At 70.2% G+C, this 48,522-nt stretch carries 54 protein-coding genes and 1 tRNA gene; 15 read left to right on the top strand and 40 right to left on the bottom strand.

The features are described 5' to 3' along the window. From QZ500_RS02060 to QZ500_RS01960, 21 genes are all read right to left on the bottom strand, one after another. Positions 1-2,959, bottom strand: a 2,959-nt coding sequence (locus QZ500_RS02060) for a hypothetical protein (protein WP_295850172.1), incomplete at its 3' end; no start/stop codon positions are given. Positions 2,960-2,989: 30 nt separating this feature from the next. Continuing rightward, positions 2,990-3,538 carry a hypothetical protein gene (locus QZ500_RS02055; RefSeq protein WP_295850170.1) on the bottom strand — a complete coding sequence of 183 codons (549 nt, stop codon included), beginning with the start codon at positions 3,536-3,538 and terminating at the stop codon, positions 2,990-2,992. A gap of 312 nt (positions 3,539-3,850) precedes the next feature. Next, positions 3,851-3,927: transfer RNA gene (locus QZ500_RS02050), tRNA-Met, on the bottom strand. Positions 3,928-3,950: 23 nt separating this feature from the next. After that, on the bottom strand, positions 3,951-4,349 hold the full coding sequence (gene rplQ / locus QZ500_RS02045) for a 50S ribosomal protein L17 (RefSeq protein ID WP_295850168.1): 399 nt from the start codon (positions 4,347-4,349) through the stop codon (positions 3,951-3,953). A gap of 81 nt (positions 4,350-4,430) precedes the next feature. Beyond that, positions 4,431-5,423: a DNA-directed RNA polymerase subunit alpha gene (gene rpoA, locus QZ500_RS02040; protein ID WP_295850166.1), complete on the bottom strand. Its 993-nt coding sequence runs from the start codon at positions 5,421-5,423 to the stop codon at positions 4,431-4,433. A gap of 121 nt (positions 5,424-5,544) precedes the next feature. Beyond that, positions 5,545-6,168: a 30S ribosomal protein S4 gene (rpsD, locus tag QZ500_RS02035; RefSeq protein ID WP_295850164.1), complete on the bottom strand. Its 624-nt coding sequence runs from the start codon at positions 6,166-6,168 to the stop codon at positions 5,545-5,547. A gap of 156 nt (positions 6,169-6,324) precedes the next feature. Continuing rightward, on the bottom strand, positions 6,325-6,729 hold the full coding sequence (gene rpsK / locus QZ500_RS02030; protein WP_198969232.1) for a 30S ribosomal protein S11: 405 nt from the start codon (positions 6,727-6,729) through the stop codon (positions 6,325-6,327). 20 nt (positions 6,730-6,749) lie between these two features. Further along, positions 6,750-7,115 (bottom strand): 30S ribosomal protein S13, encoded by a 366-nt coding sequence (gene rpsM / locus QZ500_RS02025; RefSeq protein WP_295850160.1) that lies wholly within the window; start codon positions 7,113-7,115, stop codon positions 6,750-6,752. An 18-nt stretch (positions 7,116-7,133) separates the two neighbouring features. Then, positions 7,134-7,247 carry a 50S ribosomal protein L36 gene (gene rpmJ / locus QZ500_RS02020; protein WP_003050535.1) on the bottom strand — a complete coding sequence of 38 codons (114 nt, stop codon included), beginning with the start codon at positions 7,245-7,247 and terminating at the stop codon, positions 7,134-7,136. An 83-nt stretch (positions 7,248-7,330) separates the two neighbouring features. Continuing rightward, positions 7,331-8,650, bottom strand: a complete 1,320-nt coding sequence (secY, locus tag QZ500_RS02015; protein ID WP_295850141.1) for a preprotein translocase subunit SecY — start codon at positions 8,648-8,650, stop codon at positions 7,331-7,333. Between the two features lie 45 nt (positions 8,651-8,695). Then, positions 8,696-9,127: a 50S ribosomal protein L15 gene (gene rplO, locus QZ500_RS02010; RefSeq protein ID WP_295850139.1), complete on the bottom strand. Its 432-nt coding sequence runs from the start codon at positions 9,125-9,127 to the stop codon at positions 8,696-8,698. Positions 9,128-9,140: 13 nt separating this feature from the next. Beyond that, positions 9,141-9,323 carry a 50S ribosomal protein L30 gene (gene rpmD, locus QZ500_RS02005; protein ID WP_055840933.1) on the bottom strand — a complete coding sequence of 61 codons (183 nt, stop codon included), beginning with the start codon at positions 9,321-9,323 and terminating at the stop codon, positions 9,141-9,143. 14 nt (positions 9,324-9,337) lie between these two features. Continuing rightward, positions 9,338-9,859 (bottom strand): 30S ribosomal protein S5, encoded by a 522-nt coding sequence (gene rpsE, locus QZ500_RS02000; RefSeq protein WP_295850136.1) that lies wholly within the window; start codon positions 9,857-9,859, stop codon positions 9,338-9,340. A gap of 18 nt (positions 9,860-9,877) precedes the next feature. After that, positions 9,878-10,246 (bottom strand): 50S ribosomal protein L18, encoded by a 369-nt coding sequence (gene rplR / locus QZ500_RS01995; RefSeq protein ID WP_295850135.1) that lies wholly within the window; start codon positions 10,244-10,246, stop codon positions 9,878-9,880. 11 nt (positions 10,247-10,257) lie between these two features. Continuing rightward, positions 10,258-10,791, bottom strand: coding sequence for a 50S ribosomal protein L6 (gene rplF, locus QZ500_RS01990; protein ID WP_295850133.1), 534 nt, complete (start codon positions 10,789-10,791; stop codon positions 10,258-10,260). Between the two features lie 23 nt (positions 10,792-10,814). Then, complete coding sequence (rpsH, locus tag QZ500_RS01985) at positions 10,815-11,210, bottom strand: 30S ribosomal protein S8 (protein WP_295850132.1); 396 nt, start codon at positions 11,208-11,210, stop codon at positions 10,815-10,817. Positions 11,211-11,230: 20 nt separating this feature from the next. Beyond that, positions 11,231-11,536 (bottom strand): 30S ribosomal protein S14, encoded by a 306-nt coding sequence (gene rpsN, locus QZ500_RS01980; RefSeq protein ID WP_295850130.1) that lies wholly within the window; start codon positions 11,534-11,536, stop codon positions 11,231-11,233. Between the two features lie 8 nt (positions 11,537-11,544). Then, positions 11,545-12,084 carry a 50S ribosomal protein L5 gene (gene rplE, locus QZ500_RS01975; RefSeq protein WP_295850128.1) on the bottom strand — a complete coding sequence of 180 codons (540 nt, stop codon included), beginning with the start codon at positions 12,082-12,084 and terminating at the stop codon, positions 11,545-11,547. 11 nt (positions 12,085-12,095) lie between these two features. Next, the gene (gene rplX / locus QZ500_RS01970) at positions 12,096-12,416 is read right to left on the bottom strand and encodes a 50S ribosomal protein L24 (protein WP_295850127.1); all 321 of its coding nucleotides are present in this window, start codon (positions 12,414-12,416) and stop codon (positions 12,096-12,098) included. Between the two features lie 9 nt (positions 12,417-12,425). Continuing rightward, positions 12,426-12,794, bottom strand: coding sequence for a 50S ribosomal protein L14 (gene rplN, locus QZ500_RS01965; RefSeq protein WP_055840955.1), 369 nt, complete (start codon positions 12,792-12,794; stop codon positions 12,426-12,428). Between the two features lie 185 nt (positions 12,795-12,979). Continuing rightward, positions 12,980-14,572: a glycerol-3-phosphate dehydrogenase/oxidase gene (locus tag QZ500_RS01960; RefSeq protein WP_295850123.1), complete on the bottom strand. Its 1,593-nt coding sequence runs from the start codon at positions 14,570-14,572 to the stop codon at positions 12,980-12,982. A gap of 122 nt (positions 14,573-14,694) precedes the next feature. On the opposite strand from QZ500_RS01960, the gene glpK reads away from it, so the two are divergent. Both glpK and proC read left to right on the top strand, forming a co-directional pair. After that, positions 14,695-16,200: a glycerol kinase GlpK gene (glpK, locus tag QZ500_RS01955; protein ID WP_295850122.1), complete on the top strand. Its 1,506-nt coding sequence runs from the start codon at positions 14,695-14,697 to the stop codon at positions 16,198-16,200. 214 nt (positions 16,201-16,414) lie between these two features. Next, entirely contained in the window at positions 16,415-17,266 is an 852-nt protein-coding gene (proC, locus tag QZ500_RS01950; protein ID WP_295850120.1) for a pyrroline-5-carboxylate reductase, read from the top strand. A 475-nt stretch (positions 17,267-17,741) separates the two neighbouring features. On the opposite strand, the gene ubiA is transcribed toward proC, so the two are convergent. The 5 genes from ubiA to QZ500_RS01925 form a co-directional block, all read right to left on the bottom strand. Beyond that, positions 17,742-18,602 carry a 4-hydroxybenzoate octaprenyltransferase gene (gene ubiA, locus QZ500_RS01945; RefSeq protein WP_295850119.1) on the bottom strand — a complete coding sequence of 287 codons (861 nt, stop codon included), beginning with the start codon at positions 18,600-18,602 and terminating at the stop codon, positions 17,742-17,744. Positions 18,603-18,775: 173 nt separating this feature from the next. After that, complete coding sequence (locus QZ500_RS01940; RefSeq protein WP_295850117.1) at positions 18,776-19,381, bottom strand: Dps family protein; 606 nt, start codon at positions 19,379-19,381, stop codon at positions 18,776-18,778. Between the two features lie 115 nt (positions 19,382-19,496). Beyond that, on the bottom strand, positions 19,497-20,444 hold the full coding sequence (locus QZ500_RS01935) for a LysR substrate-binding domain-containing protein (RefSeq protein WP_295850114.1): 948 nt from the start codon (positions 20,442-20,444) through the stop codon (positions 19,497-19,499). Then, positions 20,441-20,896 (bottom strand): TA system VapC family ribonuclease toxin, encoded by a 456-nt coding sequence (locus QZ500_RS01930; RefSeq protein ID WP_295850113.1) that lies wholly within the window; start codon positions 20,894-20,896, stop codon positions 20,441-20,443. The genes QZ500_RS01935 and QZ500_RS01930 overlap by 4 nt, the downstream gene beginning before the upstream one ends. Then, the gene (locus QZ500_RS01925; protein WP_295850111.1) at positions 20,893-21,126 is read right to left on the bottom strand and encodes a hypothetical protein; all 234 of its coding nucleotides are present in this window, start codon (positions 21,124-21,126) and stop codon (positions 20,893-20,895) included. The genes QZ500_RS01930 and QZ500_RS01925 overlap by 4 nt, the downstream gene beginning before the upstream one ends. Before the next feature lie 77 nt (positions 21,127-21,203). On the opposite strand from QZ500_RS01925, the gene QZ500_RS01920 reads away from it, so the two are divergent. Beyond that, positions 21,204-21,830, top strand: a complete 627-nt coding sequence (locus QZ500_RS01920) for a LysE family translocator (protein ID WP_295850109.1) — start codon at positions 21,204-21,206, stop codon at positions 21,828-21,830. A gap of 116 nt (positions 21,831-21,946) precedes the next feature. Here QZ500_RS01920 and QZ500_RS01915 read toward each other — a convergent pair whose 3' ends face one another. The 3 genes from QZ500_RS01915 to QZ500_RS01905 form a co-directional block, all read right to left on the bottom strand. Further along, a complete protein-coding gene (locus tag QZ500_RS01915) occupies positions 21,947-22,405 on the bottom strand; it encodes a cupin domain-containing protein (protein WP_295850107.1) in 459 nt (152 codons plus the stop codon). 173 nt (positions 22,406-22,578) lie between these two features. Further along, complete coding sequence (gene recG / locus QZ500_RS01910; RefSeq protein ID WP_295850106.1) at positions 22,579-24,849, bottom strand: ATP-dependent DNA helicase RecG; 2,271 nt, start codon at positions 24,847-24,849, stop codon at positions 22,579-22,581. A 51-nt stretch (positions 24,850-24,900) separates the two neighbouring features. After that, positions 24,901-25,683, bottom strand: coding sequence for an SDR family oxidoreductase (locus QZ500_RS01905; RefSeq protein ID WP_295850104.1), 783 nt, complete (start codon positions 25,681-25,683; stop codon positions 24,901-24,903). A gap of 110 nt (positions 25,684-25,793) precedes the next feature. Here QZ500_RS01905 and QZ500_RS01900 point away from each other — a divergent pair, with 110 nt between their 5' ends. From QZ500_RS01900 to QZ500_RS01865, 8 genes are all read left to right on the top strand, one after another. Continuing rightward, positions 25,794-26,705: a LysR family transcriptional regulator gene (locus QZ500_RS01900; protein WP_295850103.1), complete on the top strand. Its 912-nt coding sequence runs from the start codon at positions 25,794-25,796 to the stop codon at positions 26,703-26,705. An 85-nt stretch (positions 26,706-26,790) separates the two neighbouring features. Continuing rightward, complete coding sequence (gene queA, locus QZ500_RS01895; protein ID WP_295850102.1) at positions 26,791-27,879, top strand: tRNA preQ1(34) S-adenosylmethionine ribosyltransferase-isomerase QueA; 1,089 nt, start codon at positions 26,791-26,793, stop codon at positions 27,877-27,879. A gap of 58 nt (positions 27,880-27,937) precedes the next feature. Beyond that, entirely contained in the window at positions 27,938-29,167 is a 1,230-nt protein-coding gene (locus tag QZ500_RS01890; RefSeq protein WP_295850098.1) for a PQQ-dependent sugar dehydrogenase, read from the top strand. Positions 29,168-29,184: 17 nt separating this feature from the next. Continuing rightward, positions 29,185-30,444: a tRNA guanosine(34) transglycosylase Tgt gene (gene tgt, locus QZ500_RS01885; protein WP_295850096.1), complete on the top strand. Its 1,260-nt coding sequence runs from the start codon at positions 29,185-29,187 to the stop codon at positions 30,442-30,444. Positions 30,445-30,793: 349 nt separating this feature from the next. Then, a complete protein-coding gene (locus QZ500_RS01880; RefSeq protein WP_295850176.1) occupies positions 30,794-31,789 on the top strand; it encodes a CsgG/HfaB family protein in 996 nt (331 codons plus the stop codon). Next, a complete protein-coding gene (locus tag QZ500_RS01875) occupies positions 31,786-32,133 on the top strand; it encodes a hypothetical protein (RefSeq protein WP_295850095.1) in 348 nt (115 codons plus the stop codon). Before QZ500_RS01880 ends, QZ500_RS01875 begins: the two co-directional genes overlap by 4 nt. Continuing rightward, positions 32,130-32,510: a DUF4810 domain-containing protein gene (locus QZ500_RS01870; protein WP_295850093.1), complete on the top strand. Its 381-nt coding sequence runs from the start codon at positions 32,130-32,132 to the stop codon at positions 32,508-32,510. The genes QZ500_RS01875 and QZ500_RS01870 overlap by 4 nt, the downstream gene beginning before the upstream one ends. Next, complete coding sequence (locus QZ500_RS01865) at positions 32,507-33,145, top strand: GNA1162 family protein (protein ID WP_295850091.1); 639 nt, start codon at positions 32,507-32,509, stop codon at positions 33,143-33,145. The genes QZ500_RS01870 and QZ500_RS01865 overlap by 4 nt, the downstream gene beginning before the upstream one ends. A 57-nt stretch (positions 33,146-33,202) precedes the next feature. On the opposite strand, the gene QZ500_RS01860 is transcribed toward QZ500_RS01865, so the two are convergent. The 5 genes from QZ500_RS01860 to QZ500_RS01840 all read right to left on the bottom strand — a co-directional run bounded on the left by QZ500_RS01860 (position 33,203) and on the right by QZ500_RS01840 (position 37,215). Beyond that, positions 33,203-34,081 carry a glucose 1-dehydrogenase gene (locus QZ500_RS01860; protein ID WP_295850088.1) on the bottom strand — a complete coding sequence of 293 codons (879 nt, stop codon included), beginning with the start codon at positions 34,079-34,081 and terminating at the stop codon, positions 33,203-33,205. Positions 34,082-34,223: 142 nt separating this feature from the next. Beyond that, positions 34,224-35,363, bottom strand: coding sequence for a serine endopeptidase (locus QZ500_RS01855; RefSeq protein WP_295850087.1), 1,140 nt, complete (start codon positions 35,361-35,363; stop codon positions 34,224-34,226). Between the two features lie 30 nt (positions 35,364-35,393). After that, the gene (locus QZ500_RS01850) at positions 35,394-36,203 is read right to left on the bottom strand and encodes a DUF2145 domain-containing protein (protein WP_295850175.1); all 810 of its coding nucleotides are present in this window, start codon (positions 36,201-36,203) and stop codon (positions 35,394-35,396) included. A 47-nt stretch (positions 36,204-36,250) separates the two neighbouring features. Further along, on the bottom strand, positions 36,251-36,712 hold the full coding sequence (locus tag QZ500_RS01845) for a hypothetical protein (protein ID WP_295850085.1): 462 nt from the start codon (positions 36,710-36,712) through the stop codon (positions 36,251-36,253). A 23-nt stretch (positions 36,713-36,735) separates the two neighbouring features. Continuing rightward, the gene (locus tag QZ500_RS01840; protein ID WP_295850082.1) at positions 36,736-37,215 is read right to left on the bottom strand and encodes a YiaA/YiaB family inner membrane protein; all 480 of its coding nucleotides are present in this window, start codon (positions 37,213-37,215) and stop codon (positions 36,736-36,738) included. Positions 37,216-37,430: 215 nt separating this feature from the next. Here QZ500_RS01840 and poxB point away from each other — a divergent pair, with 215 nt between their 5' ends. Continuing rightward, positions 37,431-39,161 carry a ubiquinone-dependent pyruvate dehydrogenase gene (gene poxB / locus QZ500_RS01835; RefSeq protein ID WP_295850080.1) on the top strand — a complete coding sequence of 577 codons (1,731 nt, stop codon included), beginning with the start codon at positions 37,431-37,433 and terminating at the stop codon, positions 39,159-39,161. A gap of 80 nt (positions 39,162-39,241) precedes the next feature. Next, the gene (locus QZ500_RS01830) at positions 39,242-39,958 is read left to right on the top strand and encodes a phosphatase PAP2 family protein (protein ID WP_295850078.1); all 717 of its coding nucleotides are present in this window, start codon (positions 39,242-39,244) and stop codon (positions 39,956-39,958) included. A 16-nt stretch (positions 39,959-39,974) separates the two neighbouring features. On the opposite strand, the gene QZ500_RS01825 is transcribed toward QZ500_RS01830, so the two are convergent. From QZ500_RS01825 to QZ500_RS01815, 3 genes are all read right to left on the bottom strand, one after another. Continuing rightward, the gene (locus QZ500_RS01825; RefSeq protein WP_295850076.1) at positions 39,975-41,123 is read right to left on the bottom strand and encodes a serine hydrolase domain-containing protein; all 1,149 of its coding nucleotides are present in this window, start codon (positions 41,121-41,123) and stop codon (positions 39,975-39,977) included. A 120-nt stretch (positions 41,124-41,243) separates the two neighbouring features. Beyond that, positions 41,244-43,220: an MFS transporter gene (locus QZ500_RS01820; protein ID WP_295850074.1), complete on the bottom strand. Its 1,977-nt coding sequence runs from the start codon at positions 43,218-43,220 to the stop codon at positions 41,244-41,246. Next, positions 43,217-44,125 (bottom strand): hypothetical protein, encoded by a 909-nt coding sequence (locus QZ500_RS01815; RefSeq protein ID WP_295850072.1) that lies wholly within the window; start codon positions 44,123-44,125, stop codon positions 43,217-43,219. The genes QZ500_RS01820 and QZ500_RS01815 overlap by 4 nt, the downstream gene beginning before the upstream one ends. A gap of 117 nt (positions 44,126-44,242) precedes the next feature. Here QZ500_RS01815 and QZ500_RS01810 point away from each other — a divergent pair, with 117 nt between their 5' ends. Next, a complete protein-coding gene (locus tag QZ500_RS01810; protein ID WP_295850071.1) occupies positions 44,243-45,010 on the top strand; it encodes a helix-turn-helix transcriptional regulator in 768 nt (255 codons plus the stop codon). A gap of 70 nt (positions 45,011-45,080) precedes the next feature. Then, on the top strand, positions 45,081-45,443 hold the full coding sequence (locus QZ500_RS01805) for a YXWGXW repeat-containing protein (protein ID WP_295850069.1): 363 nt from the start codon (positions 45,081-45,083) through the stop codon (positions 45,441-45,443). Here the strand turns inward: QZ500_RS01805 and QZ500_RS01800 are convergent. From QZ500_RS01800 to QZ500_RS01790, 3 genes are all read right to left on the bottom strand, one after another. Further along, entirely contained in the window at positions 45,437-46,729 is a 1,293-nt protein-coding gene (locus tag QZ500_RS01800) for an FIST N-terminal domain-containing protein (RefSeq protein WP_295850067.1), read from the bottom strand. The genes QZ500_RS01805 and QZ500_RS01800 overlap by 7 nt on opposite strands. Before the next feature lie 14 nt (positions 46,730-46,743). Then, positions 46,744-47,775, bottom strand: coding sequence for a PhaM family polyhydroxyalkanoate granule multifunctional regulatory protein (locus tag QZ500_RS01795; RefSeq protein WP_295850066.1), 1,032 nt, complete (start codon positions 47,773-47,775; stop codon positions 46,744-46,746). A 152-nt stretch (positions 47,776-47,927) separates the two neighbouring features. After that, on the bottom strand, positions 47,928-48,422 hold the full coding sequence (locus tag QZ500_RS01790) for a copper chaperone PCu(A)C (RefSeq protein ID WP_295850064.1): 495 nt from the start codon (positions 48,420-48,422) through the stop codon (positions 47,928-47,930). Positions 48,423-48,522 lie beyond the last annotated feature (100 nt).

Raw genomic sequence — 48,522 nt, 5'->3', positions numbered from 1 at the left:
CAGCGCTAGCGCCGCCGGAGGTTGCCAGATCACCTTCGTGCGTCTCTCCGGTCGCGGATGCGCCCTCGCCGGTCGCCGCCGCGTCGGTCTCACCCGGCGGCGGCGCGGCTGCAGCGCCATCCGTGGTGCCGTCGAGTTCGGGCGCCGCACCGTCTTGTGCAGCATCGCTGTCCCTGGCCGCCGGCGCGGCAACAGTGCCGCCTCCCTCCCCCTCCGGCCCTCCGTCCGCCCCGCCCTGCGCGGCATCTGGCGATGTTCCCCCCGACGCCTGCGACTCTGCAGCGCCCCCGCCCGATCCAGCGTCCGATCCAGATGCCTTCTCAGCATCTCCGCCCTCGGACGCCTGTGAACCGCCATGCTTGGCCACTTCCGCGGCCACGACCGTTTCGGCACTGACAACGTCGGCCCGTGCGACCTCGGTCTGCGTGCGTAACGCGATCACCTCGGCCACGGCCGCATCGATCCCGGCCTGTGCCTGGTCGCGGCGCGCGGTCACGGCCCGTTCGGCGTCGGCGGTGTCCTGGTGGAGCCGCTCCGTCACCTGGCGGGTCTCCGCCTCGAGCGCCGCGTTCTCGCGCTCGACCGCGGCCAGCGGCGCTTCCAGCTGGGCCCGGGCCTTCTCCGCCTCGTCCTGCGGCGGCGTGATCGCGGCCCGCATGTCGTCCAGCACGGCATCGAGCTCCGCCCGAGCCGCGTCGATCCGGTCGCGCTGCGTCTCGGCTGCGGCTTGGGCCTGCTGGCCATGCGAGGCGGCCTCCGCCTTCGCCGCCTCGGCCTGCAGCCGGATCGGCTCGGCGGCGGCCGCTAGGCCGAGCAGGGACGCCAGCCGGTCCCGCGCCGGCTGGCCCGCGGCCTGCACGGCCGCAAGGATCTCCTGCTGCAGCGCTGCCAGCGGTCCGGCCGTCTGCTGCAGTCCGGCCTGGGTTTGCTGGATGGCCGCCGCGATGCGCGCATGGCCGGCCTGCAGGTCGGCGGCGAGGGCCTGTCCTGCCGCCGCGGCCTGCTGCGCGCTGGTTTGCAGATCGGCCGCAAGGGCCCGGAGTTCGGTCAGCCAGGCCGGCGGCGGCGTCGCGGCGCCGCCGGGCAGCAGGCCGTCCAGCTTCGTCCTGGCCTGGACGAGCAGGTCGTCGAACGCGGCCTCGCCCCGGGCGAACAGCGCCCGCAGTTCGGTCAGCGGCCGCTCCAGCTGCAGTTTCAGCGCGTCGACCTGGGCACGCACCGGCGCCAGCGTGCTCCGCACCTTGTCCATCGGCACCCGCATACGGACCTGGACCTCCTGAATGCCCTGGACCACCCGCGCTTCTGCGCTACCGATCTGCTGGCGCACCGGCTGCACCGCGGCCAGCTTGGCGGCGAGTACCTGCGCCGCCACCAGCGAGACCTTTTCTCGCGGCTGCACGGTGGTGACGAACAGATCGCGGCCGGCGCGCACCTGGGCCACCAGCGCCGGCGGCCGGCGCTTGACCGCCTCGGCCGCCGTATGCATCGCCTCGCTGGCGCGGGTCATCTGCGCCTGTGCCGCGACCAGGCCCTCGCGAACCGTCTGCAGGACCTGGACCACCCGTTCGATCGCCGCGCGCACCTGCGCGATTGCGGCGTCCAGTGCCGCGCGCAGCTGCTCGACGATGGCGACGGCCTGGTCGAGCAGATGCAGGGCCGTATCGCCCGCCCTCTTGACTGTCGTCCGCGCGGCGGTGATCGTGGTCTGGATGCCGGGGATCATGCCCTTGACCCCGACGAACAGCGCGCGCGCAATCGCCAGCGCCGGCGCGCGCGAGATGTAGCGGGTGCAGACCGCGATCGCGTTGTCGCACCGCACGTCGGCCTGGTCGAGTTCATCGCTCGCCAAGGCCAGTGCCCGGTCCGCACGCTCCATGAACGACACGACGCGCGCGCGGATCTCCTCGATCGTCGCCCGCGCCTGGTCGATGCGCGCACGGACCGGATCGAACCGGTCCGGCAACTGGCGCAACTGCGCGATCAGCGCGTCGATCTCGGCCATGATCTCGCCGAGCGCAGTCTTCATCTCGTCGATCGACCGGTCGACTTCGGCGACGCACTGGTCGATCACGCCGTTGATCTTAGCGATGCTGGCGTCGAGATGGCCGATCGCGGTCTCTACCCCCGCCAGCGCGGTATCGACGGCGACGCCGACCTCCTCGATCCGCTGCGCGGTGGTGTCGAACGCGAGCTCCACCGCGGCGAGGGGTGTGGCGACCAGCACGGCTGCATCGTGCGTGCGCCGCTGCAGCAGATCGCCCTGGCCGACGATCGCATCGGCCTCCTGGCCGACCGCCGCGATCACGGCATCGGCCCTGGCGGTGATGGCATCGATTCCGGTCATGACCGGCCGCACCACGCCTTCGGCCTGGGCCATCAGGCCGTCGAAGACGGTACGAACCTCTCCCCGGATCGAGGTCAAGTCCGCCTTCAGCCCGTCGGCGACCGCCATCACGTCCTTGCGCCAGGCCATCGGGTCGGCAAGCGAAGCCGCGGGCGGCACTGCCAGCCGGTCGGCACGGCTCGCGATGGCGGCGATGCGGGCCGGAAAACCGTCGACCGCCGGACGAATCGTCGCCAACCGCCCCGGTACCGTGCCGACGCTGCTCACCAGCGAAGCCACCGCACCGGCGACTTCGCCCGCCTGGGCACCGATGGCGGTCAGGCGCGCGGGCAGCGCCGCCGCGTCGCTCGTCACTGCCGTCAGATCGGACTGCAGCGTCGCCAGTGCAGCCGGCAATGCGCCGGCCAGCGCCGCCGGATCGATCGGCGGTGCGGTGGAGGCGACCTTGGCGGCCGCCGCCTGCAACTGGGTCGACACCTCGGACACCGTGGTGCCCGCGTCGGCGATCGCCTGGGTCAGCTCGGTCTGCAGCGTCGCCGATGCGGTCGTGACGGCCGCGGCTACCCGTTCGGCCCCTTCGCGGATGGCGGTGCTGGCTTTGGTGACGAACAGCATGCGACGGATGAGGGATGAGGTGTGGATCGATCAGAGCGCGGCGAGTGCGGCCGCGATGCCGCTGCCCGCATCGCCGATCGCCGTCGCGATGGCCGGCACACCGGAGGGGGTGGGCTCCAGCGAGACCGACGCCAAATCGATGTTGTCCAGCGTCAAGGCCACCTGTTCGAGGGACTGCAGGATTTCGGGCAGCACGTCGGCGCCTTCGATCTGCACCTCTTCCAGAATCGGCAGCAGCGGCAATGCCGAGATCGCACTGGGCCGCATGACCGGCTCGGTGTGCGCTACCGCGACCGGTGCGGTCGGAGCGGCCGCCGCAGCGACGACGATCGGCAGTTCGATGGTCCGCGCGGGGCTCGCGTCCGCGCGCGCGTCGGTCACACTGAGCGTGCCGGACGCGAGTTGCGCCGCAAGGGCGCGCAGTACCTGGTCATCGCTCCAGGACAGCAGGTGGCGTCGGCCCTGCGTGCGTGCGAGCACGCTGCGGAGCTGGTGCATCGCCACCACGTCGCCCCGCCAGCCCCGCAGATACCGTTCGGCATCTTCCGCCCGCCAGAACGACAGGGAGCGGCCGATCATGCCGTCTTCCGCACCCTCCAGAGGCGGCGCCGTCGCTTCGCCCCGTGGCGACCATCCGAGCCGGACAGACCGTATCCCGCGACGCAGGATCGCAAGCGCCTGCCTTCCGATCTGGTGAGGCGCATCGGCTTCGGCCGGCTCAATCGCAAGAAGGGAGGGAGGGTTGGACATGCCGGTCGCAGCGCGCAGAGATTCCGACTGTAGCGGACCCCGCTGTCGAATCCATCCCGATCTGCGGACCTTCTGGCGACCATCCAAACAAAAAAGCGCCCCTGTTTCCAGGGGCGCTTTCCGAGCAGATACCGCTTATATTGGTTGCGCGAGCAAGATTTGAACTTGCGACCTTTGGGTTATGAGCCCAACGAGCTACCAGGCTGCTCCATCGCGCGGCAAGGCACTGAGTATAACCTAATTATTCGCTCTTGGCGCCGTCTGCTGCATTTTCTTCTGCAGCCGGACGATCGACCAGCTCGACGAGCGCCATCGGAGCGTTGTCGCCCACACGGAAGCCCATCTTCAGGATGCGGGTGTAGCCGCCCGGACGCGCCTTCGACAGCGGGCCGAGCACGTTGAACAGCTTGGTGACGCTGTCACGGTCGCGCAGGCGGTTGAACGCCAGACGGCGGTTCGCCAGCGTGTCTTCCTTGGCCAGCGTGATCATCGGTTCGATGACGCGGCGCAGTTCCTTCGCCTTCGGCACCGTGGTCTTGATGACCTCGTGCTCGATCAGCGAATTCATCATGTTCTGCAGCATCGCGAGGCGGTGCGAGCTGGTGCGGTTGAGTTTGCGGAGTCCGTGTCCGTGACGCATGGTGCTTTCCTTACTTTATAAAAACAGGCGGCCGTGTCAGGTACCGCCCGGTGCACGTGGCCCTCGCGGGCCGATGAAAAATCAGCGCTTGTCGAGGCCGGCCGGCGGCCAGCTTTCGAGCTTCATGCCGAGCGTGAGGCCGCGGGAAGCCAGCACTTCCTTGATCTCGTTGAGCGACTTGCGGCCCAGGTTCGGCGTCTTGAGCAGTTCGTTCTCGGTCCGCTGGATCAGATCGCCGATGTAGTAGATGTTCTCGGCCTTCAGGCAGTTCGCCGAACGGACCGTCAGTTCCAGCTCGTCCACCGGACGCAGCAGGATCGGGTCGAACGGCGTGTTGCCGCCGCGCGGTGCCGGCTGGTCGAAGGCCGCGAGTTCGCCGCCTTCCAGTTGAGCGAAGACCGCGAGCTGCTCCACCAGAATCTTGGCGGATGCGCGCACCGCGTCTTCTGCAGAGATCGCACCGTTGGTCTCGATCTCGACGACCAGCTTGTCCAGGTCGGTACGCTGCTCCACACGGGCGCTCTCGACCGTATAGCTCACGCGCTTGACCGGCGAGAAGGAGGCGTCCAGCACGATCCGGCCGATCGACTTGGTCGCTTCGTCCGCGTAGCGGCGCATCGTGCCCGGCACGTAGCCGCGGCCCTTCTCGACCTTGATCTGCATGTCGAGCTTGCCACCGGCCGACAGGTGTGCGATCACGTGGTCGGGATTGATGATCTCGACGTCGTGCGGCGTCTGGATGTCGCTGGCCGTGACCACGCCTTCGCCGTCCTTGCGCAGCGACAGGGTGACCTCGTCGCGGTTGTGGAGCTTGAAGACCACACCCTTCAGGTTAAGCAGGATGTTGACGACGTCTTCCTGCACGCCGTCGATCGAGGAGTACTCGTGCAGCACCCCAGCGATGGTGACTTCGGTTGCCGCGTAGCCCACCATGGACGACAGCAGCACGCGCCGGATGGCGTTGCCCAGCGTGTGGCCATAGCCGCGCTCGAACGGCTCCAGCGCCACCTTGGCGCGGTTGAGACCGAGCTGTTCGACGTTGATCGCCTTGGGTTTCAGCAGATTGGTTTGCATGCGGACTTCCTCTCAATACCCCCAGCTCGTTACACCGGTAAGGCTGCGAAGCCGTGGCAGTGCGGTGCCCCGCACGCCAGGGAATGGACAATCGAAAAGGGCGCGGAGAGCGCCCGGGGGATCAACGCGAGTAGAGCTCGACGATCAACGATTCGTTGATGTCGGCGGCGAACTCGTCGCGATCCGGCACCTTCTTGAAGGTGCCTTCGGCCTTGTCGATCTGCACTTCGACCCAGGCCGGAATGCCGACCTGCTGGGCCAGCTGCAGAGCCTCGACCACGCGGTTCTGCTTCTTGGACTTTTCGCGCACGGCGACCACGTCGCCGGTCTTCACGAGGTACGACGGAATGTTCACCGACTGGCCGTTGACCGTGATGGCCTTGTGTGACACCAGCTGGCGTGCTTCGGCACGGGTCGAACCGAAGCCCATGCGGTAGACCACGTTGTCCAGGCGCGATTCGAGCAGCGACAGCAGGTTGGCGCCGGTGTTGCCCTTGCGGCGGTCGGCCTCTTCGAAGTAGCGGCGGAACTGCTTCTCCAGCACGCCGTACATGCGCTTGACCTTCTGCTTCTCGCGCAGCTGCAGGCCGTAGTCGGAGGTCCGCTGGCCCGAAGTGCGGCCGTGCTGGCCGGGCTTGGAGTCGAACTTTGCCTTGTCCGCGATCGAGCGACGGGCGCTCTTCAGGAACAGGTCGGTGCCTTCACGGCGGGAAAGTTTGGCCTTGGGGCCGAGGTAACGTGCCACGGTGGTTGTCCTGGTGAATCTGCCGCACGGGAGACGCCTCCGCGCACGGGAGCCAGCCGCAGAGAAAGCGACGGGCAGTGGGCTTCATGAAACGAGAAAAAAGCCTGCGATTATAGCCGCAGGCCGATGGGGAAGGCCAGCGATGGCCTTCGGCACTCAAATGCGGCGGCGCTTCTGCGGGCGGCAGCCGTTGTGCGGAACCGGCGTCACGTCGGAGATCGAGGTGATGCGGATGCCGAGAGCGCCGAGAGCGCGCACCGACGATTCGCGACCGGGGCCGGGGCCCTTGATCTCGACGTCCAGGTTCTTGATGCCCTGTTCGATGGCAGCACGACCGGCCACTTCCGATGCGACTTGGGCGGCGAACGGGGTCGACTTGCGCGAACCCTTGAAGCCCTGGCCACCGGACGAAGCCCACGACAGAGCGTTGCCCTGGCGGTCGGTGATCGTGATGATGGTGTTGTTGAACGAAGCGTGCACGTGCGCCACGCCGTCCGAAACGTTCTTCCGGACCTTCTTGCGGACGCGCTGTGCGGCGTTATTGGCGGGAGACTTGGCCATGTTTCTCTTTCAGTCCCGGTTTATTTCTTCAGGGCGGCAGCGCCCTTGCGCGGACCCTTGCGGGTACGGGCGTTGGTGCGGGTGCGCTGACCGCGCATCGGCAGGCCGCGGCGGTGACGGAAACCACGGTAGCAGCCGATGTCCATCAGGCGCTTGATGTTCATCGTCGTTTCGCGACGCAGGTCGCCTTCGATCGTGAACAGAGCGATCTGGTCGCGGATCTTCTCGAGATCGGCGTCCGTCAGGTCCTTGACCTTCTTGGAGTAGGCGATGCCGCTCGCTTCGCAGATCTGGCGGGCGCGGGTGCGACCGATACCGAAGATGGCGGTCAGACCGATCTCGGCGTGCTTGTGCGGCGGAATGTTGATGCCAGCGATACGTGCCATGTTCGTCCTCTAAAACTCTTAACCCTGGCGCTGCTTGTGGCGCTGGTCGGTGCAGATCACGCGCACGACACCCTTGCGGCGGATGATCTTGCAGTTACGGCAGATTTTCTTGACCGAAGCCGAGACTCTCATTGCTACTCTCCTAAAACTCTACATGCGTCCGACTCGATCGCGGGTGCGACGGCTGCGGACAAATCGTCATTCGCCAAGGCGGATCAACCGCCGCTGGCACCCTTGAAATTCGCCTTCTTCAACAGCGACTCGTACTGCTGCGACATCAGGTAGTTTTGTACCTGGGCCATGAAGTCCATGGTCACCACCACGATGATTAGCAGAGATGTACCACCGAAGTAGAACGGCACGTTGTACTTCAGGATCAGGAACTCAGGCAGCAGGCAGACGAACGTGATGTACACCGCACCGGCCAGCGTCAGGCGCAGCAGGATCTTGTCGATGTACCGTGCGGTCTGGTCACCCGGACGGATGCCCGGGATGAACGCACCGCTCTTCTTCAGGTTGTCGGCCGTCTCGCGGCTGTTGAACACCAGCGCGGTGTAGAAAAAGCAGAAGAACACGATCGCCGTGGCGTAGAACATCACGTAGATCGGCTGACCGGGCGTCAGGGCGCCGGAGATGTCCTTCAGCCACCGCATCGAATCGCCCGCGCTGAACCAGTTCACCACCGTGGCAGGCAGCAGGATGATCGACGACGCGAAGATCGGCGGGATCACACCGGCCATGTTCAGCTTCAGCGGCAGGTGCGACGACTGTCCGCCGTAGACCTTGTTGCCGACCTGGCGCCGCGCATAGTTCACGAGGATCTTGCGCTGACCGCGTTCGACAAACACCACGAAGTAGGTAACGAGAGCGACCACCAGCACGATGAAGATCGCGACCAGAACGCTCATCGCACCGGTCCGCACCAGCTCCAGCAGACCACCGATCGCATTGGGCAGGCCCGCAGCGATGCCGGCGAAGATCAGGATCGAGATGCCGTTGCCCAGACCACGCTCGGTGATCTGCTCGCCCAGCCACATCAGGAACATCGTGCCTGCGGTAAGGCTGACCACCGCCGTGAGACGGAAGCCGAAGCCCGGGCTCAGCACTAGGCCGGCGGAGCTCTCGAGCGCCACGGCGATGCCGAGCGACTGGAAGAGCGCCAGGCCCAGCGTGCCGTAACGGGTGTACTGGGTGATCTTGCGACGTCCCGCCTCGCCTTCCTTCTTCAGTTGTTCGAAGCTGGGCAGCACGTAGCCGAGCAGCTGCATGATGATCGACGCCGAGATGTACGGCATGATCCCAAGTGCGAACACGGTGAAGCGCGACAGGGCGCCGCCCGAGAACATGTTGAAGAGATTGAGGATGCCGCCCTGCTGCCCGTTGAAGAGCTGCTGCAGCTGTGCCGGATCGATACCCGGCACCGGGATGTGCGCGCCGATGCGGTAGACCACCAGCGCGAGCAGCAGGAATACCAGCCGACGACGCAGGTCGCCGAACTTGCCGGTCTTAGCCAAGGTTGCTGCGCTGGTTGCCACTGCGGTGCTTTCGGATCGTTTGCTTCGGAAGTTGCGTCAAGCGGGTCAGGCCACGCTGCCGCCGGCTGCTTCGATCGCAGCCTTGGCACCGGCGGTCGCGCCCACGCCGGTCAGCTTGACCGACTTGGTCAGCTCGCCCGACTTGATGACCTTGACGACCTTGGCCAGCTGGCCGACGAGGCCTGCCTGCTTCAGTGCCAACACGTCCACTTCGCCCAGGCCGAGCTGCTCCAGCGCACCCAGGGTCACCTCGGCGTTGAACTTGAGCGTCTGCGACTTGAAACCGCGCTTCGGCAGGCGACGCTGCAGCGGCATTTGACCGCCTTCGAAGCCGACCTTGTGGTAGCCGCCCGAACGCGACTTCTGACCCTTGTGACCGCGACCGGCGGTCTTGCCCAGGCCGGAGCCGATGCCGCGGCCGACGCGACGCTTCGCGTGCTTGGCGCCTTCGGCCGGCTTGATGCCATTGAGTTCCATGTCCTGCCTCGTATCAGAGTACTTTGACCAGATAGCTGATCTTGTTGATCATGCCGCGCACTTCGGGGCTGTCCTGCAGTTCGCTCACGCTGTTGAGCTTGCGCAGGCCCAGGCCGCGAACGGTGGCGCGATGCGATTCCTTGGTGCCGATGGGGCTGCGCACCAGTTGCACCTTGACGGTTTGTTGCGTCGTCATGTGAATTACTCCGGTCAGGCGGCGAAGATGTCTTCGACCGACTTGCCGCGCTTGGTTGCCACTTCGGAAGGCGTCGTCGACTTGACGAGCGCATCGAAGGTCGCACGGACCATGTTGTAGGGATTGGACGAGCCGTGGCTCTTGGCGACGACGTCGGTGATGCCCAGCACTTCGAACACGGCGCGCATCGGGCCGCCGGCGATGATGCCGGTACCCTTGGGAGCCGGCGCCAGGAACACGTTGGCAGCGCCGTGGTGACCCGTCACCTGATGGTGCAGCGTGCCGTTCTTCAGCGACACCTTCTTCAGGTTGCGACGGGCTTCCTCCATCGCCTTCTGGACGGCAGCCGGCACTTCCTTGGACTTGCCCTTGCCGAAACCGACGCGACCATCGCCGTCGCCGACCACGGTGAGTGCGGCGAAACCGAGGATCCGGCCGCCCTTGACGACCTTGGTCACGCGGTTGACCGCGATCATCTTCTCGCGCAGACCGTCGTCCTGGCCTTCGGTCTGCACTTTGGGTTGAAACTTAGCCATGATGTTCTTCCGTCGTGCTTAGAACTGCAGACCCGCTTCGCGGGCAGCGTCGGCCAGCGCCTTCACGCGGCCGTGGTAGGCGAAACCGGCGCGGTCGAAAGCGACCTTCTCGACGCCTGCAGCCTTCGCCTTTTCGGCGATGCGCTTGCCGATCGCGGTGGCGGCAGCGGCGTTGCCGCCCTTGCCGACGCCGCCGAGGGCCGTGCGCACTTCCGCTTCCGCGGTGGATGCCGATGCGAGCACCTTGGAGCCGTCGCCGGAGATGACGGTCGCGTAGATGTGCAGGTTGGTACGGTTCACCGTCAGACGCGCCACGCCCTGTGTGGCGATGCGGATGCGGGTCTGGCGCGAACGGCGGAGCCGCTGCTCTTTCTTGGTCAAGGACATGCTGCGACTCCTTACTTCTTCTTCGTCTCTTTGATGACGATCTTCTCATCCGCATAGCGGATGCCCTTGCCCTTGTAGGGCTCGGGCGGACGGATGGCGCGGATCTCGGCGGCGATCTGGCCGACGCGCTGGCGGTCGGCACCCTTGATCACGACTTCGGTCGGGGTCGGCGTGGCGACCGTGATGCCGGCCGGCATTTCAACGTTGACCGGATGCGAGTAACCGACGGCCAGGTTCAGCTTGGTGCCCTGTGCGGCAGCCTTGTAGCCCACGCCGACCAGCGACAGCTTCTTCTCGAAGCCCTTGCTGACGCCCTGGACCATGTTGTTGACCAGCTGGCGCAGCGTGCCGCTCATCGCATTGGCTTCACGCGACTCGTCGGCAGGAGCGAAGCTCAGCTTGCCGTCGTTGTTCGAGACGTTCACCAGCGCGTTGGTGGCCAGCGACAGCGTGCCGCCGGTGCCCTTCACGTTGATCTGGTCGTTCTGGATCGACACATCCACGCCTTGCGGGATGGCGACCGGCATTTTTCCTACGCGGGACATTTCAGTTTCTCCTCAATGCCTGCTTACGCGACGTAGCACAGCACTTCGCCGCCGGTACCGGTGGCGCGTGCCTTGCGATCGGTCATCACGCCTTGCGGGGTGGTGACGATGGCCACGCCCAGGCCGTTCTGGACCTGGGGGATGGAATCACGGCCCTTGTACACGCGCAGGCCGGGACGGCTGACGCGCTCGATGCGCTCGATGACCGGGCGACCGGCGTAGTACTTCAGTGCGATCTCGAGCTCGGACTTGTTGCCCTCGGTCTTGACCTGGAAGCCGTCGATGTAACCCTCGTCCTTCAGGACTTGTGCGATCGCAATCTTCACCTTGGAAGACGGCACGGAAACGGACGCCTTGGCGACCATCTGTGCATTGCGGATGCGGGTCAGCAGGTCGGCGATGGGATCACTCATGCTCATGTTGAATCTCTCCTGCCTGCTTACCAGCTGGCCTTGGTGACACCGGGGATGTCGCCAGCGAAGGCCAGTTCACGGATCTTGCTGCGGGCCAGACCGAATTGGCGGAACGTGCCGCGCGGACGGCCGGTGATCTCGCAGCGGTTGCGCTGGCGGGTCGGGTTGGCGTTGCGCGGGATCTTCTGCAGGCCGAGGCGAGCAGCGTCGCGCTCTTCGTCGCTGCGCTTGGCATCGCCGGCAATGGCCTTGAGTTCGGCGTACTTGGCAGCGTACTTGGCTGCCAGCTTTTCGCGCTTGAGTTCGCGCTGGATCAGAGCTACTTTAGCCACACGTCACCTCAGTTCTTGAACGGGAAGCGGAAGCCCGCGAGGAGCGCCTTGGCTTCTTCATCGGTCTTGGCCGTCGTGGTAATGCTGATATTCAGACCACGGAGCGCATCGACCTTGTCGTACTCGATTTCCGGGAAGATGATCTGCTCTTTCACGCCGATGTTGTAGTTGCCGCGGCCGTCGAAGGCACGGCCGGAGATTCCGCGGAAGTCACGGACGCGCGGCAGGGCCACGGTCACGAAACGGTCCAGGAATTCGTACATCTGCACGCCGCGCAGGGTGACCATGGCGCCGATGGCCTGGCCTTCGCGGATCTTGAAGCCGGCGATGGCCTTCTTGGCCTTCGTGACGACGGGCTTCTGGCCGGCGATCTTGGTCAGGTCAGCGACGGCGTTGTCCATCACCTTCTTGTCGGAGACGGCTTCGCTCACGCCCATGTTCAGCGTGATCTTGGTCAGGCGCGGGACCTGCATCGGCGAGGTGTAGCCGAACTGCTCGGTCAGCTGCTTGACGATGTTGTCGCGGTAGTGTTGCTGGAGTCGTGCCATGTCTGTAACCCTCAGGCGGCCTTGATTTCTTCGCCGCTGGACTTGAAGACGCGCACGCGCTTGCCGTCAGCCTGCAGCTTGATGCCGACGCGGTCGGCCTTGCCGGTGGCGGCATTGAAGATCGCCACGTTGGACTGGTGGATCGGCATGGCCTTCTCCACGATGCCGCCGGTCGCGCCCTTCATCGGGTTCGGCTTGGTGTGCTTCTTCACCAGGTTGATGCCGTCGACGATCACGTGCGAGTCGTCCTTGCGCAGCGAGACCGTGCCGCGCTTGCCCTTGTCGCGTCCGGTGAGGACGATGACTTCGTCGCCTTTGCGAATCTTGTTCATGGCGTGTCCTTAGAGAACTTCAGGGGCCAGCGACACGATCTTCATGAACTTCTCGGTCCGCAGTTCGCGGGTGACCGGTCCGAAGATGCGGGTGCCGATCGGCTCCAGCTTGGCGTTGAGCAGCACGGCGGCATTGCCGTCGAACTTGACGAGCGAGCCGTCGCCGCGGCGGATGCCCTTGGCGGTGCGCACGACCACGGCGCTGTAGATCTCGCCCTTCTTGACGCGACCACGCGGAGCGGCTTCCTTGATGCTCACCTTGATGATGTCGCCCACGCTCGCATAGCGACGCTTGGACCCGCCCAGCACCTTGATGCACAGGACGGACTTCGCGCCGGTGTTGTCGGCGACTTCCAACCGGGATTCTGTCTGGATCATTTCTATATTCCCAACTTGTACCGGAAGGCCGAACCCCGCCCGAATGCCCGGGCGGGCGTCACGAAAAACCGGTCAGTCTTGGGCCCGTCGTCCACGCGCCGAACCATTTCGGAGCGCTTGAGCTGGGCAGATGTTTCGCTTTTTGAGAGCGAAGCCCGCGATTATGCGGCGTGTACGACGGCGCGTCAAGCACCCAGCTGGTACTGGGCGGCCAGTGGTGCGAATGCTGCGTCGGCCGCGTCCAGGACGCCCTCCTCCTGGAGGATTCGGGCCACGCGCGGCGCCAGGGCAGCGGCCCGGGCGGCGTCGAGGAAGAGCAGGCGGCTGCGGCGCGCGAGCACGTCCTCCACGGTTCGGGCGTATTCGTGGCGCACGGCGAACCGTACCATCGCCTCGGTCAGGCCGGGCGCGAGTTCCACGCCGGCCCCGGGCAGTTGCGCGACGGCCGCCTGCTCGCTCCCGTAGCCGTGCAGACCCGGCGCATCGCTGATGCGGTGCCGCACCGTACCGGCGTCGGGCGCACCGACGAGCGGCAGGTGGTTCGTCACCCCTGTGGAGGACGCAGGCAGCAGGCCGGCCGCGGCGCAGCGCTGCAGCACGTCCTCGGCCATCGCGCGGTAGGTGGTCCATTTGCCGCCGGTCACGGTCACCAGGCCGCTGGCGCTGGTCAGGACCGTGTGTTCGCGGCTGATCGCCTTGGTGTCGTCGCCGTCATCGCCCTGCGGCTTGACCAGCGGGCGCAGTCCGACCCAGAGGCTGCGCACATCGCTCCGTCCTGGCGCGCGCCGCAGGTAATGGGCGGATTCGCGCAGGATGAAGTCGATCTCGTCCGGGAACGCGTGCGGCTCCGGCGCGAGGTCGTCGCGCGGCGTGTCGGTGGTGCCGAGGATCACCTTGCCGAGCCAGGGCACCGCGAACAGCACCCGCCCGTCCGCGGTCTTGGGCACCAGCAGGGCGTGGTCGCCCGGCAGGAACTCGCGGTCCACCACGACGTGCACGCCCTGGCTGGGCGCGACCATCGGCCGCACCGGCCGGTGGGTCGCCTCGCCGTCCTGCTGGCGCAGCGCATCGACCCAGACGCCGGTGGCGTTGACCACGCAGCTGGCGCGCACGGTGAAGGCGCGGCCGGTCTCGGCGTCGTGGCAGCGCAGGCCGGCAACACGGCCGGCCTCGTGCACCAGCGCATCGACCGGGCAGTAGTTGACGAGCAGCGCGCCGCGTGCAGCCGCGGTGCGGGCCAGCGCGATCGCAAGGCGCGCGTCGTCGAACTGGCCGTCCCAGTACTTGACGCCGCCGCGCAGGCCGGCCGGCTGCACGCCGGGCAGCAGCTGCAGCGTCCGGTCGCGGCCGAGGAATTCGGTATCACCCAGCCCGGCCTTGCCGGCGAGCGCGTCGTAGACCTTCAGCCCGATGCCGTAGAAGGGCGTCTCCCACAGCTTGTACGAGGGCATGACGAAGGGCAGCGGCTGGGCCAGGTGCGGCGCGTTCTGCAGCAGCGTGCTGCGCTCGTGCAGCGCCTCGCGGACCAAGGATACGTTGCCCTGCGCCAGGTAGCGCACCCCGCCGTGGACCAGCTTGGTCGCGCGCGACGAGGTGCCCTTGGCGAAGTCCTGCGATTCCAGCAGCACCACCGACAGCCCGCGCGCCGCCGCGTCGAGCGCCACGCCCAGGCCGGTCGCGCCGCCACCCACCACCGCGAGGTCGTAGCGGCGGTCTTCGGCCAGGCGGTCGAGCAGGTCGGCGCGGACGGTGGGCAGGGGCGGCGGGGAAGCGGTCATGGATCGACGGTCGGCAGGCGGGACGCGAACCCGACGATTGTCCCCCGGTCTGCCGCCGGCCGGCAGTCGCGCCGGTGATCGCCCCCGTGCACGGCGGGGCCGCTCCGACGTACAGTGCGCCGATGGCGAAGACGACGACCTACTTGCTGGCCCTGGACCAGGGCACCTCCAGTTCGCGCGGCATCGTGTTCGATGCGCAGGGCTGCATCGTGGCGCAGGCGCAGCGCGAGCTGCCGCAGCACTATCCGCAGCCCGGCTGGGTGGAGCACGAGCCCGACGATATCTGGCAGACCCAGCTCGCCACCGCCCGCGAGGCGCTGCAGGCCGCCGGCATCGGCGCCGATGCGGTCCGGGCCGTCGGCATCACCAACCAGCGCGAGACCACCGTGGTCTGGAACCGCCGCACCGGCCGGCCGATCCACCGCGCGATCGTCTGGCAGGACCGCCGGGCCGAGCCGGCCTGCGCCCGGCTGCGCGCCGACGGCCACGAGGCCGAGATCCAGCGGAAGACCGGCCTGCGCATCGACGCGTACTTCTCGGCCACCAAGCTGCAGTGGCTCCTCGACCACGTGCCCGACGCCCGCGCCCAGGCGGCGCGCGGCGAACTGGCCTTCGGCACGGTCGACAGCTGGCTGATCTGGCAACTGACCGGCGGCGCGCGGCATGTGACCGACGTGAGCAACGCCTCGCGCACCATGCTGTTCGACGTGCGCCGCAACGCCTGGGACGATGAGCTGCTCGCCCTCCTCGACATCCCGCGTGCCCTGATGCCCGAGGTGCTGCCGTCCAGCGCCGACTTCGGCACGGTGCGGGCCGACCTGCTCGGCCACGCGATCCCGATCGGCGGCGTGGCCGGCGACCAGCAGGCTGCCACCTTCGGCCAGGCCTGCTTCGCGCCCGGCATGGCCAAGAACACCTACGGCACCGGCTGCTTCTTGCTGATGCACACCGGCACCGCGTTCCAGACCTCGCAGAACGGCCTGGTGACCACCAGCGCCGCCCAGCCGAGGGCGCAGACCGAGTACGCGCTGGAAGGCAGCGTGTTCGTCGGCGGCGCAGTGGTGCAGTGGCTGCGCGACGGCCTGCAGGCGATCGACGCCAGCAGCGAGGTGCAGGCCCTGGCCGAGAGCGTGCCCGACGCCGGCGGCGTGGTGTTGGTGCCGGCCTTCACCGGCCTGGGCGCGCCCTACTGGCAGCCCGAGGCGCGCGGCGCGATCACCGGGCTGACGCGCGGCACCACGATGGCCCACATCGCCCGCGCGGCGCTGGAGAGCATCGCCTTCCAGAGCGCCGCGCTGCTGGCCGCGATGCAGCGCGACGCCGCCCAGGCCGGCGTGCCCGCGGTGCAGGAATTGCGGGTGGACGGCGGCGCCTGCGTCAACGACCTGCTGATGCAGTTCCAGGCCGACCTGTTGGGCGTGCCGGTGGTGCGGCCGCAGGTGGTCGAGACGACGGCGCTGGGGGCCGCGACGCTCGCCGGGCTGTCGGCCGGCGTGTTCGCCGGGCAAGACGAACTGGCGGCGCTGTGGAAGGCGGAACGGCGCTTCGAGCCGCAATGGGACCGGGCGCGCGCCGAGGAGCGCATGGCGCAGTGGGAGCGGGCGGTGCGGCAGACGGTGGCGACCTGACGCTTCCGCGTCACGGCCCAGCGCTATCGAATAGATAGCTGATTGCGCAGGCGGGACCTGCGCAGAAGCCCGATTTCCGTATGAAACCGGCAGAGGTGCCCGGCAGGGCTCCCTGCGGCGGCGAAAATCGCCCCCACGTTCGACGACGCCGCCCAGCCCCGGCCGCGCGCACTTCGCTTCTCCTTCTATCTTTCCGACCACTCGGACCACCGCCATGCCCGACACCGCCGCCCTCGCCTCGCCCACCCCGCTCGACCTGCCGATCGCCTTCATCGGCGGCGGCAACATGGCCAGCGCCATCATCGGCGGGCTGGTCGGCCAGGGCATGGATGCCACGCGCATCGACGTGGTGGAACCGTTCGAGGAGGCCCGTGCCCGGCTGGCGCAGCAGTTCGGCATCTCGGCGCAGGCCGAAGCCGGGCCGGCGCTCGGCCGCGCGGCGCTGGTGGTCTGGGCGGTCAAGCCGCAGACCTTCCGCGACGCGGCTGCGCCGGTCGCCCCGCTGGTGCCCGACGCGCTGCACCTGAGCGTGGCCGCCGGCATCCGCAGCGACAGCATCGCCGGCTGGCTCGGCAGCGAGCGCATCGTGCGCGCGATGCCCAACACGCCGGCGCTGGTCGGCCAGGGCATGACCGGCCTGTTCGCACGCGCCGCGGCGACGGCCGAGGACCGCACGCTGGTCGAACAGGTGCTGGCCCCGACCGGCGCGACGCTGTGGCTGGACGCGGAAGCGCAGCTGGACGCGGTGACGGCGCTTTCCGGCTCCGGGCCGGCCTACGTGTTCTATTTCATCGAGGCGATGGTCGAGGCCGGCATCGCGATGGGCCTGGGCGCGGAGCGGGCGCACCGGCTGGCGGTGGCGACCTTCGGTGGCGCAGCGACGCTGGCCGCCCGGTCGGACGAAGCGCCGGCGGTGCTGCGCCAGCGGGTCACGTCGAAGGGCGGCACCACCTACGCGGCGCTGACCTCGATGGAGGCCGACGAGGTAAAGGAGCGCTTCGTGCGGGCGATGGAGGCTGCGCGGGTGCGGGCGGGGGAGCTGGGGGACGAGTTCGGACGGGGGTGAGGTCCCTCTAGGAAGGGACGCGGCGTCATCTTGATATCCGCGTTCCATCCGGGAGCGCGGATGCTGAGGGCTCTTGGCGAGCGGCGTGCTCTGTAGCCCGGACCGGGTCGGCGGGTACTCCCCTCCGCGAATGTCCCCCGGCCTGCGGCCTCCTCCTTGATTTCGCTGCGGGGAGCACCCACCGCCCCGGTCCTGCCGCTGTACGGACAGAACCGGCCGGCGCGCCACGTACGAACCGACGGCCGAACCGCAGGCCTCTATGCTCCAGCGCTCGGTTCGACGGGGATGCCGGGCAGGCGGATAGCGTAGGTTCAGGAGGAGGAAACGCCGCAGGCGTTTCCGGGGGACACGGAGCTAGCCGCCTGCCCGGCGTCCCCCCCGGACCCGCCCCGCCGCACCCCTCCACACACCGCCACCCAGCCCCAGCCCGGCGATGCCAGCCAAGCCAAGCGCAACTGTATGCCGGCCGCGCCCCCTACCGCAGCGCGAACCCGGCCACCACGCCAGCGAACAGCGTGAACCCCAGCCAGTGGTTCTCCCGAAACGCCTGGAAGCACCCGTCCCGGCTGCGGTCCCGGATCAGCCTCCAGTGCCGTGCGGCCTGCAGCGCCGCCAAGCTCAGCGCTACATAAAAAGGAGCACCTAACGCAAGCGGGACCAGCGCCAGCGCCAGAATCGCCAACGACAGTGCATAGAACACCACCACCGCCGCCACGTCGAAGCGCCCCAGCGTGATCGCCGAGGTCTTCATGCCAATCTTCAGGTCGTCGTCGCGGTCCACCATCGCGTACTCGGTGTCGTAGGCCAGCACCCAGAACAGGTTGGACACCACCAGCCAGCCCGCCAGCGCCGGCACCCGGCCCTGCACCGCGGCGAACGCCATCGGGATGCCAAAGCTGAAGGCGATGCCCAGGACAGCCTGCGGCATCGACACGTACCGCTTGGCGAAGGGATAGGCGAGCGTCACCGCCAGCGCCCCGAAGGACCAGAGGATCGTCGGTACGTTGGTCGTCAGCACCAGCGCAAAAGCCGCCAGCGCCAGCACCGCGCCGAACACCAGCGCCTGCCGCGGCGTGATCGCGCCGCTCGTCACAGGCCGCTGGGCGGTGCGTTTGACGTGCCGGTCGAAGTCGCGGTCGGCCACGTCGTTCACGCAGCACCCGGCGCTGCGCATCAGTATCGTGCCCGCCACGAACACGGCCAGCAGGTGCCAGCCGGGGAAGCCGCCCGCGGCGATCCACAGCGCCGTCAGCGTCGGCCACAGCAGCAGCAGCCAGCCTGCAGGCCGGTCCCAGCGGATCAGGTTCAGATACAGCGAAAGACGTGAAGGCGGCATGGGGACACACAAAAGCAGAAGGGCGGACCGCCGATTCTGCGTCCCGCCCTTCCGAAAAACCGATGCCTTCCTGCAAAGGAAGGCGGAGTGCCTCAGCGCTCCGCCGGTCGGCCAGTGCCGCCCCCTGCAAGGGGGCAGGCGGAGCGCTGCAAGCGCGCAACCTGGGGGTGTGCTTACTCCTCCAGCAGCGACCGCAGCATCCAGGCCGTCTGGTCGTGCACCTGGCACCGGGCGGTCAGCATGTCGGCGGTCGCGTCGTCACCCGCCTCTTCCGCGACCGGGATGAACTCGCGGGAGATGCGCGAGACCGTCTCGTGGCCCTGCACCAGGATGCGGATCATCTCCTTGGCCTTGGGCGGCTGCTGCGGCACGTCGGCGACGGTGGCGATCTTGCTGAACTCGGCATACGAGCCCGGCGCGTAGTGGCCGAGGGAGCGGATGCGCTCGGCGATGGTGTCCGTCGAGTTCCACAGCTCGGTGTACTGGTCCATGAACATCGCGTGCAGCGAGGTGAAGTGCGGACCGGTGACGTTCCAGTGGAAGTTATGGGTCGTGAAGTACAGGGTGAAGGTGTCGGCCAGCACGCGCGACAGGCCTTCGGCGATCGCGGCACGGTCGGCATCTTCGATACCGATGTTGATGCGCGGCGCGCCGGCGCTGCCGGACGACGGGGCGACGACGGCGCCGCCCTTGGTCGGCACCTTGCCGGCGGCGGCCGCCGGTGCGTCGGCGATGGGAGCGCCCTTGGGCTGCTTCTGGGTCTTGTCGGGTTTGGCCATGCGTTCTCTCCTCGGGATGGTGACGGGGTGAATCGGTCAGGGTATGCGCCCGCAGGGGCGCAGGCAACAGACGCAATCTATCGCAGCGATCGCCTTCGACCGGTAACCAAGTCCCTCAGGACAGCCGCGTCACGCCCGGCAGCTCGCAGGCGTAGATCGCGTTGCGCAGTGCCGCGATCGCCTCGTAGCGGGTGACGCTGCGGCGCCAGGCCAGCACCACCCGGCGCGACGGCGGCGTGCCCTCGAACGGGATGTAGCGCACGTGCGTGTCGTCGTTCGCATCGGCACCGGCGGCAAGCGCCGCGGCCGGCACGGACAGCCGGGGCACCAGCGTCACGCCCATGCCGGCGGCGACCATGTGCTTGATCGTCTCCAGCGACGAGCCCTCGAAGCTCTTGCGGATGCCCTCGGCGTTGGCCGAGAAGCGCGCGAACTCCGGACACACCTCCAGCACGTGGTCGCGGAAACAGTGGCCGGTGCCGAGCAGCAGCATCGTCTCGCTCTTCACTTCCTCGGCGGTGACCGTGGTGCGCTGCGCCAGCGGATGGTGCCGCGGCACCGCCAGCAGGAACGGCTCGTCGTAGAGCGGCGCCAGCGCCAGGCCGGTGTCGGGGAACGGCTCGGCCATCACCGCGCAGTCGATCTCGCCGGTGCGCAGCATCTCCAGCAGGCGGGCGGTGAAGTTCTCCTGCAGCACCAGCGGCATCTGCGGCGTGCGGGCGATCGTCTGGCGCACCAGGTCGGGCAGCAAGTAGGGCCCGATGGTGTAGATGATCCCGAGGATCAGCGGCCCGGCGAGCGGGTCCTTGCCGCGCTTGGCGATCTCCTTGATGCCGGCGGCCTGCTCGAGCACGCTCTGCGCCTGCCGCACGATCTCCTCGCCGAGCGGGGTGACCGCGACCTCGTTGGCGCTGCGCTCGAACAGCTTGACCTCCAGCTCGTCCTCGAGCTTGCGGATCGCGACCGACAGCGTGGGCTGCGAGACGTAGCAGGCCTCGGCCGCCTTGCCGAAATGCTTCTCGCGGGCGACCGCGACGATGTACTTGAGTTCGGTGAGGGTCATGCGGCGATTCCGATGCAGTCGGCAACGCCGGGCGTGGCGATGTCCGAAAACGGCAGCAGCCGTCGGTCCAGGGTGGCAAAGCGGTGGCCGGCACGGTGCGCCAGACCCAGCAGGTAGGCGTCGGTCACCTGGCGATGGCCGACCAGGCCGGGTGCGTGCAGGGGCGCCAGGTCCGCCGGCGGCAGGTCAGGCAGCGGCAGGTGGTCGGTCTGCGCGCAGAACCGGGCCAGCAGGCGCAGGGCCTCGGGCGGCGGCACGGCGTCGGCCGCAAAGGAGGGATTGGACGACACCCGGACGAAACCCAGTTGCGTGACCGCGCAGCTGGACCATGGCCGGCGGGGCAGCGCCAGGAACCACTGGCGCGCCAGTGCGTGGTGCAGGTGGTGCGGCCATGTCAGCGCGAGCAGCAGGTTGACATCGAGCAGCCAGCGCGGCGCGGCGGAGACCGTCACGTCTCGTCGTCCAGGCAGCGCTTGACGTCGTCCAGCGTCACCACCTGCGCATCCGGCCGGCTGTAGAAGGTCGGAATGACGTCTCCGTCGTCGGTCCGGGCGGTGACCGCCGTGCGCAGGCCCCGCAGGGCCAGATCCGATACCGCCCGGCCCAGGCTGACGGACTGGTGCGCCGCCAGGGCGCGGGCAGCCTGCAGCACCGAGGGATCGAGGTCGAGGGTGGTTCTCATCACGACATCTTGGCATCAAGACATCCAGCGGTCAAACTCCGGTATGCATCGACACCCTGCCCGCCGACAATCGCGCCATGCCGCTCGCCGACTACCTCTTCTTCCTGCCCGCCTGCTTTGCGCTCAACCTCGCGTTCGGGCCGAACAACCTGCTGTCGGTGACCATCGGCGCGCGCCAGGGCGTGGCGGCGGCGATGCTCGCGGGCATCGGCCGGCTGGTCGCCTTCGCGCCGATGATCGCGGCGACCGGGCTCGGCATGGGCGCGCTGCTGGCGGCGTCGGAGCTGGCGTTCACCGCCCTCAAGTTCGTCGGCGCGGCCTACCTGGTGTGGCTCGGCATCCGGCTGCTGCGGGCGCCGGCGCCGGTGGGCGACGCGGGCCTGCCGACGGCGCCGCGGCCGGTGCGGGCGCTGGCGCGGCAGGAGTTCCTGGTCGCGATCGGCAACCCGAAGGCGATCCTGATCTTCACCGCCTTCCTGCCGCAGTTCGTGCGGCCCGATGCGTATGCGCAGAGCTATGTGGTCGTCGGCGCGACCTTCCTGGTGCTGGAGATCGCGGCCATCGCGCTCTACGCCGCCTTCGGCGCCCGGCTCGGCCGGCTGGCCGCGCGCGGTGCGGCGCTGCGCTGGTTCAACCGGGCGAGCGGCGCGATGATGGTCGGCTTCGGCCTGCTGCTGGCGGCGGCGCGGCGGCCGGGGGGCTGAGCGGCCGGATGCGGAGCGGACCGGCGGCAGGCCGGGCCTACCGGCCCCTTACGTCCGCCGACGGCTGCCCTCGCAGGTTGCCGATTGCCGGCATCGTCACCGGCCTGCCCTGCCGGTCACTCCAGCCGGTGGGTGTCGTCCGCGGCCTGCGGCGGCGTCTTGATCGCGATTGCCTTGAAGCGGCCGGTGGTGGCCATCGAGCCGGCGTGGGCGGTGCCCTTGGGGATGATGATCAGGTCGCCGGGGCCGATGGTCTGCTGCTTGTCGCCGAGCCAGAAGGTACCGGTGCCCTCGACGATGTACTGGATCTCGTCCACGTCGCGGTGGTAGTGCTTGAATACGTTGCCCGACTGCACCGCGACCGTCGCGCCCGGCTTGCTCACGTAGGTGCGCGAGCGCAGGTCCAGGCCCGGGCGGGCCGGACCGATGTCGTCTTCGCTCAGCTGGCCGACCTTGATGATCTGCGGCACCAGCGGCACGTCGGCCTGGGCGGTAGCGGTGGGCAGGCCGTGGCTCGCCAGCAGGCCGGCCGAGAAGGCGGCGGCCAGGGCGGCGAAGAAGGGGATGCGACGCATGGGAAAAGCTCCTGTTGTCGTGGTCTTGCGCACAGCCGGGGCGGCTGCGCGGCGCCATTGTTGAGGGCCGGCCTGCAGGCCGGATACCGCGCAAACCCGGCCCTGCGGCGGATGCGCAACGGCTGCCGCGGGCCGCGCCCCGCACACCGGCGAAGACCGTACCGCAAGCTGGCTCAGGCCTTCAGATATTCGGACTTGGTGCCCAGCCACCGTGCGACATGCCGCGCCGCCAGCGCCGGGTCGCGGTCCAGCATCTGCGGCGCCAGGCTGCGGGCCCAGTCGAGCAGGTCGCCGTCGGTCTCCAGGTCGGCGAAGCGCAGCAGCGCGGCGCCGGACTGGCGGGCGCCGAGGAATTCGCCCGGCCCGCGGATCTCCAGGTCGCGCCGCGCGATCTCGAAGCCGTCGGCCGTCTCGACCATCGCGCGCAGCCGCTCGCGCGCCGTCTCGCTGACCCGGCCGCCCTCGTTGGTGGCGTAGAGCAGCACGCAGGCCGACGCCGCCGCGCCGCGCCCGACCCGACCGCGCAGCTGGTGCAGCTGCGAAAGCCCGAAGCGCTCGGCATGCTCGATCACCATCAGCGAAGCATTGGGCACGTCCACACCCACCTCGATCACCGTGGTGCTGACCAGCACGCCCATGTGGCCGGCGGCGAACGCGGCCATCACCGCCTTCTTCTCGGCCGTCGGCATGCGCGAATGCAGCAGGCCGATCGCGGTACCCGGCAGCGCGTCGACCAGATCGGCATGGGTCTGGGTGGCATTGGTCAGGTCGACGGCCTCGCTCTCCTCGATCAGCGGGCAGACCCAGTACACCTGCCGGCCCTGCGCCAGCTGCGTGCCGATGCGGGCCACCACCTCGTCGCGCCGCGCGTCGGCGACGATCTTGGTGACGATCGGCGTGCGGCCCGGCGGCAGCTCGTCGATGGTCGAGACGTCGAGATCGGCGTAGTAGCTCATCGCCAGCGTGCGGGGGATCGGCGTGGCGGTCATCATCAGCAGGTGGGGCTCGACCTGGAACGGCGCGCTCTCTTTTTCATAGCTGGTTGCGCCCGCCCCGCCTGCGCTAGATGCCTCCGGCGATCCGATATCGCCGGAGGGGTGCGGCGCCTCCAGCGCCGGCGCCTTGCCGCGCAGGGCCAGCCGCTGGGCCACGCCGAATCGGTGCTGCTCGTCGATGATCGCGAGCCCCAGCCGGTGGAAGACCACCTGCTCCTGGATCACCGCATGGGTGCCTACCACCAGCGCGGCGGTGCCGGCGGCGATGGTGTCCAGTGCCGCGCGGCGTTCCTTCTTCTTCTGGCTGCCGGTGAGCCAGGCGACCTGCTGGCCGCGCGCTTCCAGCAGCGGCGCCAGCCAGCCGACCAGCTTCTGGAAATGCTGCTCGGCCAGGATCTCGGTCGGCGCCATCAGCGCGCACTGCCAGCCGGCGGCGATGCAGGTGCAGGCCGCCAGCGCCGCGACCACCGTCTTGCCGGCGCCCACGTCGCCCTGCAGCAGCCGGTGCATCGGCACGGCGCCCCGGCCGTCGGCGGCGACGCGGGCCATGTCGGCCGCGATCTCGGCCACCACCCGCTCCTGCGCGCCGGTGAGCGCGAAGGGCAGCACCGCGCGCAGCTGCGCCGGCAGGTCGTGGGCGGGCGGCGCGGCCAGCAGCGGCGCCCGCAGCGCGTCGCGGGCGCGCTTGGCCTCCAGCTGCGACAGCTGCTGCGCGAGCAGCTCTTCCGCCTTCAGCCGCTGCCAGGCGGGATGGCTGCGGTCCTCCAGCGAGGCCAGCGCCACGTCCTTCGACGGATAGTGCAAAAACGATAGCGCATCGCGCAGGCTCCACCGGCGCGGCGGGCCTTTTTCGCCATACAGGCCGGCGCCGGCCGGGTACGGCGGCGCACCGGCGGGCAGCGTCTCCGACAGGTCGGCGCGGACCAGGGCCGACTGCACCGCCCGGCGCAGGTAGGCCTGCGGCAGCTGGGCGCTGGTCGGGTAGACGGGGGTGAGCGCCTCGGGCAGCGGCGCGTCGGCGGCGCGGAAGGCCGGATGCAGCATCGTGCGGCCGATGAAGCCGCCGCGGATCTCGCCGCGCACCCGCACCTGCGCACCTTCGGCCAGCGCCTTCTGGTGCGACGGGTAGAAGGTGAAGAAGCGCAGCTCCAGCGTGTCGCTGCCGTCGTCGATCAGCACCTTCAGCTGGCGGCGCGGCGCGAGCTGCACGTCGCTGTGCACCACCGTGCCGACCACCTGCGCGATGTCGCCGTTGCGGGTGTCGGCGATGCGCTGGATGCGGGTCTCGTCTTCGTAGCGCAGCGGCACGTGCAGCGCCAGGTCGATGTCGCGCCGCAGGCCGAGCTTGTGCATCGCCTGCTGGGCGGGGCTCGGCGGCGCCTTGCGGGCCGGGGCGGACGGAGCGGGGGCGGCAGCAGACGGGACGGCGGGACGGGCAGCGCGGGGCATCGGTGGCCGATTCTGCCCGGCGGCGGTCCGTCGCGCCGCCGTGGGGACCGCTCAGCCGTGGATGCCGCCCGCCACCTCGATCCGCTGGCCGTTGATCCAGCGGCCGCCCTCCGACAGCAGCGCGGCCACCGCGTCGCCGATGTCCTCCGGCAGGCCGACGCGGCCGAGCGGGGTGCTCTGGGCGATGCGGGCGTTCAGGTCGGCGTTGTCGCGCACCGCGCCGCCGCCGAAGTCGGTCTCGATCGCGCCGGGAGCGATGGTGTTGACCGCGATGCGGCGGGGGCCGAGCTCGGCGGCCAGGTAGCGGGTCAGCACCTCCACGCCGCCCTTCATCATCGCGTAGGCCGCATAGCCGGGATAGGAGAAGCGCGCCAGTCCGCTCGACACGTTGACGATGCGGCCGCCGTCGGCGATCAGCGGCAGCAGGGCCTGCGTCAGGAAGAAGGTGCCCTTCAGGTGGATCGCGACCATGTCGTCGAACTGCTGCTCGGTGGTCTCGGCGAAGGGCGCGTAGGCACCGACGCCGGCGTTGTTGACCAGGAAGTCGATCCGCTCGCGGCCCCATGTCGCCAGTTGCCGGCCGACCTCGGCCGCGAAGTCGGCGAAGCCGGCGCTGCGGGCCACGTCGAGCGGCAGCGCGACCGCGCGGCGACCCTGCGCGGCGATGGCAGCGACGACCGCGTCGGCCTCGGCGCGGTTGCTGCGGTAGGTGAGCACGATGTCGGTGCCCTGCGTGGCCAGGGCCAGCGCCATGCTGCGGCCGAGGCCGCGGCTGCCGCCGGTGATGAGGGCGATGCGCGGGAGGGAGGAGGAAGAGGTCGTCGTGGCGGTCATGCGGGGCTCCAGGCGGTCAGTGAATCGGGATGCATGCATGGTATTGAGCGATCCGCATGCGATAAACCCGCACGGCACCATCACACTGTTCAGCCCCGACCAACAATCCCATGCACCGCATCGACGCGCTCCAGATCTTCGTCCGGGTGGCCGAGCAGGGCAGCTTCACCCAGGCCGCCCTGCAGCTCGGGCTGCCGAAGGCCACCGCCTCGGTCGCGGTGCGGCAGCTGGAGGCCGACCTCGGCGTCCGGCTGCTGCACCGGACCACCCGCAGCGTGCGGCTGACCGCCGACGGGCAGGCGTTCTACGATCGCGGCACCGCGCTGCTGGCGGAGATCGACGATCTGCACGGCCAGTTCCGCGCCGACGGGGAAGCGTTGCGTGGCCGGCTGCGGGTCGACATGCCGACCGGCACCGCCAACAACCTCGTGATCCCGGCGCTGCCCGACTTTCTGGCCGCGCATCCGGCGCTGGAACTGCAGCTGAGCAGCACCGACCGGCGGGTCGACATCGTGCAGGAGGGTTTCGACTGCGTGCTGCGCATCGGCCCGCTGGCCGACAGCAGCCTGGTCGCGCATCCGCTGGGCGCGATGCCGCAACACAACTACGCGAGCCCCGGCTACTTGGCGCGGCACGGCATGCCGCAGGGGCTGGACGACCTGGCGGGCGGCGGCCACCGCATGGTGCATTACGTGTCGGCGCTGGGTGCGCGGCCGGTCGGCTGGGAAACCACCGGCGCCGACGGGCAGGCCGCCACGCTCGCGATGCCGGGCGTGCTGCAGGTCACCAACGTGCAGGCGTACGAGGCCGCCTGCGTCGCCGGGCTCGGCCTGATCCAGGCGCCGCGCGCCGGCATGCAGAAGCACATCGCCAGCGGCCAGCTGGTGGAGGTGCTGCCCGGCCTGCGGGCGCCGCCGCTGCCGGTCGCGCTGGTGGTGGCGCACCGGCGCGGGCTGTCGCGCCGGGTGCGGGTGTTCATGGACTGGATGCGCGAGCTGCTGGCCCCCTGGCTGCGCGACTGACGCGGTACTGCCAGAATCGCGGTTCGCCGGTTTTCCACCGTCTTCCTGCCTTCCTTGGAACGGACGCGTCCCGTCCTCAAGCGCCATGACCCCTTCCGCCCCGGCCGCCGCGCCGCGCGACTTCACCGTCGCCGATTTCGATTTCGACCTGCCCCCCGCGCTGATCGCCCAGCATCCCGCCGCCGAGCGCAGCGGCTCGCGCCTGCTCGACGGCACCGGCGCGACGCCGGTGGACCGGGTGTTCCGCGACCTTCCCGGCCTGCTGCGGGCCGGCGACCTGCTGGTGTTCAACGACACCCGCGTCGTCAAGGCGCGGCTTTTCGGCGAGAAACCCACCGGCGGCAAGGCCGAGCTGCTGGTCGAACGCGTGCTGCAGGGGCAGGAGATCGTCGCCCACGTCAAGGTCAGCAAGAAGCCGCCGGTCGGCACCACGCTGCGGATGGCGGGCGGCTTCGGCGCCACGCTGCTCGGCCGCTGGCCGGCGGACGACGGGCCGCTGTTCCGATTCCGCCTCGACGGGCCGGCCGGCGAGACGCCCTACGACCTGATGGAGCGCCACGGCCACGTGCCGCTGCCGCCGTACATCGAGCGCGACCAGCAGCAGGCAGCCGCCGCCCACGCGGCCGAGGACGAGCGCCGCTACCAGACCGTCTTCGCCCGCGCGCCGGGCGCTGTGGCGGCGCCGACCGCCGCGCTGCATTTCGACGAGGCGGTGCTCGCCGCGCTGGAAGCGCAGGGCGTGCAGCGCGCCGCCGTCACGCTGCACGTCGGCGCCGGCACCTTCCAGCCGGTGAAGGTGGAGCGCATCGCCGACCACCACATGCACCACGAGCGCTACGCCGTGCCCGCGGCGACCCAGCAGGCGATCGCCGACTGCCGCGCCCGCGGCGGCCGGGTGGTGGCGGTCGGCACGACCACCGTACGTACGCTCGAATCCTGGGCCCGCAGCGGCGCGCCCGAGGGCGACACCGACATCTTCATCACCCCGGGCTTCGCCTTCCAAGTGGTGGACATGCTGCTGACCAATTTCCACCTGCCGAAGTCGACGCTGATGATGCTGGCCAGCGCCTTCGCCGGGTACGACCAAGTGATGGCGCTGTACCGGCATGCGGTGGCGCAGCAGTACCGCTTCTTCAGCTACGGCGACGCGATGCTGCTGGCGCGTGCGCGCTAGGATTTCCGCCGACATTCCTGCCCGACCGCCCCTTTCCATCCGCGAACGGACTGCCTCGATGGCCCTGCACCCGCTTCTCTCCGCCGCCGTTGTGCTCGCCGCGGCGCTGCTGCCCGGCACCGCCGCCCAGGCCCGCGGCTACACGCCGCAGGGCCGCTGCGGCGACCATGCGCGGCTCGACATCGCCAGCCCGACCGGCACCTGCGTCGCCCTGCTCGCCGACGAGGCCGAGGGCCTGCGCATGCCGCGGCGCATCCTGGAAGTGGCGCCCGGCCGCTACTGGATCGTGGACATGGGCTCCTGGGATGCCGACCGCGGCCGACTGCTGGAGATGACGCTGCCTGCCGACGGCCCGGCGCCGCGCCGCGCGAAGATCGCCGTGCTGGCCGACAAGCTCGACCGGCCGCTTGGTCTGGCGATCGGCCCGGACGGCAAGGCCTATGTCGGCGAGGCCGGCCGCATCTGGCGCACGCCGGTCCCGGCCGCCGGCGGCGCGCTGCAGCGCGAGGTGCTGATCGACAAGCTGCCGCACGACGGTGCCCATCCGCTCAAGGAGATCGCCTTCGGCCCGGGCGGGCGGATGTTCGTGAACGTCGGCTCGTCGTCCGACGCCTGCCGCGACGACCGGCAGCAGCAGCCGGTGCCCTGCCCCGACCTGGCGGGTGCCACCCCGCGTGCCGCCGTCTACGAGGCGGTGCTTGCCGGCCCGCAGTGGGCGCTGCAGAGCTTCAAGCCCTTCGCCACCGGCCTGCGCAACTCGGTGGCGCTCGCGGTACTGGCCGACGGCCCTGCGAAAGGCACGGTGCTGCAGGGCGAGAACTCGATCGACTACACCGACGTCGGCAGCCCGCCCGAGGAACTCAACGTCCTGCAGGCCGGCAAGCACTACGGCTGGCCGTACTGCGTGGCCGACCGCCAGCCGGCGCGCGGCTACGAGAAGCGCTTCGACTGCGCTGCCACCGTCGCGCCGCGCATGCTCTGGCCGGCCCATGCCGCACCGCTGCAGATGGTCGCCGGCCCGGCCGGCAGCCGCTTCGCCGGCCAGGTGCTGGTCGCCTGGCACGGCTACAAGCCGGCCGGCCACCGGGTCGTCGGCTATGCCCGCGATGCGCAGGGCCTGCCCGCCGGCCAACCGGTCGAATGGCTCGGCGGCTGGGACGCGAAGCCCGGCGTGCGGCCGCTCGGCAAGCCCACCGGCCTGACGGTCGACCGTCAGGGCCGGCTGCTGGTGGTCGAAGACCTGAACCGCACCGTGCTGATGCTGCTGCCGTCCGCCCCGAAGAAATAAGCCCCCTGGATTCCCCGATGTCCGACCTGCCCCAGACTGCCCTGCCCTCCGCCACCCCGTCCGCCGCACCCGCTGCGGAGGCGCCCGCCCCCGGCGCCCTGCCCCGCCTGCATTTCGCGCTGCGTACGACCGACCCCACCAGCCACGCCCGCCGCGGCACGCTCACCCTCAACCACGGCACGGTGCAGACGCCGATCTTCATGCCCGTCGGCACCTACGGCACCGTCAAGGGCGTGATGCCGCAGAGCCTGCACGACATGGGCGCGCAGATCATCCTGGGCAACACCTTCCACCTGTGGATGCGCCCGGGCCTCGACGTGATGCAGAGCTTCGGCGGCCTGCACAAGTTCGAGCAATGGGACAAGCCGATCCTCACCGACTCCGGTGGCTTCCAGGTCTGGAGCCTGGGCGCGATGCGCAAGATCACCGAAGCAGGCGTGACCTTCGCGAGTCCGGTCAACGGCGACAAGCTGTTCATGTCGCCCGAGGTCAGCATGCAGATCCAGACGATCCTGAATTCCGACATCGTCATGCAGCTGGACGAGTGCACGCCGTACGAGACCAACGGCCACAAGACCACCGAAGCGGAAGCGCGGAAGTCGATGGAGATGAGCCGCCGCTGGGCCGTGCGCTCCAAGAACGAGTTCGAGCGGCTGGGCAATCCGAATGCGCTGTTCGGCATCGTGCAGGGCGGCATGTTCCCGCACCTGCGGCAGGAATCGCTCGAGGCGCTGGTCGAGATGGACTTCCCCGGCTACGCGGTCGGCGGCGTGTCGGTCGGCGAGCCCAAGCCCGAGATGCTGGAGATCATGGCGCACACGCCGCACCGGCTGCCGGCGCACAAGCCGCGCTACCTGATGGGCGTCGGCACGCCCGAGGACCTGGTACAGGGCGTGGCCGACGGCGTGGACATGTTCGACTGCGTGATGCCGACCCGCAACGCCCGCAACGGCACGATCTTCACCCGCTACGGCGACCTGAAGATCCGCAACGCCCGCCACAAGACCGACCACCAGCCGCTCGACCCCACCTGCACCTGCCACGCCTGCGCCGGCAAGGACGGCGTGGCCTGGGCCGACGGCGGCCGCGGCGGCTTCAGCCGCGCCTACCTGCACCACCTCGACCGCTGCGGCGAGATGCTGGGCCCGATGCTCACCACCATCCACAACCTGCACTACTACCTGAACCTGATGCAGGAGGTGCGCGACGCACTGGACGCGGGGACGTTCGCGGATTTCCGGGCGCGGTTCAAGGCGGACCGGGCGCGGGGGGTGTAGGGGTCGGCGTCGCAGCCCTGACTGGGCAGGGGCGCGCCTGCCCGTTGCGTTGTTTACCGAAGTGACCGCAACCCACGCAGGCCTCTACGCACAATCCGACGATTAATGGAAATACTTGCCATGCGCGCTGCGCGATTTTTCGGAATGTGTCGATATCGAACAACACACCGTAGCCAATTCAATTAACAACTCGAGCGCTCGCACCTCCACCACGCTGATTGCAGATTTACAACGTTTGTGTCGCTTATTTGCCCAACGACCGAAGCAAATAAAAAAAATCGGCCGTGATTCAAATTCCTCAAACCTAGAATTCCCGCGCCCGATGGAGGCATGAGGAGTTTTTGTGAATATGGAGAATTTGGCGGCCTGGAAATCAGGCAGCATTTATGCGGGCGTTATCGCCCTTCTGTCAGGCTGCGCCGTGCAGGCGCCCCCGGTACCGCTCAAGGAGGCGCCCGCCAGCGCTGCGAGCCAGGCGGCGGCCCAGCGGGCCGTAGCGCAGGCGCCCGTGGCAGCGCCGCAGCTGAAGCGGAAAATCGCTCTGGGGCGGATTACCAACGAAACCACCTACGGACAATCGCTTCTGCGCGACCAGGCGGGCGATCCGCTGGGCAAGCAGACTACCGATCTGCTCAGCAAGGAACTCACCCAGTCGGGCGCGTTTCTCGTTTTCGAGCGCCCGGATGTGAGTCGGCTGCAGGCCGAAAGTACGCTGACCGCTACCAAGTTGAATCTCGTCGGCGTAGACACGCTGGTGATCGGCTCACTGAACGAGTTCGGGCGCAAGACGGTGGGGCAGACCGGTTTCGCCTCGGCCAGCAAGCGGCAGGTCGCATTCGCCAAAATCGATCTCCGGCTGGTCGATCTGAATTCGGGTCTGGTGTATTTCGCCACGTCGGGTGCCGGCGAAGCCTCCACCGAGACCGCCTCGACCTTCGGTTTCGGGTCCCAGGCGGCCTACGACGGAACGCTGAACGACGCCGCCATCCGACAGGCCGTCGCGGACGCCGTCCACCGGATGACCTCCGAGCTGGCCTCGCGCCCCTGGCAGACCGTCATCCTGTCGGCAGACCAGGGCCGGTTCTATCTGTCGGGCGGCAAGGCACAGGGCATCGTGCCCGGCATGACTTTCTCGGTGGAGATGCCGGGCAAGGTCGTGAAGTCGGCGCAGACCGGCTTCAACATCGCCCTGCCGGGCACCCGCGTCGGAACGCTGCGTGTCGATTCGACCTTCGGCGACAGCGACATGAACCAGGGATCGGTGGCCACCCTGACCTCCGGCAACCTGCAGGGCATGGCGCTCGACCAACTGGTCGTCCGGTTCGACGGAGGCGGCGCGCGATGACACGGATATCCCTCTCCCTTTTGCTCGCCGTCCTCGTGACGGCCGGCGGTGTGGCAGGCTGCGTGCAGATGCCCACGGAGCGCCAGGGCGCCGTCGATCTGCGGCCCAGCGTCGGCTTCGACGTGAGCGATCCGCAGCTGAATGCGCAAGGGCAGCTGGTCGTCGATGGCTTGGCCGTCGGTGCGCTCAGCAGCTACAGCAACGGTGCCGGCATGCTGAAGCTGCTGCCCGGCAACCACCTCGTCCAAGTGCAGATCGCCCGCCGCACGGTTTTCGAACAACGCGTGTACCTGGGCGACGGCGCCCGGCGCCAGATCGCAGTCAGCGCAGACAACACACCATGAAAACTTCGACCCTGATATGGACCGCCGCAGCCGTGATGCTGCTGAGCGGCTGCGCACAAAAAAGCCTGTACAGCTGGGGCGGCTACGACGACATGCTGTACCGCCAGTACAAGGACCCGGCACAGGCCGCAGAGATGCGGACCAAGCTCGAGGCACACGTCGCCCAGCTCGAGCAGAACAAGCAGAAGGCGCCGCCCGGCGTGTACGCGGAGATCGGCACGCTCTACCTCCAGAGCAACAACAAGGCGAAGTCGCTGACGTATTACGAAAAAGAACGCGATGCCTGGCCCGAAAGCCGCGCACTCATGACCGCCATGATCAACAACCTGTCGCGCTCGTCGTCGTCGACCGCCACTGCACCCGCTCCTGCACCATGAAAAAGATTCTTTTGGCCGCCACCATGGCGCTGGTGCTGTCGGGCTGCGCGACGCAGGGTCCCCGGAAAGACTACACGGCCTTCAACGTCGCCAAGCCGCGTTCGATCCTGGTCGTGCCGACCGTCAACAAGAGTCTGGACGTCGACGCGCCCAACTACGTGCTCTCGACCCTGCCGGTGCCGCTGTCGGAACGCGGGTACTACGTCTTCCCGGTCAACACCACCAAGATGGTGCTGGAACAGGAAGGCTTCTATGAAGGCGAGCAGATCGCCGCCCAGCCTCCGGAATCGCTGGCCAGGCTGTTCGGCGCGGATGCAATCCTGTTCGTCACGATCAACCGATGGGATGCGCAGTACGCCATCCTGTCGACGACCGTAACCGTGGATTTCGACTACCGCATGGTCGCCAAGGACGGCACCGAGATTTGGAAAGACAAGCAGGTCATGAGGTATTCGCCCCAGCAGCAGACCAGCGGCTCGCCGATGGCGATGCTGATCGGCGCCGCGATCAATGCCGCCGTCGCACGGGCGGCGCCGAACTACATGCCGCTGACCCGGCAGGCCAACTACCAGGCGATCCAGTTCGGCCCGGACGCAATCCCAGTAGGTCCGTACGCCGTCTCAGTGCGTCCCTGACCGTTCCGGCATCGTCGCGGCGGTCGTGTGCCGCCATCGAGGCGCAGACCACTGCGCTCAAAGGATCGGCACCCCGCCCGTCACCGCGATCGTCGCGCCGCTGATGTAGCTCGCCTGGTCCGAGGCCAGCATCACATAGGCCGGCGCCACCTCGGCCGGCTGGCCGGGGCGCTTCAGCGGCACCTGCTCGCCGAAGGAGCGGGCCTTGTCGATCGGCATGGTCGAGGGGATCAGCGGCGTCCAGATCGGGCCGGGCGCCACGCAGTTGACACGGATGCCCTTGTCGGCCAGCAATTGCGCCAGGCCGCCGGTCAGGTTCTGCAGCGCGCCCTTGGTCGCGGCATAGGCGACCAGCGACTGGTTGGGCTTGTCCGCGTTGACCGACACCGTGTTGATGACTGCGCTGCCCGGCGGCATGTGCGGCACGGCGGCCTGCGTCAGGAAGAAGGTCGCGTAGACGTTGGTGCGGAAGGTGCGGTCGAATTCCTCGGCGCTGATGTCTTCCAGCGCGTCGTGCGCCATCTGGTAGGCCGCGTTGTTGACCAGGATGTCGATGCCGCCGAGCTGCTCGACCGCCTGCGCAACGATCGCGCGGCAGTGCGCCTGGTCGCGGATGTCGCCGGGCACCGAGATGCCGCGCCGTCCCTCGGCGGTGACCAGCGCCAGCGTCGCGCGGGCGTCGTCGTCTTCCTCGGGCAGGTGGGCGATCAGCACGTCGGCGCCCTCGCGGGCGAAGGCGATCGCCACTGCCCGGCCGATGCCGCTGTCGCCGCCGGTGATGACCGCCCGCCGGCCCTGCAGCCGGCCGGCGCCGACATACGAGGTTTCGCCGTGGTCGGCGGGCGGCGACATGCGGGCGTCGGAGCCGGGCGGCTGCTGGGCCTGCTGGTCGTCGAAGGGCGGGCGGGGGCCGGCGGTGCGGGGGTCGAGGGGCATGGAGAACTCCTGAAGAAGAAGCGTGCGGTGCAGGGGCGGCAGCGATGCCGCGCGGACCGACCAGTCTTCGGAATTCCTTCCGCGGGGCGCTGTAGGAAGCCCCGTCGCCTTGCTGTCGGCAGGCCGGCCCCGGACTGCCGTCTCAGCCGCCGGCCGGGGTCGGGGCCGGAGGCACGTTCCTAGCCACGTCCCCAGCACCAGCGCCACCCGCAGCCGCCGCGGCGACGGCCGGCTCGCGCGGCAGCCGCACGCCCGCCGCTGTCCCGCACGCATGGCAGAACTTCGCGAACGCGCTCTTGCGGGCGTCGCAGCGGCCGCAGTGGTCGAACAGGCCGATGCCGCAGTGCGGGCAGAAGTCGATCCCCGGGTGCTTCAGATCCACCGGCCGTTCGCAGCCGGGGCAGACGCCCTTGGCGAGGCGGGCGAGCGCGGTGTCGTAGCTGAGTTCCTCCCGGCGCACCGTGTCGGGCTGCGCCTCGGCGAGCGCCTGGCGGGCGCGGTAGCGCTGCAGTGCCTGCACCGCATAGCGGCCGCCGACCACCGTCAGGCCGATGCCGACCAGATAGCGCACATAGCCGCCGTAGCTCGGCAGGTAGGGCACCAGCTCGACGAAGAAGGCGAACAGCGCGAAGAAGATGAAACCCCAGACGAAGGGCCACCACGGGCTCTTGCGCTTCTTCGCGAACAGCCAGCCGGCGACGGCCAGCAGCGGCAGCGTGAGCGCGAGCCGGTAGCCGAACACCCGCAGTTCGGCGCTGCGCTGGGCGCGCTGCAGGGCGCTCTGGGCGCCGTCCTCCAGCTGCGCGAGCGTGCGGGCCGCGCCTTCGGCGGCCTGCCGGGCTTCGAGCAGCGCCTGCTGCTGCGCCTCGGTGCGCTGCTGGGCGACGCGCTCGGCGGCCTTCAGTTCGTCGAGCGCGCGGGTGCGGGCGATCAGTTCCGGGTCCTGCTCGGGCCGCTGCGTCGCCTGCCGGGTGGCGAGCCAGTTGGCGAACGTCTCGCGGGCCGCCTGCGAGGCCCGCGCCGCGGCCTGCTGGCGCAGCTGGGCCTGCTCCAGCGCGTCCTGCGCCTGCTGGCGGCGGTCCTGGGCCGCGCGCTCGGTGGCGCGGGCCGCCGCGGCGGCGGTCGGGTCCATGAAGTCGTCGACGGTCAGCACCCGCTCGACCCGCGGCAGGTCGCCGACCAGCGTGCCGCCCAGGCCGATCAGGAAGCTGGCGAAGACCAGCGCGAGCAGCCACAGGCCGCGGTTGAACCACTTTTCCGACAGTCGCAGGGATTTGCCCATGCAGGTCTCCTTGTTTCGTTTGCTACGTTTTCAATAGCTGGTTGCGCAGGCGCAGTATGCGCTGGAGCCGGTTTTGCTTCGTATCGGGTCGTCGGGCGCCACGGGCAGCACCACCGGCGCTGCGCCCCACCCGCTCGCCTGCAGCCAGTCGAACACCGAATCGACCGTGACGGTCGCGATGCGGTCGGCGAACCGGTCGGCCGGCGGATGGTCGTCGAAGGCGATGTGCGCGCTGCCGATGCGGCCGCCCAGCCGTGTGAGCGGCCCGAGCCGCAGCACCGTCGGCCGGTAGCCCTGCAGCCGCAGCCAGGCCTGTGCCTGCGACCGGTCGTGCACCCGGTCGGGCTCCATCGCGGCGGCCAGCGTCTCCAGCGCCCACTGGTTGGACTGCTGATAGCGCTGGGCCCACGGATGGCTGACCAGGCTGTAGGCCGGCGTGTCGAGCCGCAGCGTGCGGTGCGGGTCGGCCAGCAGCGCCATCAGCCGGTCCTGCACCGCAGGGGCCGGCACGCTCCAGGCCGCCTCGTGGCGCCACAGGCCGTCGAGGAAGAAGTCGCCCAGCCCGTGGCGCCAGACCTCGGCGACCGCGGTGCCGCAGCGATTGAGCTTGTGCACCACCCGCCACGGCCCTTCGGGCGTGCGGTAGGCGTAGCCGAGGTGCGACCAGCGCAGACCGTACTTCTGCAGATCCTGCCCGGCGCGCGCCAGCACCACCACCCGGGCGCCGCTGGCGTCGAGCGCGGCGGCGGTGCGCTGCGCGAGCGCCAAGCCTTGGGTCACCGCCTCGACCGTCGGCCGGGCCGCGGCGCAGTCGCGGCCCGCGTGGGCGGTACCGGCCATCGCCAACCCCAGGGCCGTCGCCAGCAGCCGGCTCCGCACGCGGCGGCTCACCGCGTCGCCCCGGCCGACAGCCGGTGGTGGTGCAGCAGCGCCCGGCCGATCTCGTTCGGAATGAAGGCGATCACCTCGCCCGCGGCCGACAGCAGCGTGCCGGCGGCGACCACGCTCACCAGCACGCCGGTGCCGACGCCCACCGCCACCGACGCCGCCGTACGGCCGGCGACCGCGACACTGGCCCGCGCGCCGTCGGAGGCGCGCTCCAGCAGCAGCACGCTGCCCCGGGCGGTGGATTCGACGGCCTTGACGGTCAGCACCGCGCCGCCCACCGACAGCGCCACCGGCAGCGCGACCGCCGCCGCTCCGGCCGCGGCGCCGGCGACCGACGCCACCGGCAGGACCGACAGCGCGGACGATGCGGACACTGCACCGCTTTGGGCATGGGAAGGGGCTGCAGCGCCCGCCAGCAGGGCGGCAGCAGCTATGAAAAAAGTAGCAATGCGACGGATCATGGTGCGGTCCTCCGGTGGATGGTTCATTCGGCCGCCGGGCCGGCGGTGCGGGCGTCGGCTAGATCCGCCTCGTGGCGGTCGCGCAGCATCTTGGCGAGGGTGAAGGCAGCGCTGATCAGGTACAGCCAGCCGATGCCGAGGAAGGCCTTGTAGGTCGGGTCGATCGCCATGCGCAGCAGGCCCCAGGCGGTCAGGCCCATCGCGACGGCGAAGCCGCCCCAGACCACCACCGACCACATCGGCGTGTCGGCGCTCTCGCCCGGCATGCGGCCGGCTGTCTCCCGGTCGCGCACGAACTTGGCGAGCACGAACACCGCCGACAGGCAGAACACGTAGCCCATCACCATGAAGGCCCGCTCGATGCCCTGCCCCGGCAGCCAGGCCAGCCCGATCGCGCACAGCGCGGCGGCGATGGCGAACGAGGCCCAGACCTGCAGCTGCCAGGCGCGGGTGTCGCGGCGGACGGCGGTGCGGCGGGGGGCGGGAACGGCGGCGGGGTGCATGGACAACTCCTGGGGTGGAAAAGAGGGTGCGATCCTGCCGCCGCCCGGGCGTCCGGGCATCGCTTTCCTGCACCGGTCCGGGCCATCGCGCCCATCGGTATCGTCCCGCGATACCCGACGACCGCTGCACGATCGTTTACCGGCCCTGCGCGCCGGCTTTCCACAATCGTCCGCAGTCCCTCTTTCCCCCTCATTTCCTGATTCCGGAGCACTGCATGGCCCAGCCCTCGATTGCCGAACTGTTCGTCGACACCCTCTGCGAGGCCGGCGTGCCGCGGGTCTACGGCGTGGTGGGCGACAGCCTGAACGGCATCACCGAGGCGATGCGCGCCCGCGGCGACATCGACTGGGTGCATGTGCGCCACGAGGAAGCCGCCGCCTTCGCGGCCGGTGCCGAATCGCAGCTCACCGGCCGGCTGGCGGTCTGTGCCGGCTCCTGCGGGCCGGGCAACCTGCACCTGATCAACGGGCTGTACGACGCCCACCGCAGCCGCACCCCGGTGCTCGCCATCGCCGCGCACATCCCGAGCGCCGAGATCGGCTCCGGCTACTTCCAGGAGACCCGTCCGGAGGCGCTGTTCCGCGAATGCAGCGTGTACTGCGAAACCGTGTCCGATCCGGCGCAGATGCCCGGCGTGCTGGAGAACGCGATCCGCGCCGCGGTCGGCCTGCGCGGCGTGGCGGTGGTCGTCATCCCGGGCGATGTGGCGCTGCGCGAGGCACCCGCCGGTGCCGCACCGTCGCCGCGCCGGGCGCTGCTGCCGATCCCGCCGCTGGTGCGGCCGCACGACGAGGAACTCGACGCGCTGGCCGCGCTCGCGTCGGACGCGAAGCGCATCACCATCCTGGCCGGCCGCGGCTGCCTGGGCGCGCATGCGCAGCTGGTCGCGCTGGCCGGACGGCTGCAGGCGCCGATCGTGCATGCGCTCGGCGGCAAGGAGAGCGTGGAGTTCGACAACCCGTACGACGTCGGCATGACCGGGCTGATCGGCTTCTCGTCGGGCTACCACGCGATGAAGGACTGCGACCTGCTGCTGATGCTCGGCACCGACTTCCCCTACCGGCAGTTCTACCCCGAGAAGGCCAAGGTGGTGCAGCTCGACCTGCGGCCCGAGCAGCTCGGCCGGCGCACGAAGCTCGAACTCGGCCTGGTCGGCGACGTGCGCACCACGCTCGACGCGCTGCTGCCGCGGCTCGCGCAGCAGGACGATCGCGACCACCTCGACGCCTGCCTTTCGCACTACCGCCGCAGCCGCGAGGACCTGGACAAGCTCGCCCGCCCGGCCGACGACGGCATGGTCCATCCGCAGCAGGTGGTCTACGAACTGAGCCGGCTCGCCGCCGACGATGCGGTGTTCACCGTCGATGTCGGCACGCCGACGATCTGGACCGCCCGCTATCTGCAGATGAACGGCCGGCGCCGGCTGCTCGGCTCCTGGGTGCACGGCTCGATGGCCGGCGCGATGCCGCAGGCCATCGGTGCGCAGTCCGCCTTTCCCGGCCGGCAGGTGATCGCGCTCGCCGGCGACGGCGGCTTCGCGATGCTGATGGGCGACCTGCTCACGCTCGCGCAGCAGCGGCTGCCGGTGAAGGTCGTGGTGTTCAACAACGGCTCGCTCGGCTTCGTCGAGATGGAGATGAAGGCCGCCGGCCTGCTGGAGACCGGCGTGGCGCTGCAGAACCCGGATTTCGCGGCGCTGGCCGAGAGCGCGGGCATCCGCGGCATCCGCATCGACGCACCCGGCCAGCTCGACGCCGGCCTGCGCGCCGCGCTGGCGCACGACGGACCGGTGGTGGTGGACGTGCGGGTGGCGCGCCAGGAACTCTCGCTGCCGCCCAAGGTGACGGCCGAGCAGGCCAAGGGCTTCAGCCTCTACATGCTGAAGGCGGTGATCGACGGCCGCGGCGGCGAGCTGATCGACCTGGCGAAGACCAACCTGCGCTGATCCGGCGCGGGTGCTGCGACACGGCGCCGTGCTCCAATGCCCCGCCGGCATGTGCCGGCGCGGCCCGGGAGCCTTCCGACGTGCAACCTTCCGCCCCGACCGACGACTGGCGGCGCCAGCTCGGCCTGCGCCTGCGCACGCTTTGGCGCTGGAAAGCCACGGCCGACACGCTGGGCATCGCCCTGTTCTTCTGCGGCTATTTCTGGGTGATGCGCCATCCGGTCGGCCGGGTGACGGTGATGCCGCTCACGCCGGTCGACGGCTGGTTTTCGTTCTGGCCGGCGGCCTTCGCCGCCTATGTGTCGCTGTGGGTATACGTAGTCGCGGCGCCGGCCCTGGCACGCGATCGGCGCGAACTGCTGGCGGTCGGCGGCGCCTCGCTCGCGATCAGCCTGGCCGGCTTCGCGCTCTTCATGATCTTCCCGACCGAGGTGCCGCCGGCGCCGGTGGACTGGTCGCGGCATCCGCAGATGCAGTTCCTGAAATCGGTGGACGTGTCGGGCAACGCCTGCCCGTCGCTGCATGTGGCCTTCGCGGTGTTCACCGCCTGCGTGGTGGCGCGCCAACTGCGCGCGATCGGCGCGCCGGGCTGGCTGCGCGGCACGAACGTCGTCTGGTGCCTGGCGATCGTGCATTCGACTCTCGCGACCCACCAGCATGTGGTGTGGGACGTGGTCGCGGGCGGCCTGCTCGGCGCGGCGGGCGTGGCGCTGCACCACCGGCTGGCGGGCTGGCCGCTGGTGCGCGCGGCGCGCCGCCCGGCGCTGCGGGCGGCGCAGCCCGCTGCGCCGGGCTGACACCCCGGCCGGCCGCTTACAGCGCGCCGAACACCGTGTTGGGCAGCAGGTCGCAGAGCGGGTCGAGCTGGCCCGGCGCCTGCGTCAGCACCAGCGCGAACAGGTCTTCCGTCGGATCGACGAAGAACACCGTGCCGGCCACGCCGCTCCAGGAACAGGTGCCGGGCGAGCCGGCGCGTGGCGCCAGCCCCCGTTCGCGCCGTACCGCGAAGCCGAGGCCGAAGCCGTGGCCCGGCGCCAGCAGCGTGCCGTGCACCGGCAGCTGCGGGCCAAGGTGGTCGGCCATCATCCATTCGACCGTCTTGCGGCCGAGCAGCCGCACACCGTGCGCGGTGCCGCCGCCCGCCAGCAGCGCCAGGAAGCGGGCGTAGTCGCCGGCGGTGGAGATCAGGCCACCGCCGCCGGATTCGAACACCACCGGCTCGCGCACGTCGAGCAGCGTGGTCGCGACCACCACCGCATCGCCGGCGGCCGGCATCTGCGGCTCGGCCACCCGCGGCACATCGGCCGGCGGCACCCGAAAGCCGGTGTCGTGCATGCCGAGCGGCCCCAGCACCCGGCGCTGCAGCAGTTCGCCGAGCGACGCGCCCTCCACCGCCTCCAGCAGCGCGCCCAGCACGTCGGTGGCGCGGCTGTAGTCGAAGGCGCTGCCCGGCTGGTGCGCCAGCGGCAGCGGCCCGAGCGCCGCGGCCAGCTGCGCGTTGGTCATGCGGCGCGAGCCGATGCGGGCGGCCAGGTAGGCGTCCTGCACCGGGCCGGGCTCCCAGGCGTAGCTGAGGCCGGCGGTGTGGCGCAGCAGGTCGTGCACCGTGGCGTCGCGCTGCACCGGCACCCGGCTGCCGTCGGCCTGCAGCACGGTCTGCCCGGCGAAGGCGGGCAGCCAGCGCGCGACCGGGTCCGACAGCAGCAGCCGGCCCTCCTCCACCAGCATCAGCGTGGCGAGCGAGACGATCGGCTTGGTCATCGAATAGATGCGGAACAGGCTGTCGCGCGCCATCGGCGGCGCATCGGCGGCCGGCCCGAGGCGGCCGAGCGCCTCGAAGAACGCGGTGCGGCCGCGGTGCTGCACCAGGGCGACCGCGCCGGGCAGCAGGCCGGCGTCGATGCGGGCCTGCAGGGCGGCGCGCAGGGCGTCGAAGGACGGGACGGTGAGGGTGTCGGTCATGCGGCGGGACTCCGGGGTCGCGGGGATCGCGGCGGGGCGCGAAAGGCCGCAGTGTCGCCCCGCCGACTGCAAGCGCCTGTAGGCCGCGCGACAGCGCGCCTGCCGTCCCGCGGCTGCCGATCAGCCCTGCCGCCGCAGCTCGGCCACCCGCGCCCGCAGCGCCTCCGGCTGCGCCTCGGCCGCCGGCACCGGCGCGCCGACGTGCAGCCCCACCGGGTTGAACCAGCCGCGCCGGAAGGGCTTGACCATCGCGCGCCGCTTGCCGCCACGCAATTCGATCCGGCTGAAGAACGAGCCCCACAGGTTGGTCAGCGCCATCGGCACCACCGGCACCTGCAGGCCGTCGGCCTCGGCCTGCGCCAGGATCTTCGCGACGCCGCCCTTGAACGCCTGCAGTTCGCCGTCGGTGGTGATCGCCCCTTCCGGGAAGATCGCCAGCAGGTCGCCGTCGCGCAGCACCTGTGCGGCGCGGGCGAAGGCGGCCTCGTAGATCGCCGGATCTTCCTTCTGCGGCGCCACCGGGATCGCCTTGGCCAGCCGGAACACCGCGCCCAGGCCCGGCGTGGCGAAGATCCGGTGGTCCATCACGAAATGGATCGGCCGCGGGCTGGCGCCCATCAGCAGCACCGGGTCCATGAAGCTCACGTGGTTGCACACCAGCAGCGCCGGGCCGTCGGCCGGGATCTGCTCGGCACCGGTGATGCGGAAGCGGTAGACGAGGTTCGACACCGTCCAGGCCAGGAAGCGCAGCAGGTATTCCGGCACCAGCAGGAAGATGTAGCCGGCCACCAGCGCGTTGGCGATGCCGGTGAGCAGGAAGATCTGCGGCACGCTGGCACCCGCCGCCAGCAACGCGCCGGCGATGACCGAGCTGCCGATCATGAACAGCGCGTTGAGGATGTTGTTGGCCGCGATGATCCGCGCCCGGTGCGTCGGCCGGCTGCGCAGCTGGATCAGCGCGTACATCGGCACGCTGTAGAGCCCGGCGAAGAGCGACAGCAGCGCCAGGTCGGCCATCACCCGCCAGTGCGCCGGCTGCGCCAGGAAGGCGCCCAGCCCCATCGTCGGCACCGCCGGCAGCCCGCGCGAGGCGAAGTACAGGTCGATCGCGAACACGCTCATGCCGATCGCGCCGAGCGGCACCAGCCCGATCTCCACCTGCCGGCGGCTCAGCACCTCGCACAGCAGCGCGCCGGTGCCGATGCCGACCGAGAACACCACCAGCAGCAGCGAGGCGACCCGTTCGTCGCCGTGCAGCACGTCCTTCGCGAAGCTGGGGAACTGGCTCAGGAACACCGCGCCGAAGAACCACATCCAGCTGATGCCGAGCAGCGAGCGGAACACCACCGTGTTGCCGTGCGCGAGCTTCAGGCTGCGCCAGGTCTCGGTGAACGGGTTCCAGTTGATGCGCAGGCCGGGGTCGGTCGCCGGCGCATCCGGGATGCGCTGCGCGACCGCGCGGCCGGCGAGCGCCAGCGCCACGCAGGCCGCGGCCACCCAGCCGTGCCCGACCTCGGGAATCGCCACCAGCAGGCCGCCGGCCACGTTGCCGAGCAGAATCGCGACGAAGGTGCCCATCTCGACCATGCCGTTGCCGCCGGTGAGTTCCTGCGGCCGCAGCACCTGCGGCAGGTAGGCGAACTTGACCGGTCCGAAGAGGGTGGAATGCAGCCCCATCAGGAAGGTGCAGGCCAGCAGCACCGCCGCGCTGCCGACGACGAAGCCGACGGCGGCGATGGCCATGATCGCGATCTCCAGCGTCTTCACGAAGCGGATCAGGCGGGTCTTGTCGTACTTGTCGGCCAGCTGGCCGGCGGTCGCCGAGAACAGCAGGAACGGCAGGATGAACAGCGCGCCGATCACGAGCCCGGCCATCGCCGGTGGCATCCAGGACACGCTGAGCTGGTAGGTCACCATCACGGTGAAGGCGAACTTGAACAGGTTGTCGTTGGCCGCGCCGGCGAACTGGGTCCAGAAGAAGGGCGCGAAGCGGCGCTGGCCGAGCAGCGCGAACTGGCCGGCGTGCGCGCCGTCGGCGGCCGGTGCGTCGGCGGCCTGCGCGGCGGGACGGGTGGTGGGGGTGGGATCGGGTGTCATGCGCGGGTCCTCCGGGGGGCGGGGCGGGTGGTGCCGGCGGCGCTCCGCACCGGCCGCAAGCTGCGTGCGGACACGATGCCCGGCCCGCGACCGGCGCCATTCTGCCCGGCCGCGGTCGGGGGGCCATCGGCCGTGTGGCGTCCGAGCGCCAGCACCACCGGCACCGCCGCAGCGGCCGCGGCCAGGTGCTTGAGGGTGTGGCCCGAGACCGCCCCGAGGCTGGCCAGCCACACCGCATGGTCGGCGAGTTCGAAGCCCTTGGCCACGGCGTAGCAGGCGATCACTGCGCCCAGGTGGATACCCAGGCGTCCGGCGCGCCGCGGCAGCAGCGCGAGGCCCGCGACCACCGCCATGCCGCCGAGCTGCACCGCCGCCCAGCCGCGCACGTCGCCGGTCTGGCGCCACCACAGCACCGCCAGCAGGCCGCCGACAAGCACGGTGGCGGCTGTCCACCGGCCCGCACGGTCGCCGACCCGGCCGGCCGCGGCCAGCCCGAGCAGACCGGCGAAGGGCAGCACCATGCCGAGCCGGTCCCAGAACAGGCCGGCGGCGTCGGGCCGCAGGTGGTAGTACGCCGAGCCGGCGGCCGTCGCGACCAAACCGGCACAGAACAATGCCGCCAGACCACGGTCGAGCGCATCGTGCGCCGCACGGCCCCGCAGTTGCCGCAGCCGGCCCAGGCCCCAGAACCCTGCAACGGCGAACGGCAGGTTGCTCAGCACGTCGAACGCGCAGGGGATGCCCCCGACCGTCCGGCTGTCGGCGAAATGGTGCTGGTGCATGCTGTCGTGCAGCACCGGCCCGCCGACGGCGAACAGCAGCAGCGCGATGCCGGCGATCAGCAGGGCCACCTCGGCCCGGTGGGCGCGCGGCGGACGGAGGGGGGTCGGGTGGACAGGGTGCATGGCGGCAGACGGCAGCAGTGAGACAGGCCCGCAGTCTCCGGGCCAGCCGGTCCGAAGGTGGCGAAAAATCGTCCCGGCAGCGCACGGGCAGGCCCGCGGTATCGACAATCGATACCCATGAGCACCACCGCCGATCTCGTCGTCGCCCTCAAGCAGGAACTGAAATCTGCCCGCATGACCTATGCCGACCTGGCGCGCGCGCTCGGCATGGCCGAGTCGAGCGTCAAGCGCATGCTGGCGCGCGGCGACATGCCGCTGTCGCGGATCGACGCGATCTGCCAGGTCCTGCGGCTGGATTTCGCGGACCTGGCGCGCCGGGTGGCCGACGCCCAGCCGCTCACCGACGGCCTGACGCTGGAGCAGGAACGCGCGGTGGTGGCCGACCGCATCCTCGTGCTGATGGCGATCTGCGTGCTCAGCCAGTGGACGCTGGAGCAGGTGACCACCGCCTACCGCATCACCGAAGCCGAGGGCGTGCGGGCGCTGGCGCAGCTCGACCGGCTCGGCATCATCGAGCTGCGGCCGGGCAACCGCTACCGGCTGAAGCTGGCCAAGACCTTCCGCTGGCGGCCGAACGGGCCGGTGATGGAGTACTTCCGCGAGAACGCCCTGCTCGACTACTTCGGCGGCGGCTTCGACGGTGCGGGCGAAGGCATGCTGCTGGTGCACGGCCGGGTCAGCCGCGCACTGGCGCCGGTGTTCCTGGAGCGGCTGCGACGGGTGGCCCAGGACTTCGCGCAGCAGCATCTGGCCGACCAGAAGCTCGCCGAATCCGAGCGCGAGGCCTACACCCTGGTGCTGGCGATGCGCAACTGGGAGTTCGCCGCCTTCACCGCGATGCGCCGCACCCGGCCGGTACGCGACACATCGGCACACAAAGCTTAGTGTCCGGGCGACAGGGCGTTGACATGCCAGCGGGACGATGGCGCCGTGTCCACACCAAAAGGAGATCGCCATGATCGCCCAGAAAGCACTGTTCGCCGCCTCTGCCACCGTCCTGTCGCTGGCTGCCCTGACGGCGGTGCCGGCCCAGGCCCAGATCTACGTGCAGGCCGCGCCGCCGCCGCCGCGGGTCGAGGTGGTGCCGCCGCCGCGTCGCGGCATGGTCTGGTCGCCGGGCCACTGGGAGTGGCGCAACAACCGTCACGTCTGGGTGAAGGGCGTCTGGCTGCGGGAACGTCCGGGCTACCGCTACCGCGAGGCCCAGTGGGTGGACCGGGGCGGCCGCTGGGAGATGCGCCGCGGCGGCTGGGACCGTGACGGCGACGGCGTGCCGAACCGCCACGACCGCCGGCCGAACAACCCCAACCGCTATTGAGCGCCGTCGTCGCCGGCCGGCGCGACGAACACCGTCAGCACCCCGGTGTAGCCGTAGAGGTGGTGCCGGGCGATCTCGCCGCCGGCGAAGAAGCCGACCAGCGGCACGTCGCCGAGCGCATGGCGCACGATCTGCATCTCGGCGTTCGGTGCGCCGAAATGCGGGCCGCCGCGGCCGGCGCAGCTCACGTACACCGCACCAGCGATGCGCCGAGCGGCCGGCGTATTCGGCTCGCCGAGGCTGTTCTGCGTCGTGGCGGCCTGCAGCGTCAGCTCTTCGGGCTCCAGCTCCTCGCGGATCTCGGCGCAGATGCGCACCAGGTCGGCGCGCGCAGCCTGCGGGTTGCGCTGGCAGAAGGCCATGCGGGTGCCGGGCGCGATCTGCTCGGCGACCGCCACCCCGTCGCGTTTCGGGTCGAGGCCGACGATGTGCCGCACCCGGGTGTCGGCGCTGAAATGGCCGGTGCGGCCGACCGCATCGCGGCCGTCGCCATCGGACGGCGCCTGCAGGCCGACCAGCGTTTGGCGCACGGTGGTGAGCGCATGCTGCGGCTCGTCGAGCGACACGCCCAATTCGGCCAGCAGCAGCGGCAGCGCCGGCAGGCCGTCGAGCGCGGTGATCACGTTGCCTTCCGACGCGGTGACCGCATGCTCCGGCCCGACCGGCCGGCAGCCCTGCGTGACCCGCGAGACCAGCGGCACGCCGCCGCCGAAGGCGACGCCGCTCAGCCCGCCGCGGAACACGCCATCGGACTCCGGCTGGGGCGATCCGCCGCGCCGGCCGACCGCGAACTGCACGTTGTCGTGCCGGCTCGCAGACAGGCCGCCGAACAGGTAGCCGGTGGCGGTGCGCTCGGCCATCTCGGCGATCAGCTCGGCGATGTCGGGCGTGCGGGCGTCGGCATGCAGCAGCGCGGTGTGGGCCGGGAAGCCGCCGAGCGGCGCCACGCCCGAGAACACCCGGTATTGGTCGGACGGCAGGTCGCAGAGCATCACGCACAGGGCGGGTTCGTCGAAATATTCGGCGTTGTTCACCGCGATGCCGATGCCGACGGTGCCGGCCCAGTCGGTCACGCCCGGCAGCTCGGTGCGCAGCGCGGCGAGCAGTTCCTCGGCCGCGTCGGCGTAGTGGTCGGTGATGTAGAGCAGGCCCAGCGCCGGGGCGGCGGCATGGTCGGGCAGCGCCATCTGCGCCCGCAGCTGCGCCACCACGAGGCCGACCGCCATGCGCCACTGCGGATGCGTGGCGTGGCCGCAGGGAAAGAGAAGACGGGCGTCGGCAGCCATGCGGCGCGGGCGCGTCAGCGGGTGCTGCCGCTGCGGCGGCGTGCCGCGCCGGCGGGGGCCGGGGCGGGCGACTTGGCGGCGGGCGGCGGCGGTGCGGACGTCCGGCGCCGTGCGGGAGCGGCCGTCGCCGTGCGCTTCGGGGCGGCGGGTGCAGGGGAGCCGGTCGCCCCTGCCACCTTGCCGGGGGCCGGAGCGGCCTTCTTTTTAGAGGGTTTGACCGCCTTGGCGCCCGCTGCGCCTGCGCGTGCCGCTCCTTTTTCAGGAGCATGGGGCACTGCTGCGGCCGCGACCTGCGCCGCCATGCGGCCGGCGGCGTCGAAGGCCTGCCGGGCCGCGTCGGCCAGCTGGGCGCCGGGGGCGCTCTGGGCATGGCGGGCGGCGTCCTGCAGCGCCGTCGCGGCGATCTGCTGGAACTGGCCGGTCAGCGCGTTCCACCACTGCAGCGGGTCGGCGCCGCCGAGGGCTGCGGCAGGCGATGCGGTCGCGGCGCTGTGGTCGCGGTCGGCGGCCGGCTCGGCGTCGGCGTCGGCGGAGGCGGTTTCCGCAGCAGGTGCCGGCGCGTCGGCGGGCGCCGGCGCAGGGCTCGGCGCCGGTGAAGGCGCCGCGCCGGCGGAAGGCGAAGCGGCCGGGCGCGCGGTGAACATGTCGTCGTAGGGCCCGGGCGCCCCCGCGCCGGAAGGCGCCGGTGCCGGCGATGCCGCGCCGCCGAAGCGGAAGGCGCCCGCAAGATCGGCCGCCTGCACGTTCATGCTGCGCAGCGTGGCGAGCGTCATCTTCTGCACTTCCAGCGCCTGGATCGTGGCCGACAGCGCCCGGGCGTTCTGCTCCAGCCAGAACTGCACCGTCTTCAGTTCGCCGATGCGCTTGTCGATCTCCTCGACCTGCAGCGTGGGCGCGACCCACTTCGACCAGTCGGGCAGTCCCGGCATGCCGGTGCTGCCGCCGGACGACGCACGGCCGCCCTGGGCCGCGGACTGGACCAGGTTCTGCAGGAAATCGAATCCGGGGACGAACTGGCCGAAACCGAAGGCGTTGCTTTCGCTCATGGGCTGCTCCGATGTGTGGCTGAAGGGGCGGTGGAACGGGTGGAATCAGGGAAAAGGCAGGCGGCGCAAGGCCGCAGCCAGCTTACCCCAAGCCCCGCGCCGCACGACGCGGGGCGGACCCTGATCGGGCAGCGCGCCGCAGGGGCGCCGGATCAGTGCTTGTGATCGTGGTGCCGGTGCATCGCGGCGTCGCCGGTCGCCCGGTCCTGCACCCAGAAGTCGACGGTGGTTTCGCCGGACTTCTCGAACACCAGCGTCACCGGCACCTTGTCGCCGGTCTTGAGCGGCGCCTTCAGGCCGACCAGCATCAGGTGCAGGCCGCTGTCGGCCATCTTCACCGTCCGGCCCGGCGCGAGCGCCAGGCCGTCGAGCGGCCGCATCTTCATCACGCCGGCCTCGGTCTTCATCTCGTGCACCTCGACGCCGGCCGCCGCGGGTGACGAGAGCCGCACCAGCCGGTCGCCGGCACGACCCTGGTTCTGCAGGTCGACAAAAGCCATGCCGTTGGGTACGCCGGCGAGGCTGGGCACCGCGTACGGGTGGACGATGCGGATGTCGCGCTGCTTGAATTCGTGGGCGCCGGCGGCGGTGGCGCCGAGCGCGGCCAGGGCGATCAGGGTGGCGGAGAACAGGTGCTTCATGGTCATGGGACTACGCGGCGAATGCGCCGGCGGATGCGAAGGAAGGGAGCGCGGCAGGGCCGACGCGGGGAACGACAGGGCGAAACGGTGAAGGCCGGAACGGCGG

This window comes from uncultured Xylophilus sp., from assembly GCA_913776965.1.
Taxonomy (GTDB): domain Bacteria; phylum Pseudomonadota; class Gammaproteobacteria; order Burkholderiales; family Burkholderiaceae_C; genus Xylophilus.
This window is presented reverse-complemented; position numbering and strand designations above follow the sequence as displayed.

What these genes read in the sequence shown, in the direction of transcription:
- recG (WP_295850106.1), bottom strand. Translation starts at nt 24,849, where the DNA reads ATGCCCCGCGCTGCCCGTCCCGCCGTCCCGTCTGCTGCCGCCCCCGCT.
- rplE (WP_295850128.1), bottom strand. Translation starts at nt 12,084, where the DNA reads ATGGCACGACTCCAGCAACACTACCGCGACAACATCGTCAAGCAGCTG.
- QZ500_RS01935 (WP_295850114.1), bottom strand. Translation starts at nt 20,444, where the DNA reads ATGACCCTCACCGAACTCAAGTACATCGTCGCGGTCGCCCGCGAGAAG.
- rpsM (WP_295850160.1), bottom strand. Translation starts at nt 7,115, where the DNA reads ATGGCACGTATCGCTGGCATCAACATTCCGCCGCACAAGCACGCCGAG.
- QZ500_RS01795 (WP_295850066.1), bottom strand. Translation starts at nt 47,775, where the DNA reads ATGAGCGAAAGCAACGCCTTCGGTTTCGGCCAGTTCGTCCCCGGATTC.
- QZ500_RS01865 (WP_295850091.1), top strand. Translation starts at nt 32,507, where the DNA reads ATGAAAAAGATTCTTTTGGCCGCCACCATGGCGCTGGTGCTGTCGGGC.
- QZ500_RS01915 (WP_295850107.1), bottom strand. Translation starts at nt 22,405, where the DNA reads ATGCGTCGCATCCCCTTCTTCGCCGCCCTGGCCGCCGCCTTCTCGGCC.
- rpmD (WP_055840933.1), bottom strand. Translation starts at nt 9,323, where the DNA reads ATGACGACGCAACAAACCGTCAAGGTGCAACTGGTGCGCAGCCCCATC.
- rplX (WP_295850127.1), bottom strand. Translation starts at nt 12,416, where the DNA reads ATGAACAAGATTCGCAAAGGCGACGAAGTCATCGTCCTCACCGGACGC.
- rpsK (WP_198969232.1), bottom strand. Translation starts at nt 6,729, where the DNA reads ATGGCCAAGTCTCCCGCCAATAACGCCGCACAGCGCGTCCGCAAGAAG.
- QZ500_RS01815 (WP_295850072.1), bottom strand. Translation starts at nt 44,125, where the DNA reads ATGCACCCTGTCCACCCGACCCCCCTCCGTCCGCCGCGCGCCCACCGG.
- queA (WP_295850102.1), top strand. Translation starts at nt 26,791, where the DNA reads ATGACCCCTTCCGCCCCGGCCGCCGCGCCGCGCGACTTCACCGTCGCC.
- rplF (WP_295850133.1), bottom strand. Translation starts at nt 10,791, where the DNA reads ATGTCCCGCGTAGGAAAAATGCCGGTCGCCATCCCGCAAGGCGTGGAT.
- QZ500_RS01925 (WP_295850111.1), bottom strand. Translation starts at nt 21,126, where the DNA reads ATGAGAACCACCCTCGACCTCGATCCCTCGGTGCTGCAGGCTGCCCGC.
- QZ500_RS01870 (WP_295850093.1), top strand. Translation starts at nt 32,130, where the DNA reads ATGAAAACTTCGACCCTGATATGGACCGCCGCAGCCGTGATGCTGCTG.
- QZ500_RS01905 (WP_295850104.1), bottom strand. Translation starts at nt 25,683, where the DNA reads ATGACCGCCACGACGACCTCTTCCTCCTCCCTCCCGCGCATCGCCCTC.
- rplN (WP_055840955.1), bottom strand. Translation starts at nt 12,794, where the DNA reads ATGATCCAGACAGAATCCCGGTTGGAAGTCGCCGACAACACCGGCGCG.
- QZ500_RS01860 (WP_295850088.1), bottom strand. Translation starts at nt 34,081, where the DNA reads ATGCCCCTCGACCCCCGCACCGCCGGCCCCCGCCCGCCCTTCGACGAC.
- proC (WP_295850120.1), top strand. Translation starts at nt 16,415, where the DNA reads ATGCCCGACACCGCCGCCCTCGCCTCGCCCACCCCGCTCGACCTGCCG.
- QZ500_RS02055 (WP_295850170.1), bottom strand. Translation starts at nt 3,538, where the DNA reads ATGATCGGCCGCTCCCTGTCGTTCTGGCGGGCGGAAGATGCCGAACGG.
- QZ500_RS01855 (WP_295850087.1), bottom strand. Translation starts at nt 35,363, where the DNA reads ATGGGCAAATCCCTGCGACTGTCGGAAAAGTGGTTCAACCGCGGCCTG.
- rpsH (WP_295850132.1), bottom strand. Translation starts at nt 11,210, where the DNA reads ATGAGCATGAGTGATCCCATCGCCGACCTGCTGACCCGCATCCGCAAT.
- QZ500_RS01825 (WP_295850076.1), bottom strand. Translation starts at nt 41,123, where the DNA reads ATGACCGACACCCTCACCGTCCCGTCCTTCGACGCCCTGCGCGCCGCC.
- rpmJ (WP_003050535.1), bottom strand. Translation starts at nt 7,247, where the DNA reads ATGAGAGTCTCGGCTTCGGTCAAGAAAATCTGCCGTAACTGCAAGATC.
- QZ500_RS01810 (WP_295850071.1), top strand. Translation starts at nt 44,243, where the DNA reads ATGAGCACCACCGCCGATCTCGTCGTCGCCCTCAAGCAGGAACTGAAA.
- rplR (WP_295850135.1), bottom strand. Translation starts at nt 10,246, where the DNA reads ATGTCCTTGACCAAGAAAGAGCAGCGGCTCCGCCGTTCGCGCCAGACC.
- tgt (WP_295850096.1), top strand. Translation starts at nt 29,185, where the DNA reads ATGTCCGACCTGCCCCAGACTGCCCTGCCCTCCGCCACCCCGTCCGCC.
- QZ500_RS01920 (WP_295850109.1), top strand. Translation starts at nt 21,204, where the DNA reads ATGCCGCTCGCCGACTACCTCTTCTTCCTGCCCGCCTGCTTTGCGCTC.
- QZ500_RS01845 (WP_295850085.1), bottom strand. Translation starts at nt 36,712, where the DNA reads ATGATCCGTCGCATTGCTACTTTTTTCATAGCTGCTGCCGCCCTGCTG.
- rpsE (WP_295850136.1), bottom strand. Translation starts at nt 9,859, where the DNA reads ATGGCTAAGTTTCAACCCAAAGTGCAGACCGAAGGCCAGGACGACGGT.
- QZ500_RS01960 (WP_295850123.1), bottom strand. Translation starts at nt 14,572, where the DNA reads ATGACCGCTTCCCCGCCGCCCCTGCCCACCGTCCGCGCCGACCTGCTC.
- rplQ (WP_295850168.1), bottom strand. Translation starts at nt 4,349, where the DNA reads ATGCGTCACGGACACGGACTCCGCAAACTCAACCGCACCAGCTCGCAC.
- QZ500_RS01890 (WP_295850098.1), top strand. Translation starts at nt 27,938, where the DNA reads ATGGCCCTGCACCCGCTTCTCTCCGCCGCCGTTGTGCTCGCCGCGGCG.
- QZ500_RS01850 (WP_295850175.1), bottom strand. Translation starts at nt 36,203, where the DNA reads ATGGCCGGTACCGCCCACGCGGGCCGCGACTGCGCCGCGGCCCGGCCG.
- rpoA (WP_295850166.1), bottom strand. Translation starts at nt 5,423, where the DNA reads ATGCAAACCAATCTGCTGAAACCCAAGGCGATCAACGTCGAACAGCTC.
- QZ500_RS01840 (WP_295850082.1), bottom strand. Translation starts at nt 37,215, where the DNA reads ATGCACCCCGCCGCCGTTCCCGCCCCCCGCCGCACCGCCGTCCGCCGC.
- glpK (WP_295850122.1), top strand. Translation starts at nt 14,695, where the DNA reads ATGGCGAAGACGACGACCTACTTGCTGGCCCTGGACCAGGGCACCTCC.
- QZ500_RS01800 (WP_295850067.1), bottom strand. Translation starts at nt 46,729, where the DNA reads ATGGCTGCCGACGCCCGTCTTCTCTTTCCCTGCGGCCACGCCACGCAT.
- QZ500_RS01805 (WP_295850069.1), top strand. Translation starts at nt 45,081, where the DNA reads ATGATCGCCCAGAAAGCACTGTTCGCCGCCTCTGCCACCGTCCTGTCG.
- rplO (WP_295850139.1), bottom strand. Translation starts at nt 9,127, where the DNA reads ATGGAACTCAATGGCATCAAGCCGGCCGAAGGCGCCAAGCACGCGAAG.
- QZ500_RS01875 (WP_295850095.1), top strand. Translation starts at nt 31,786, where the DNA reads ATGACACGGATATCCCTCTCCCTTTTGCTCGCCGTCCTCGTGACGGCC.
- ubiA (WP_295850119.1), bottom strand. Translation starts at nt 18,602, where the DNA reads ATGCCGCCTTCACGTCTTTCGCTGTATCTGAACCTGATCCGCTGGGAC.
- poxB (WP_295850080.1), top strand. Translation starts at nt 37,431, where the DNA reads ATGGCCCAGCCCTCGATTGCCGAACTGTTCGTCGACACCCTCTGCGAG.
- QZ500_RS01940 (WP_295850117.1), bottom strand. Translation starts at nt 19,381, where the DNA reads ATGGCCAAACCCGACAAGACCCAGAAGCAGCCCAAGGGCGCTCCCATC.
- QZ500_RS01790 (WP_295850064.1), bottom strand. Translation starts at nt 48,422, where the DNA reads ATGACCATGAAGCACCTGTTCTCCGCCACCCTGATCGCCCTGGCCGCG.
- QZ500_RS01820 (WP_295850074.1), bottom strand. Translation starts at nt 43,220, where the DNA reads ATGACACCCGATCCCACCCCCACCACCCGTCCCGCCGCGCAGGCCGCC.
- QZ500_RS01880 (WP_295850176.1), top strand. Translation starts at nt 30,794, where the DNA reads ATGGAGAATTTGGCGGCCTGGAAATCAGGCAGCATTTATGCGGGCGTT.
- QZ500_RS01900 (WP_295850103.1), top strand. Translation starts at nt 25,794, where the DNA reads ATGCACCGCATCGACGCGCTCCAGATCTTCGTCCGGGTGGCCGAGCAG.